Source organism: Streptomyces sp. NPDC058685, assembly GCF_042714725.1.
In the GTDB taxonomy this organism is placed as follows: domain Bacteria; phylum Actinomycetota; class Actinomycetes; order Streptomycetales; family Streptomycetaceae; genus Streptomyces.
Genome location: NZ_JBHXSL010000010.1, coordinates 57672 through 115342 on the forward strand (window position 1 = coordinate 57672; position 57671 = coordinate 115342).

At 70.7% G+C, this 57671-nt stretch carries 51 protein-coding genes, 2 pseudogenes and 1 riboswitch (2 of these 54 cut by a window edge); of the genes and pseudogenes, 45 read left to right on the forward strand and 8 right to left on the reverse strand.

Features of this window, described 5'->3' with window-relative positions:
* Positions 1–643 carry the 5' portion of a CAP domain-containing protein gene (locus ACFWU3_RS12075; RefSeq protein ID WP_384434916.1) on the reverse strand. Its footprint begins 278 nt before the window's first position, so the window shows 643 of its 921 coding nt (coding positions 1–643); its start codon is at positions 641–643; the stop codon falls past the left edge of the window.
* A gap of 138 nt (positions 644–781) precedes the next feature.
* Here ACFWU3_RS12075 and ACFWU3_RS12080 point away from each other — a divergent pair, with 138 nt between their 5' ends.
* From ACFWU3_RS12080 to ACFWU3_RS12095, 4 genes are all read left to right on the forward strand, one after another.
* Positions 782–1063, forward strand: a complete 282-nt coding sequence (locus ACFWU3_RS12080; RefSeq protein WP_313943859.1) for an acylphosphatase — start codon at positions 782–784, stop codon at positions 1061–1063.
* Positions 1064–1450: 387 nt separating this feature from the next.
* A complete protein-coding gene (locus tag ACFWU3_RS12085; RefSeq protein WP_313943858.1) occupies positions 1451–1669 on the forward strand; it encodes a hypothetical protein in 219 nt (72 codons plus the stop codon).
* Positions 1670–1925: 256 nt separating this feature from the next.
* Entirely contained in the window at positions 1926–5477 is a 3552-nt protein-coding gene (gene smc / locus ACFWU3_RS12090) for a chromosome segregation protein SMC (RefSeq protein WP_384434920.1), read from the forward strand.
* 197 nt (positions 5478–5674) lie between these two features.
* A complete protein-coding gene (locus tag ACFWU3_RS12095; protein ID WP_384434923.1) occupies positions 5675–7093 on the forward strand; it encodes a sugar porter family MFS transporter in 1419 nt (472 codons plus the stop codon).
* Between the two features lie 77 nt (positions 7094–7170).
* On the opposite strand, the gene ACFWU3_RS12100 is transcribed toward ACFWU3_RS12095, so the two are convergent.
* Complete coding sequence (locus tag ACFWU3_RS12100; RefSeq protein WP_384434926.1) at positions 7171–8145, reverse strand: LLM class flavin-dependent oxidoreductase; 975 nt, start codon at positions 8143–8145, stop codon at positions 7171–7173.
* 134 nt (positions 8146–8279) lie between these two features.
* Entirely contained in the window at positions 8280–9740 is a 1461-nt protein-coding gene (locus tag ACFWU3_RS12105; RefSeq protein ID WP_384434929.1) for a cytosine permease, read from the reverse strand.
* Between the two features lie 173 nt (positions 9741–9913).
* On the opposite strand from ACFWU3_RS12105, the gene ftsY reads away from it, so the two are divergent.
* On the forward strand, positions 9914–11137 hold the full coding sequence (gene ftsY / locus ACFWU3_RS12110) for a signal recognition particle-docking protein FtsY (protein WP_313943853.1): 1224 nt from the start codon (positions 9914–9916) through the stop codon (positions 11135–11137).
* A gap of 117 nt (positions 11138–11254) precedes the next feature.
* Here the strand turns inward: ftsY and ACFWU3_RS12115 are convergent, their stop codons facing one another.
* The gene (locus tag ACFWU3_RS12115; protein ID WP_384434932.1) at positions 11255–11908 is read right to left on the reverse strand and encodes a bifunctional DNA primase/polymerase; all 654 of its coding nucleotides are present in this window, start codon (positions 11906–11908) and stop codon (positions 11255–11257) included.
* Positions 11909–12335: 427 nt separating this feature from the next.
* Here ACFWU3_RS12115 and ACFWU3_RS12120 point away from each other — a divergent pair, with 427 nt between their 5' ends.
* From ACFWU3_RS12120 to ffh, 5 genes are all read left to right on the forward strand, one after another.
* Positions 12336–13808 carry a hypothetical protein gene (locus tag ACFWU3_RS12120; RefSeq protein ID WP_384434935.1) on the forward strand — a complete coding sequence of 491 codons (1473 nt, stop codon included), beginning with the start codon at positions 12336–12338 and terminating at the stop codon, positions 13806–13808.
* Between the two features lie 337 nt (positions 13809–14145).
* Positions 14146–15501: an ammonium transporter gene (locus ACFWU3_RS12125; RefSeq protein WP_384434938.1), complete on the forward strand. Its 1356-nt coding sequence runs from the start codon at positions 14146–14148 to the stop codon at positions 15499–15501.
* On the forward strand, positions 15498–15836 hold the full coding sequence (locus ACFWU3_RS12130) for a P-II family nitrogen regulator (protein ID WP_313943849.1): 339 nt from the start codon (positions 15498–15500) through the stop codon (positions 15834–15836). The genes ACFWU3_RS12125 and ACFWU3_RS12130 overlap by 4 nt, the downstream gene beginning before the upstream one ends.
* A gap of 19 nt (positions 15837–15855) precedes the next feature.
* Positions 15856–18318, forward strand: coding sequence for a [protein-PII] uridylyltransferase (locus tag ACFWU3_RS12135; protein ID WP_384434942.1), 2463 nt, complete (start codon positions 15856–15858; stop codon positions 18316–18318).
* A gap of 103 nt (positions 18319–18421) precedes the next feature.
* Positions 18422–19972, forward strand: coding sequence for a signal recognition particle protein (gene ffh, locus ACFWU3_RS12140; protein ID WP_327679770.1), 1551 nt, complete (start codon positions 18422–18424; stop codon positions 19970–19972).
* A 163-nt stretch (positions 19973–20135) separates the two neighbouring features.
* Here ffh and ACFWU3_RS12145 read toward each other — a convergent pair whose 3' ends face one another.
* A complete protein-coding gene (locus tag ACFWU3_RS12145; RefSeq protein ID WP_384434945.1) occupies positions 20136–20975 on the reverse strand; it encodes a methyltransferase domain-containing protein in 840 nt (279 codons plus the stop codon).
* Between the two features lie 210 nt (positions 20976–21185).
* Between ACFWU3_RS12145 and proS the strand changes: the two genes are divergently transcribed.
* The 18 genes and pseudogenes from proS to ACFWU3_RS12235 all read left to right on the forward strand — a co-directional run bounded on the left by proS (position 21186) and on the right by ACFWU3_RS12235 (position 35810).
* Positions 21186–22598 carry a proline--tRNA ligase gene (gene proS / locus ACFWU3_RS12150; RefSeq protein WP_384434948.1) on the forward strand — a complete coding sequence of 471 codons (1413 nt, stop codon included), beginning with the start codon at positions 21186–21188 and terminating at the stop codon, positions 22596–22598.
* Between the two features lie 240 nt (positions 22599–22838).
* A complete protein-coding gene (locus ACFWU3_RS12155; protein ID WP_313943844.1) occupies positions 22839–23432 on the forward strand; it encodes a hypothetical protein in 594 nt (197 codons plus the stop codon).
* Positions 23433–23638: 206 nt separating this feature from the next.
* A complete protein-coding gene (rpsP, locus tag ACFWU3_RS12160; protein ID WP_384434952.1) occupies positions 23639–24097 on the forward strand; it encodes a 30S ribosomal protein S16 in 459 nt (152 codons plus the stop codon).
* Between the two features lie 2 nt (positions 24098–24099).
* Positions 24100–24339: an RNA-binding protein gene (locus ACFWU3_RS12165; RefSeq protein WP_003958958.1), complete on the forward strand. Its 240-nt coding sequence runs from the start codon at positions 24100–24102 to the stop codon at positions 24337–24339.
* An 88-nt stretch (positions 24340–24427) separates the two neighbouring features.
* Positions 24428–24997: a ribosome maturation factor RimM gene (rimM, locus tag ACFWU3_RS12170; protein WP_384434955.1), complete on the forward strand. Its 570-nt coding sequence runs from the start codon at positions 24428–24430 to the stop codon at positions 24995–24997.
* A complete protein-coding gene (gene trmD / locus ACFWU3_RS12175; protein ID WP_384434958.1) occupies positions 24997–25818 on the forward strand; it encodes a tRNA (guanosine(37)-N1)-methyltransferase TrmD in 822 nt (273 codons plus the stop codon). The genes rimM and trmD overlap by 1 nt, the downstream gene beginning before the upstream one ends.
* Positions 25819–25949: 131 nt before the next feature.
* Positions 25950–26300, forward strand: coding sequence for a 50S ribosomal protein L19 (gene rplS / locus ACFWU3_RS12180; protein ID WP_327326346.1), 351 nt, complete (start codon positions 25950–25952; stop codon positions 26298–26300).
* A 71-nt stretch (positions 26301–26371) separates the two neighbouring features.
* Positions 26372–27151 (forward strand): signal peptidase I, encoded by a 780-nt coding sequence (gene lepB, locus ACFWU3_RS12185; RefSeq protein ID WP_384434962.1) that lies wholly within the window; start codon positions 26372–26374, stop codon positions 27149–27151.
* Positions 27144–28236, forward strand: a pseudogene (gene lepB, locus ACFWU3_RS12190) (signal peptidase I). The gene lepB (ACFWU3_RS12185) and the pseudogene lepB (ACFWU3_RS12190) overlap by 8 nt, the downstream one beginning before the upstream one ends.
* Entirely contained in the window at positions 28124–29056 is a 933-nt protein-coding gene (lepB, locus tag ACFWU3_RS12195) for a signal peptidase I (RefSeq protein WP_384435243.1), read from the forward strand. Before lepB (ACFWU3_RS12190) ends, lepB (ACFWU3_RS12195) begins: the two are co-directional and overlap by 113 nt.
* A gap of 73 nt (positions 29057–29129) precedes the next feature.
* Positions 29130–29888, forward strand: coding sequence for a signal peptidase I (gene lepB, locus ACFWU3_RS12200; protein WP_384434964.1), 759 nt, complete (start codon positions 29130–29132; stop codon positions 29886–29888).
* A gap of 130 nt (positions 29889–30018) precedes the next feature.
* On the forward strand, positions 30019–30495 hold the full coding sequence (locus ACFWU3_RS12205; protein ID WP_384435246.1) for an NUDIX hydrolase: 477 nt from the start codon (positions 30019–30021) through the stop codon (positions 30493–30495).
* A 54-nt stretch (positions 30496–30549) separates the two neighbouring features.
* Positions 30550–30858 (forward strand): DUF2469 domain-containing protein, encoded by a 309-nt coding sequence (locus ACFWU3_RS12210; RefSeq protein ID WP_003993268.1) that lies wholly within the window; start codon positions 30550–30552, stop codon positions 30856–30858.
* Between the two features lie 84 nt (positions 30859–30942).
* Positions 30943–31305, forward strand: a complete 363-nt coding sequence (locus ACFWU3_RS12215) for a YraN family protein (RefSeq protein WP_384434967.1) — start codon at positions 30943–30945, stop codon at positions 31303–31305.
* The gene (locus ACFWU3_RS12220) at positions 31305–32921 is read left to right on the forward strand and encodes a YifB family Mg chelatase-like AAA ATPase (protein WP_384434970.1); all 1617 of its coding nucleotides are present in this window, start codon (positions 31305–31307) and stop codon (positions 32919–32921) included. Before ACFWU3_RS12215 ends, ACFWU3_RS12220 begins: the two co-directional genes overlap by 1 nt.
* Positions 32921–34096, forward strand: a complete 1176-nt coding sequence (gene dprA / locus ACFWU3_RS12225) for a DNA-processing protein DprA (protein WP_384434972.1) — start codon at positions 32921–32923, stop codon at positions 34094–34096. Before ACFWU3_RS12220 ends, dprA begins: the two co-directional genes overlap by 1 nt.
* A gap of 249 nt (positions 34097–34345) precedes the next feature.
* Positions 34346–35182 carry an RNA polymerase sigma factor WhiG gene (gene whiG, locus ACFWU3_RS12230; RefSeq protein ID WP_313943832.1) on the forward strand — a complete coding sequence of 279 codons (837 nt, stop codon included), beginning with the start codon at positions 34346–34348 and terminating at the stop codon, positions 35180–35182.
* Positions 35183–35252: 70 nt separating this feature from the next.
* Complete coding sequence (locus tag ACFWU3_RS12235; protein WP_384435249.1) at positions 35253–35810, forward strand: TetR/AcrR family transcriptional regulator; 558 nt, start codon at positions 35253–35255, stop codon at positions 35808–35810.
* A gap of 598 nt (positions 35811–36408) precedes the next feature.
* Here the strand turns inward: ACFWU3_RS12235 and ACFWU3_RS12240 are convergent.
* Positions 36409–36864 (reverse strand): annotated as a pseudogene (locus ACFWU3_RS12240) (peptidoglycan DD-metalloendopeptidase family protein); the annotation flags it as partial.
* 214 nt (positions 36865–37078) lie between these two features.
* Between ACFWU3_RS12240 and rpsB the strand changes: the two are divergent.
* From rpsB to ACFWU3_RS12295, 11 genes are all read left to right on the forward strand, one after another.
* On the forward strand, positions 37079–38002 hold the full coding sequence (gene rpsB, locus ACFWU3_RS12245) for a 30S ribosomal protein S2 (protein WP_384434975.1): 924 nt from the start codon (positions 37079–37081) through the stop codon (positions 38000–38002).
* Positions 38003–38110: 108 nt separating this feature from the next.
* Positions 38111–38947 (forward strand): translation elongation factor Ts, encoded by an 837-nt coding sequence (gene tsf / locus ACFWU3_RS12250; protein WP_384434978.1) that lies wholly within the window; start codon positions 38111–38113, stop codon positions 38945–38947.
* Positions 38948–39128: 181 nt separating this feature from the next.
* Positions 39129–39911, forward strand: a complete 783-nt coding sequence (pyrH, locus tag ACFWU3_RS12255; protein WP_313948849.1) for a UMP kinase — start codon at positions 39129–39131, stop codon at positions 39909–39911.
* Between the two features lie 126 nt (positions 39912–40037).
* On the forward strand, positions 40038–40595 hold the full coding sequence (frr, locus tag ACFWU3_RS12260) for a ribosome recycling factor (protein WP_313943829.1): 558 nt from the start codon (positions 40038–40040) through the stop codon (positions 40593–40595).
* A complete protein-coding gene (locus ACFWU3_RS12265) occupies positions 40595–41713 on the forward strand; it encodes a phosphatidate cytidylyltransferase (protein ID WP_384434981.1) in 1119 nt (372 codons plus the stop codon). Before frr ends, ACFWU3_RS12265 begins: the two co-directional genes overlap by 1 nt.
* A 355-nt stretch (positions 41714–42068) precedes the next feature.
* Positions 42069–45275 carry a BTAD domain-containing putative transcriptional regulator gene (locus tag ACFWU3_RS12270; RefSeq protein WP_384434984.1) on the forward strand — a complete coding sequence of 1069 codons (3207 nt, stop codon included), beginning with the start codon at positions 42069–42071 and terminating at the stop codon, positions 45273–45275.
* A gap of 156 nt (positions 45276–45431) precedes the next feature.
* Positions 45432–46085, forward strand: coding sequence for a M15 family metallopeptidase (locus ACFWU3_RS12275; protein WP_384434987.1), 654 nt, complete (start codon positions 45432–45434; stop codon positions 46083–46085).
* 129 nt (positions 46086–46214) lie between these two features.
* Entirely contained in the window at positions 46215–47117 is a 903-nt protein-coding gene (locus tag ACFWU3_RS12280; protein WP_384434990.1) for an RNA polymerase sigma factor, read from the forward strand.
* Complete coding sequence (locus ACFWU3_RS12285; protein WP_384435252.1) at positions 47114–47980, forward strand: C40 family peptidase; 867 nt, start codon at positions 47114–47116, stop codon at positions 47978–47980. Before ACFWU3_RS12280 ends, ACFWU3_RS12285 begins: the two co-directional genes overlap by 4 nt.
* 69 nt (positions 47981–48049) lie before the next feature.
* Positions 48050–48820 carry a M23 family metallopeptidase gene (locus ACFWU3_RS12290; RefSeq protein ID WP_384434992.1) on the forward strand — a complete coding sequence of 257 codons (771 nt, stop codon included), beginning with the start codon at positions 48050–48052 and terminating at the stop codon, positions 48818–48820.
* Positions 48814–49221 carry a hypothetical protein gene (locus ACFWU3_RS12295; RefSeq protein ID WP_384434995.1) on the forward strand — a complete coding sequence of 136 codons (408 nt, stop codon included), beginning with the start codon at positions 48814–48816 and terminating at the stop codon, positions 49219–49221. The genes ACFWU3_RS12290 and ACFWU3_RS12295 overlap by 7 nt, the downstream gene beginning before the upstream one ends.
* Before the next feature lie 79 nt (positions 49222–49300).
* On the opposite strand, the gene ACFWU3_RS12300 is transcribed toward ACFWU3_RS12295, so the two are convergent.
* Together ACFWU3_RS12300 and ACFWU3_RS12305 are read right to left on the reverse strand one after the other, a co-directional pair.
* On the reverse strand, positions 49301–49702 hold the full coding sequence (locus tag ACFWU3_RS12300) for an SH3 domain-containing protein (protein WP_384434998.1): 402 nt from the start codon (positions 49700–49702) through the stop codon (positions 49301–49303).
* Positions 49703–49856: 154 nt separating this feature from the next.
* A complete protein-coding gene (locus tag ACFWU3_RS12305; protein ID WP_384435001.1) occupies positions 49857–50303 on the reverse strand; it encodes a hypothetical protein in 447 nt (148 codons plus the stop codon).
* Between the two features lie 238 nt (positions 50304–50541).
* On the opposite strand from ACFWU3_RS12305, the gene ACFWU3_RS12310 reads away from it, so the two are divergent.
* From ACFWU3_RS12310 to ACFWU3_RS12335, 6 genes are all read left to right on the forward strand, one after another.
* Positions 50542–50955 carry an SH3 domain-containing protein gene (locus ACFWU3_RS12310; protein WP_384435004.1) on the forward strand — a complete coding sequence of 138 codons (414 nt, stop codon included), beginning with the start codon at positions 50542–50544 and terminating at the stop codon, positions 50953–50955.
* A 326-nt stretch (positions 50956–51281) separates the two neighbouring features.
* Entirely contained in the window at positions 51282–52409 is a 1128-nt protein-coding gene (locus ACFWU3_RS12315; protein ID WP_384435255.1) for a hypothetical protein, read from the forward strand.
* A 568-nt stretch (positions 52410–52977) separates the two neighbouring features.
* Positions 52978–54084 carry a 23S rRNA (adenine(2503)-C(2))-methyltransferase RlmN gene (gene rlmN, locus ACFWU3_RS12320; protein ID WP_384435007.1) on the forward strand — a complete coding sequence of 369 codons (1107 nt, stop codon included), beginning with the start codon at positions 52978–52980 and terminating at the stop codon, positions 54082–54084.
* A gap of 27 nt (positions 54085–54111) precedes the next feature.
* Positions 54112–54221, forward strand: a riboswitch (TPP riboswitch).
* A gap of 77 nt (positions 54222–54298) precedes the next feature.
* Complete coding sequence (locus ACFWU3_RS12325; protein WP_384435011.1) at positions 54299–55390, forward strand: thiamine ABC transporter substrate binding subunit; 1092 nt, start codon at positions 54299–54301, stop codon at positions 55388–55390.
* A gap of 98 nt (positions 55391–55488) precedes the next feature.
* Positions 55489–57132 (forward strand): ABC transporter permease, encoded by a 1644-nt coding sequence (locus ACFWU3_RS12330; protein WP_384435014.1) that lies wholly within the window; start codon positions 55489–55491, stop codon positions 57130–57132.
* Positions 57132–57671, forward strand: partial view of an ABC transporter ATP-binding protein gene (locus ACFWU3_RS12335; RefSeq protein WP_384435017.1) — the 5' portion only. The gene runs 483 nt beyond the window's last position; 540 of the gene's 1023 nt are visible here — the first part of the coding sequence; the start codon lies at positions 57132–57134; its stop codon lies off the right edge, out of view. Before ACFWU3_RS12330 ends, ACFWU3_RS12335 begins: the two co-directional genes overlap by 1 nt.

Here is a 57671-nt window from a genome sequence, read left to right on the forward strand (position 1 = left end):
CGAGCTTGGCGAGCGGGGCGTCGGTCCGGACCGGGCTGCAGCCGACCTTGGACCGCTCCTCGTTCACCAGGTTGAGCACCTCGGCCTCGGCCGCCGCCTCGGAGGAGGACGAGACGGGCTTCTGCCGGTCGGGAGCGCGGTCAGGGGAGCGCGACTCCGTACGGGTCGGGGCGCTCTCCTTCTTCTCCTTCTTGCTCTTCTCGGGAGCGGGCTTCGCCGGCTTCGGGGCCGGAGCCTTCGTCGACCGCTCGGCCTTCGGCTTCGCCGGCTTGGTGGGCTCCGCGCGCTTCGCAGGCTTCACGGGCTTGGCGGGCTTCTGAGCAGGGCTCTTCGCCGGTGCCTTCGCGCGCGGAGGCGTCGCGGCGGGCGCGGTCGGTGAAGACGATGAGGACGACGCGGCCGGCGACGATGCCTCGGGCGTCGGTTCGGCGCTCGCGTCCCCCTGGGTCTGCAGCCGGGCGGATCCCTCGCTGCGCACCTGCTTGGCGGGCGAGCCCTCGCCGCCCACGACGGAGGTGTCGTCACCCGGCAGCAGGCCGGACGCGACGATCACGGCGCCCACCGCCACGGCAGCGGAGACGCCGAGCAGCCCAGTGCGTACGGGCCTGCCCGCACGTTTGGCGGAGCGTCGATGACGTCCCATCTGCTGGCCTTCCTTGTGCTCGACGGCAGTACAAAAAGAGGCTCACCCGAATGGGTGAGTTTCATTTCGACCGGACTGTACGGCATAACACCGAATAGGGATGTGATGCAGCACTGATCCATTCGCTACCTTGCAGCCATGAATGATGTTGCACGTCTGACGGCGTGGGTACGCGGCCGAGTACAGGGAGTGGGCTTCCGCTGGTTCACCAGGGCAAACGCTTTGGAGATCGGCGGCCTCACCGGCTTCGCCCTCAATCTGGACGACGGCAGGGTGCAGGTCGTGGCCGAGGGGCCACGTGAGAATTGCCACCGTCTGCTCGACTGGCTCCGGTCCGACGACACACCCGGTCGCGTCGACGGCGTCACTGAGATCTGGGACACGCCCCGCGGGGGGTACGAGGGCTTCGCGATCCGCTGAAGGACCGCCGCCGGCCCGCCCCCGCCGTCGCGGAACGCACGCCTCCGGCACCTGTCCGTGGCAGAAACAGCCTGGTGGTTGCCAAGAAGGGCTTGTCATGCCAGGCTGCGGCCGTAAGGATGATCTCCACGCCCCTCGGCCCCGGAGAAGAGGCTCCACCGCGCGTTCCGCGGCAGTGAGCACCCGGGCTCGCCCTTGATACGGGGTGTGATCGTGTTGACCGTCAAACTTTTTGGTGAGACTCTGGAAGCCCCGCGCACCTTAGCTGTTTGGCAGTACGAACCGCAGCGACATGAGCACCAATAGCACTGTCGAGCACCGCGGGTGCGATTCCCTCACGACCCACACCGCTTCCGGTCGGTCACTCAGTGTGGAGGACCATCCATCATGGCAAAGGCGCTTCTCGGTTACGTCGGCGGCTCCGACCCGCGACTCCTCGCCGAGATGCGACGGCTTCAGCAGCGCGTCCAGGACCTCGAATCCGAGCTTGTACGGATCCAGTCCGAGAATGACGCGCTCAACGCTGCCGTCGCCAAGCACCCTGGAGAGTCGCTGCTTGACGGCATCGACATCGACGTACCCCAGGCGGAGCCCGCGCTCACCTGACAGAGCTCGGTCACGCCGGTAGATCAACCGCACAAGATATGCAAGGGACGCTTCGGCGTCCCTTCTTTCTTTCCCCCCGGCGCTTTACAGTCCTTCTTCTACCGCCTGATCTGCCCTGCGCCCTCACGGGTGAAACCGTGAGCCGCCCGCCGTCCCGGATGGCGAGACCGACTGCACCCGCGAACTGTTCCTGGAGGCAGGCCGGGACGGGCCGGGTCCGGCGGTCCGAGCGAGGCGAAAGGTAGAGTCCGGCTGCGTGCACCTCAAGGCCATGACCCTGCGCGGGTTCAAATCCTTCGCCTCCGCCACGACACTGCGGTTCGAGCCGGGCATCACCTGTGTCGTCGGCCCCAACGGCTCGGGCAAGTCCAACGTCGTGGACGCGCTGTCCTGGGTCATGGGCGAACAGGGCGCCAAGTCGCTGCGCGGCGGCAAGATGGAGGACGTCATCTTCGCCGGGACGACCGGGCGCCCGCCGCTCGGCCGCGCCGAGGTCTCCCTCACGATCGACAACTCCGACGGCGCTCTGCCGATCGAGTACGCCGAGGTCACCATCACGCGGATCATGTTCCGCAACGGCGGCAGCGAGTACCAGATCAACGGCGACACCTGTCGGCTGCTGGACATCCAGGAGCTGCTCTCCGACTCCGGCATCGGCCGCGAGATGCACGTCATCGTCGGCCAGGGCCAGCTCGACTCCGTCCTGCACGCCGACCCCATGGGGCGGCGGGCGTTCATCGAGGAGGCCGCCGGCGTCCTCAAGCACCGCAAGCGCAAGGAGAAGGCGCTGCGGAAGCTGGACGCGATGCAGGCCAACCTCGCCCGTGTGCAGGACCTGACCGACGAACTGAGGCGGCAGCTCAAGCCCCTCGGACGGCAGGCAGCGGTCGCCCGCCGCGCCGCCGTCATCCAGGCGGACCTGCGCGACGCCCGGCTGCGGCTGCTCGCCGACGATCTCGTACAGCTCCGGCAGGCGCTGAGCACCGAGGTCGCCGACGAGGCCGCGCTCAAGGAACGCAAGGAGGCGGCCGAGGCCGAACTCAAGGCCGCGCTGGGCCGGGAAGCCGATCTCGAGGACGAGGTGAGGCGGCTCGCACCGCGGCTCCAGCAGGCCCAGCAGAGCTGGTACGAACTCTCCCAGCTCGCCGAGCGCGTGCGCGGCACCGTCTCGCTGGCCGATGCCCGGGTCAAGAGCGCGACCGCGCAGCCCGCGGAGGACCGGCGCGGCCGGGACCCCGAGGACATGGAGCGCGAGGCCGCCCGGATCCGTGAGCAGGAGGCCGAGCTGGAGGCCGCGCTGGAGGCGGCGGAACGCGCCCTGGAGGACACCGTCGCGCACCGCGCCGATCTGGAGCGGGAACTCGCGGTCGAGGAACGCCGGCTCAAGGACGTGGCACGTGCCATCGCCGATCGCCGCGAAGGACTGGCCCGGCTGGGCGGCCAGGTCAACGCCGCCCGCAGCAGGGCGGCTTCGGCGCAGGCCGAGATCGACCGGCTGGCCGCCGCCCGGGACGAGGCACAGGAGCGGGCGGTCGCCGCCCAGGAGGAGTACGAGCAGCTCCAGGCCGAGGTCGACACCCTCGACGCCGACGACATGGAGCTGGGCGAGCGGCACGATGCGGCCAAGCGCGAACTGGGCGAGGCCGAGGCGGCCCTGAGCTCGGCACGCGAGGAACTCACCGCGGCCGAGCGCAAGCGCGCCGCCGTCGCCGCCCGGCGCGAGGCGCTCGCGCTGGGCCTGCGCCGCAAGGACGGCACCGGCGCCCTGCTGGCGGCGAAGGACCGGCTCGGCGGACTGCTCGGACCGGCGTCTGAGCTGCTCACGGTCGCACCCGGCCATGAGGTACCGGTGGCGGCGGCACTCGGGGCGGCCGCCGACGCCATCGCCGTCTCCACCACGGCGACCGCCGCGGAAGCCCTGCGGCTGCTGCGCAAGACGGATGCCGGCCGCGCCGCCATACTGCTGGCCGGCGGCCCCGAGACCGCCGGACAACGGCACCCGGACGGTCATGTGTACGCCGCCGATCTGGTGCGCGGGCCGGAGGAACTGATGCCCGCCGTGCGATCGCTGCTGCGGGGCATCGTGGTCGTCGGCACGCTGGAGGACGCCGAGGACCTGGTCCACGCACGGCCCGGACTCACCGCCGTGACGGCCGAAGGCGATGTTCTCGGCGCGCACTTCGCACAGGGTGGCTCGGCCGGTGCGCCGAGTCTTCTGGAGGTGCAGGCATCCGTCGACCAGGCCGCCGCCGAGCTGGAGGAACTCGCCGTACGGTGCGAGGAGCTGGCGGCTGCCCAGCAACAGGCGGCCGGGCGGCGCACCGCGTGTGCCGGGCTCGTCGAGGAGTTGGGGGAGCGCCGCCGGGCGGCCGACCGGGAGAAGTCGGCCGTCTCGGGCCGGCTGGGCCGGCTCGCGGGGCAGGCGCGCGGCGCCGCGGGCGAGGCCGAGCGGACGACCGCGGCCGTCGCCCGGGCGCAGGAGGCTCTGGAGCGGGCCCGCGGGGAGGCCGAGGAACTGGCCGAACGGCTGCTGGTCGCCGAGGAGTCCCCGGTCGAGGAGGAGCCCGACACCCATGTACGGGACCGGCTGGCCGCGGACGGCGCCAACGCGCGGCAGACCGAGATGGAGGCCCGGCTCCAGGTCCGTACGCACGAGGAGCGGGTGAAGGGGCTCGCCGGGCGGGCCGACGCGCTCGACCGCGGAGCGCGCGCCGAGCGTGAGGCGCGGGCACGGGCCGAACAGCGCCGCGCACGGCTGCGCCACGAGGCGGAGGTCGCCGCCGCGGTGGCGAGCGGTGCGCGTCAGTTGCTGGCCCACGTCGAGGTCTCGCTGGTGCGCGCCGAGGCCGAACGGGTCGCGGCCGAGGCGGCGAAGGCCGAGCGGGAGAGGGAGCTGGCGGCCGCCCGCAGCGAGGGCCGCGACCTCAAGAGCGAGCTCGACAAGCTCACCGACTCGGTCCACCGGGGCGAGGTCCTGGGCGCCGAGAAGCGGATGCGGATCGAGCAGCTGGAGACGAAGGCGCTCGAAGAGCTCGGCGTGGAGCCCGCCGGTCTTGTCTCGGACTACGGGCCGGACCAGCTCGTGCCGCCGTCGCTGCCGGCCGAGGGCGAGGAGCTGCCGGAGGATCCGGAGCACCCGCGCAACCAGCCGCGACGTTTCGTCCGCGCCGAACAGGAAAAACGCCTGAAGTCGGCCGAACGGGCGTATCAGCAGCTCGGAAAGGTGAATCCGCTGGCCCTTGAGGAGTTCGCGGCGCTGGAGGAGCGCCACAAGTTCCTCTCGGAGCAGCTCGAAGACCTGAAGAAGACGCGGGCCGACCTTCTTCAGGTGGTGAAGGAGGTGGACGAGCGTGTCGAGCAGGTCTTCACCGAGGCATACCGCGACACCGCCCGGGAGTTCGAGGGCGTCTTCTCGCGCCTCTTCCCCGGGGGCGAGGGACGGCTGATCCTGACCGACCCCGCCAACATGCTCACCACGGGTGTGGACGTGGAGGCCAGGCCGCCGGGCAAGAAGGTCAAGCGGCTCTCCCTGCTGTCGGGAGGCGAACGTTCGCTGACCGCGGTGGCGATGCTGGTGTCGATCTTCAAGGCGCGGCCGAGCCCGTTCTACGTGATGGACGAGGTCGAGGCGGCGCTCGACGACACCAACCTCCAGCGCCTGATCCGCATCATGCAGGAGCTCCAGGAGTCGTCCCAGCTGATCGTGATCACGCACCAGAAGCGGACGATGGAGGTCGCGGACGCGCTGTACGGCGTGTCCATGCAGGGCGACGGAGTCTCCAAGGTCATCAGTCAGCGCCTCCGCTGACAACTCTTCAACTCTTGAACTGAGGTCGACACTCCTGTGTCACGAATCCGTTTGCGGTGAGGTATTGACTTCGAAACTTGAACGAATAGTCTCTTCGACGTTGCTTTTACCTTCAAGTGGTGGGCCGCATGAAGTTGTGCGCCACTGGAAGGGCTCGCCCCCCACGCCCGGCGCTGCCGGAGGCCCCAGGAGTACACGTGACCAGCACTGAGCCACCACCGGCATCGGGCGCCCGAGAGGCCCACCCCGACCACCTCGGGCATGTCATCTTCATCACGGCCTCGGCCGCGATGGGCGGATTCCTCTTCGGCTACGACAGTTCGGTCATCAACGGAGCCGTCGAAGCCATCCGCGACCGCTACGACATCGGGTCCGGAACCCTCGCCCAGGTCATCGCCATCGCCCTGATCGGCTGTGCCATCGGCGCCGCCACGGCCGGCCGTATCGCCGACCGGATCGGCCGCATCCGCTGTATGCAGATCGCCGCCGTGCTCTTCACCATCAGCGCGGTCGGCTCGGCCCTTCCGTTCGCCCTCTACGACCTCGCCTTCTGGCGCATCGTCGGCGGTTTCGCCATCGGTATGGCCTCCGTCATCGGCCCCGCCTACATCGCCGAGGTCTCCCCGCCCGCCTACCGAGGCCGGCTCGCCTCCTTCCAGCAGGCCGCGATCGTCATCGGTATCGCCATCTCCCAGCTGGTGAACTACGGCATCCTCCAGATCGCCGACGGCGACCAGCGCGGTGAGATCGCCGGCATCGAGGCCTGGCAGTGGATGCTCGGCGTCATGGTCGTCCCGGCCGTGCTCTACGGGCTGCTGTCCTTCGCGATCCCCGAGTCGCCCCGCTTCCTCATCTCCGTCGGCAAGGTCGCCAAGGCGAAGGAGGTCCTCGCCGAGGTGGAGGGCACCAAGATCGACCTGGACGCCCGGGTCGCCGAGATCGACCGGGCGATGCGCCGGGAGCACAAGTCGACGTTCAAGGACCTGCTGGGCGGGCGCTTCGCCTTCCTGCCCATCGTGTGGGTCGGTATCGGCCTCTCGGTCTTCCAGCAACTGGTCGGCATCAACGTCGCGTTCTACTACTCCTCGACGCTCTGGCAGTCCGTCGGCATCGACCCGACGGACTCGTTCTTCTACTCGTTCACCACGTCGATCGTGAACATCATCGGCACCGTGATCGCGATGGTCCTGGTCGACCGGGTCGGCCGCAAGCCGCTCGCCCTGATCGGCTCCGCCGGTATGGCCATCGCCCTCGCCGTCGAGGCATGGGCCTTCTCCGCCGACCTCGTCGACGGCAAACTGCCCGACACCCAGGGCCTCGTCGCCCTGATCGCGGCCCATGTGTTCGTGCTCTTCTTCGCCCTCTCGTGGGGTGTCGTCGTGTGGGTCTTCCTCGGCGAGATGTTCCCGAACCGGATCCGCGCCGCCGCGCTCGGCGTCGCCGCGTCCGCGCAGTGGATCGCCAACTGGGCCATCACCGCGAGCTTCCCGAGCCTGGCGGACTGGAACCTCTCGGCCACCTACATCATCTACACATTCTTCGCCGTGCTCTCCATCCCCTTCGTGCTGCTGTTCGTGAAGGAGACCAAGGGCAAGGCGTTGGAGGAGATGGGCTAATCCCCGCTGCCCCTCTCCTCTTCACGGAACTGCCCCGGCTCGCCGATCGAGCCGGGGCAGTCCGCCGTCACCGTGCCTCACGAGGCGGTCAGCCGGGGGATCACCTGCTCGGCGAAGAGCTGGAGCGAACGCCATCCCTCGTCCAGCGGCATCCCGCCGCACAGCGGATGCAGGACCAGACTGTCGGCCCCGAGCCCCACGCACTCCTCGGGCGTGACGACCCGGTACACCCCTTCGGCGCGCAGTTCCTCGACCGTCGTCGCCTTCGACCGCACCGCCGAGCGGATGTCCGCGGACTGCCAGGAGGCATAGGTCCGCGCCTCGTGCAGGAAGTGCTCGCCGAACTCCGCCCAGGTGCGGTCGGGCTCCTCGGACAGATGCAGCAGCGGGGTCTTCTCCGCGGGCATCATGCAGAAGCCGTCCGTGCCGTACTGCGTGCGCAGTTCCTGGTAGTACGCCTCCAGTTCGGGCAGATGCGCGCTCGGGAAGAACGGCAGCCCGAGACGGGCCGCCCGCCGCGCGGCCGCCTTCGAGGAGCCGCCGACCAGCAGCAGGGGATGCGGCTGGGTGTACGGACGCGGGGTGACCTGGACCGTACGGCCGCGGTAGTCGAACGGCTCGCCCTTCCAGGCCGTCAGCAGCGTCTCCAGCAGTTCGTCCTGAAGCGCGCCGCGCCGGCTCCAGTCGGCTCCCAGCTGCTCGTACTCCTCCGGCCGGTAGCCGATGCCGGCGACGGTGACCAGCCGGCCGCGCCCGATCAGATCGAGCACCGCGATGTCCTCGGCCAGCCGCAGCGGATCGTAGAGCGGGCCGATGATCGCGGAGACGGTGACCGCGATACGGCTCGTGGCGCCGAGCACCGCCCCGGCGAACACGAAGGGGGAGGGCAGCCAGTTGTTGACCGCGCCGTGGTGCTCCTCGGTCTGGATGGTGTCGATACCGCGGTCGTCGGCGTACGCGGCCATCTCCAGCGCCGCGCGGTAACGGGCCGCGAGCGTCTCGGGTGTCGCGCCGGGATCGACGAGATTGAAGCGGGCCACTGTGAAGGCCATGGGGACGTCCCCCTCCACCGGTTGTGAACCTGGCGAGGGTGGACGTTAGCTGACGTGGTGTCAGATTCCCAGGGTCCGGACCGGCCGGGCTTCCGGTGGCGGGGGAGAAGCGGGGCTCAGTGGCACCGCCGGGGTCAGACCGACTCGCGTACGGGCTCGGCCTCCGCCGGCTTCGTGCTCACCGCGGCCGGGGTCCCGGTCCGGGGCAGCACCGCGTAGAGCGCCGCCGCCACGACGATCGTCACTCCCCAGCCGAGGCCGTTCTCGCCGAGCCACGACGAGGCGAGCGGCCCCGAGAACCAGTCGACCTGTGTGAACAGCAAGCCCACCAGCAGCGCGACGGCCCAGGAAGCCGTTGCCTGCCAGGCGAAACCGCCCCGGTACCAGTAGGCGCTGGTGCGCGTGGTGTCCATCAGGGCCGCGCCGTCGTACTCCTTCCGGCGCAGCATGTCCACGCCGAAGACACCGATCCACGCGGAGAACGCCACTGCCAGCAGCGTCAGGAACGAGATGAACGAACCGGTGAAGCTGGTCGCCACGACCATCAGCAGGAAGCCGAGGACGAGGCTGATGACCGCGTTCACGCTGACGGCCCAGGCGCGCGGGACCCGGATGCCCAGGGTCTGCGCGGTGAAGCCCGCCGAGTACATGGACATGGAGTTGATCAGCAGCATGCCGACCAGGGCGATCAGCAGATAGGGCACGGCGAGCCAGAGCGGCAGGATCTCGCCGATGAACGCGACCGGGTCGCTGGCGCTCGCCAGGTCCGGAGTCGAGACCGCCATCACGGCGCCCATCAGCACCATCGGCAGGACGACGATGCCGGCGCCGCCGATCGTCGAGCCGACCACCGCGCGGCTGGACGCGGTCCGCGGCAGATAGCGGGTGAAGTCCGGGCCCGAGGGGACCCAGCTGATCCCGCCCGCCGCGATCGTGCCGATGCCGGCGACCATCATCGCCGTCGACCCGGCGGGCTTGTCGAAGACAGCCGACCAGTCCGTGCCCGCGACCAGATGGACCAGGACGAGCACGCTGAAGGCGCCGAAGAGATAGGTCGACCAGGTGCTGCACCGCCGCAGGGCGTTGATGCCCAGCCCCGAGACGAGGAAGGTGCAGGCGACGAAGAGCAGCAGCGTCACGACGATCAGCGTGGTGTTGCTGCGTATGCCGAAGAGCAGATCCAGCACGGTCAGTACGGCATAGGCGCCGGTCACCGCGTTGATCGTCTCCCAGCCCCAGCGCGCGACCCAGATCAGCGAGCCCGGCAGCAGATTCCCGCGCTGCCCGAAGACCGCGCGGGACAGGGCCATGCCGGGGGAGCCGCCCCGCTTGCCCGCCACGGATATCAGGCCGACCATGCCGTACGAGACGACGGGGGCCGCGATCGCGACGACCAGGACCTGCCAGAAGTTCAGACCGTTGAACACCACCAGCCCCGCGCCCATCGTGAGCAACAGCACACTGATGTTGGCGGCGACCCAGGTGGGGAACAGTTCGCGCACGTGGCCTGTGCGCTCCCCGTCGGGGACGGGTTCGAGACCGCGCGTCTCGACCGCGCTCTCTGTCGCGCCTTCGGCTTCGGAGGCGTGGGGCATGGGGGAGCTCCGGGAAGAGGGTGGGGGACTCCGGGACGGTGCCGGCGCCGGCGGAAAACCGGAGTCACCAGCATCGTCTGTACCCCCCAAAAGGTCCAAATACAGTCCGAGGTCCCCGAAGGACCGTGCGACGCCGCCGCGGCCCGAGGGTCGTGGCCGATACTGGGTGGGTTATGGAAATCGTCATCCTTGCTGTAGTCATCGCCCTGGTCGCTCTCGGCGCCATCAGCGGTCTCGTGGTCAGCAGCCGCAAGAAGAAGCAGCTGCCGCCCTCCGCGCCGTCGAGCACGCCGACCATCACCGCTCCGCCCGCCGAGCCGCATGTCGGCGACGAGGCGGAGACACCGCGGGACGAGCCACGCCGGACCATCGAGGAGGTCGACCTCCCGTCGGCCGAGGAGGCCGCCGACACGCCGGTCGCCGTCGAGGACCCGGTCGTCGCCGAGCCCCCCGCCCCCGCGATCGAGATCCCGGAGCCCACCGCCGGCCGGCTCGTCCGGCTGCGCGCCCGCCTCGCCCGCTCGCAGAACTCGCTCGGCAAGGGGCTGCTCACGCTCCTGTCCCGCGAGCACCTCGACGAGGAGACCTGGGAGGAGATCGAGGACACGCTGCTCACCGCCGACGTCGGTGTGGCACCGACCCAGGAGCTCGTCGAGCGGCTGCGCGAGCGGGTCAGGGTGCTCGGCACGCGTACGCCGGACGATCTGCGCAACCTGCTCCGCGAGGAGCTGCTGGCGCTCATCGGCACCGACGTCGACCGCGCGGTCAAGACCGAGAGCGGCCTGGACACCCCCGGCGTCGTCATGGTCGTCGGTGTCAACGGCACTGGTAAGACCACCACGACCGGCAAGCTCGCCCGGGTGCTCGTCGCCGACGGCCGCTCGGTCGTCCTCGGCGCCGCGGACACCTTCCGTGCGGCGGCGGCCGACCAGCTCCAGACGTGGGGCGAGCGCGTCGGCGCCCGCACCGTGCGCGGACCCGAGGGCGGCGACCCGGCCTCGATCGCGTTCGACGCCGTGAAGGAAGGCATCGCCGAGGGCGCCGACGTGGTGCTCATCGACACGGCGGGCCGGCTGCACACCAAGACCGGCCTGATGGACGAGCTCGGCAAGGTCAAGCGCGTCGTCGAGAAGCACGGCCCGCTGGACGAGATCCTGCTGGTCCTCGACGCCACGACCGGTCAGAACGGTCTGGTGCAGGCGCGGGTGTTCGCGGAGGTCGTGGACATCACCGGCATCGTGCTGACCAAGCTCGACGGCACCGCCAAGGGCGGCATCGTCATCGCGGTCCAGCGTGAGCTGGGCGTGCCGGTCAAGCTGGTGGGTCTCGGCGAGGGCGCCGACGACCTGGCGCCGTTCGAACCGGAGGCGTTCGTCGACGCGCTCATCGGGGAGTGAGGAAGGGCCGGGGCGAGCCCCGGACCGCACACGCACGAGGGCGGGGCCGGATATTCCGGCCCCGCCCTCGTGCGTCCGTCGCCCCGCGGGCCGTCATGCGCGCGTCGCCCGTGGAGCTCAGGCCGCCGAGCGGTGGCAGATGTACGCCAGCGTGCCCAGCAGCAGCCGCGCCTGCGGCGGCGCCATGGCGGTGTCCAGCGAGGGCGCCCGCAGCCAGCTGACCGGTCCGAGGCCCGCGTGGTCGGAGGGCGGCGCGGTGATGTGGCTGCCCGGACCCAGACAGTGCAGATCGAGCCCGGCGTCGTCCCAGCCCATCCGGTAGAGCAGGTGCGGAAGTTCGGCGGCGGCGCCCGGCGCCACGAAGAACTGGCAGCGCCCGTCCGGAGTCGCCGAGACCGGGCCCAGCGGAAGTCCCATCCGCTCCAGACGCACCAGCGCGCGCCGGCCCGCCGATGCCGCGACGTCCAGGATGTCGAAGGTGCGGCCGACGGGCAGCAGCACGGCCGCGCCCGGTACCTCGGCCCACGACTTGGTGACATCGTCCAGCGTCGCGCCGGCCGGGATCTCGGGTGCGTACCCCAGGGGATGGGCCCCGGGAGACGTACAGTCCGGGACGCCGCACGAGCAGTCGCCGGCCGCGGCCCGCGCCCCCGGCACGACGGCCCAGCCCCACAAGCCGGTGTACTCCGCCACCACGGTGCACTCCGTGGTGCGGCCGCGACGTCGTGAGCCGGACCGGATGTCCCGCATGCCGCCGATAGTGAAGCCCATGCCCCCTCCAACGGGTTGCGCTCGCCGGTGGTTACGACCTGAAGTCTCCTCGTTACACAGCGTCGCAAACGATGAAGCTCCGGCGGCGCACTGTGGTGCGAGGAGTGGTGCGGACCGGGCCGCGCGCCCCTGCGCACATCGCTCCGCTCCCTCTCGATCGTCCCGTGTCAAGTGAATCGCGCCTGACCGCAAGGGAGTTCATTCGAAGGGGTGGCGAATGGTGGCGTTTCTGCAATCCCACTCGCTGAGCGGGTGATCGTAGGATTACGTTCAGTGCACGAACCCTGGAGGTGTGTGCACTCACGGGTATGCCGGGGGCAACTCGGCTTCCCGTTCGAAGGAGTGCATCCACCGTACGGAGAGCCGCAACTCGCGGCATTCTGGTAGGGGTTCGCGCGACAGGGCATCAGTGGATGGGGGCGTTCCAGTGGACGGCAGCGGCGCCGGTACGAATACCGGCAAGCGCCCGAACGAGCAGTTGAGTTCGTGGTTCGTGCGCAGCGGTTGGTCCAAGGGCGAGCTGGCACGCCAAGTCAACCGCCGGGCGCGGCAGATGGGCGCCCACCACATCAGCACCGACACCTCGCGGGTGCGGCGCTGGCTCGACGGCGAGCAGCCGCGCGAGCCGATTCCGCGGATCCTGTCGGAACTGTTCTCGGAGCGCTTCGGCAGCGTCGTGGCGATCGAGGACCTCGGTCTCCGCTCCGCGCACCAGTCACCCTCGGTGTCCGGCGTGGACCTTCCCTGGGCGGGCCCGCAGACCGTCGCCCTGCTCAGCGAGTTCTCGCGCAGCGACCTGATGCTGGCGCGGCGCGGCTTCCTCGGGACATCGCTGGCACTGGCTGCGGGACCCGCCCTCGTCGAGCCCATGCAGCGCTGGCTGGTGCCCTCGCCCGCCTCCGAGCAGGGCGCGCCCGAGCCGGCTGCCGGCGGGCGCAGGGGCTCCCGGCTCTCCGGTCCCGAGCTGGATCTGCTCGAATCCACCACCGCGATGTTCCGCCAGTGGGACGCCCAGTGCGGCGGGGGGCTGCGCCGCAAGGCGGTCGTCGGCCAGCTGCACGAGGTCACCGACCTGCTCCAGGAACCGCAGCCGCAGGAGACCTCCCGGCGTCTGTTCGTCTGCGCGGCGGAACTCGCCGAACTCGCCGGCTGGATGAGCTACGACGTGGGCCTCCAGCCCACCGCGCAGAAGTACTTCGTGCTGGCGCTGCACGCCGCCAAGGAGGCGGGCGACAAGCCGCTCGGTTCGTACATTCTGTCGTCGATGAGCCGCCAGATGATCCACCTGGGGCGGCCCGACGACGCGCTGGAACTCGTCCATCTCGCCCAGTACGGCAGCCGTGACTGCGCCACCCCGCGCACCCAGGCCATGCTGTATGCGATGGAGGCCCGCGCGTACGCCAACATGGGCCAGCCCAGCAAGTGCAAGCGAGCCGTCCGGATGGCCGAGGACACCTTCTCCGACGCCGGCATCGACGGCGAGCCCGAGCCCGACTGGATCCGGTTCTTCTCCGAGGCCGAGCTCAACGGCGAGAACGCCCATTCCTACCGCGACCTGGCCTATGTGGCCGGCCGCAGCCCCACGTACGCCTCCCTCGCCGAGCCGGTCATGGAGCGCGCCGTCGACCTCTTCGGCAAGGACGACGAGCACCAGCGGTCGTACGCACTGAATCTGATCGGCATGGCGACGGTCCATCTGCTCAAGAGGGAGCCCGAGCAGTCGACGGCCCTCGCGTCCCAGGCCCTCACCGTCGCCCGGCGGGTCCGTTCCGAGCGGGTCAACACCCGGCTCCGCAAGACCGTGGACACCGCCGCCCGCGACTTCGGCGACGTGCCCGAGGTCGTCCACCTCACCGACCTGCTGACCTCGCAGCTGCCCGAGACCGCGGAGGCCGTCTGAGGGCCGCGCCCCCGACACCCGGACCCGCGTCCCCTTGTACTCCGGCCGCGGCGATCACCCCGACAGCCCGACTCGGCTCCCCCGTGCCAGGTCAATCGGGTGACCGCCGCGGCCGGTCCGTGATGTGCGCAGAGGATACGCCCGGCCCACATCTGTGAGCCGTCGGTTCATGACCGCGTAACACGCCGGACCTCTTCGTCACCACGGCGAAACATCGTGCGGCATCGTCGGAAACCGCGCTGCGCCAACCTCATGGCGCATAACCGGCTCGCCCGAACCGCTCAGGCTCCGGAAGTTTCCCGGCACCCGCCGCCGCACCGACGACGAGGAGACGCCGATGCCTCCAGGCATCTCGACGCTTGCCGCAGACGCACCCACGCTGTCTGCCGCCAACACCGGCTTCATGCTCATCTGCTCCGCCCTCGTGATGCTGATGACGCCGGCCCTGGCCTTCTTCTACGGAGGCATGGTCCGCGTCAAGTCCACGCTGAACATGCTCATGATGAGCTTCATCAGCCTGGGCATCGTGACCATCCTCTGGGTCCTGTACGGATTCAGCCTCGCCTTCGGCACCGACCACGGCTCCCTCATCGGCTGGTCGTCCGACTACCTGGGCCTGAGCGGCCTCGGCCTCACGGAGCTGTGGGACGGCTACACCATCCCGGTGTACGTCTTCGCCGTGTTCCAGCTGATGTTCGCCATCATCACCCCCGCGCTGATCAGCGGTGCGCTCGCGGACCGGGTGAAGTTCACCGCCTGGGCGCTGTTCATCACCCTGTGGGTCACCGTGGTCTACTTCCCGGTCGCCCACTGGGTCTGGGGCGCGGGCGGCTGGCTCTTCGAGATGGGTGTCATCGACTTCGCCGGCGGTACCGCCGTCCACATCAACGCGGGTGCCGCGGCCCTCGGCGTGATCCTCGTCATCGGTAAGCGGGTCGGCTTCAAGAAGGACCCGATGCGGCCGCACAGCCTCCCGCTGGTGATGCTGGGCGCCGGCCTCCTGTGGTTCGGCTGGTTCGGCTTCAACGCCGGCTCGTGGCTCGGCAACGACGACGGCGTGGGCGCCGTGATGTTCGTCAACACCCAGGTCGCCACCGCCGCCGCCATGCTCGCCTGGCTGGCCTACGAGAAGATCCGCCACGGCGCGTTCACCACCCTCGGCGCCGCCTCCGGCGCGGTCGCCGGTCTTGTCGCCATCACGCCCTCCGGCGGTGCCGTCAGCCCGCTCGGCGCCATCGCGGTGGGTGCCATCGCCGGTGTGCTGTGCGCCATGGCCGTGGGCCTGAAGTTCCGGTTCGGCTACGACGACTCCCTCGACGTCGTCGGCGTCCACCTCGTCGGCGGTGTCGTCGGATCCCTGCTGGTCGGCTTCTTCGCCACCGGCGGAGTGCAGTCGGACGCGAAGGGCCTGTTCTACGGCGGCGGACTCGACCAGCTCGGCAAGCAGGCCACCGGAGTCTTCGCGGTCCTGGCCTACTCTCTGGTGGCCTCGGCACTCCTCGCCTTCGTCATCGACAAGGTGATGGGCATGCGGGTCGACGAGGACGTCGAGGTCTCCGGCATCGACCAGGACGAGCACGCGGAGACCGCGTATGACTTCAGCGGAGCGGGCGGCGGTGCCGGGTCCCGCAAGGCAGCCCCCGCGCCGAGTGACGCCGTTCCCGCAGCGCCGAACAAGAAGGTGGACGCATGAAGCTCATCACCGCAGTCGTGAAGCCGCACCGGCTGGACGAGATCAAGGAGGCCCTCCAGGCCTTCGGCGTCCAGGGGCTCACGGTCACCGAGGCCAGCGGATACGGCCGCCAGCGCGGCCACACCGAGGTCTACCGGGGTGCGGAGTACACGGTCGACCTCGTACCGAAGATCCGCATCGAGGTGCTGGTCGAGGACGAAGAGGCCGAACAGCTCATCGACGTGGTGGTCAAGGCCGCCCGTACGGGCAAGATCGGTGACGGCAAGGTGTGGAGCGTTCCCGTCGAGACGGCGGTACGGGTGCGCACGGGCGAACGCGGCCCGGACGCGCTGTAGGACGAAAGGGAGCTGCCGGGTGACGAGCCTCGAAGTGACGACCGACGCGGAAGACTCGGGACCCAGCGGCTACGCGGCGGCCCGGCTGCGCCTTCTCACCGAGAAGGAGCGGTCCGGGCCGCCGCGCCGTGCGGCGCTGGCCGGCCTCACGGACCGGTGGCTGGCGGCGCTGTTCACCACCGCCTGCGAGGAGGCCGGGGTGCGCGGCGCGGCGCTCGTGGCCGTCGGCGGCTACGGGCGGGGCGAGCTGTCCCCGCGCAGCGACCTCGACCTGCTGCTGCTCCACGACGGTTCCGCGGGCTCCGGCGCGATCGCCACCCTCGCGGACCGCATCTGGTACCCGGTGTGGGACCTCGGGCTCGCCCTCGACCACTCCGTACGCACCCCGGGCGAGGCGCGCAAGACGGCGGGCGAGGACCTGAAGGTCCAGCTCGGGCTGCTGGACGCCCGCCCGGTCGCCGGTGATCTGGGGCTGGTCTCCGCGCTGCGCACCACCGTGCTCGCCGACTGGCGCAATCAGGCCACCAAGCGGCTGCCCGAGCTGGACGAGCTGTGCCGGGAACGGGCCGAGCGCCACGGCGAGTTGCAGTTCCTGCTGGAGCCCGACCTCAAGGAGGCGCGCGGCGGGCTGCGGGACGCCACCGCACTGCGGGCCGTCGCCGCATCCTGGCTCGCCGACGCCCCGCGTGAGGGCCTCGCCGAGGCGCGCCGGACCCTGCTCGACGCCCGGGACGCTCTGCACCTGGTCACCGGACGGGCCACCGACCGCCTCGCCCTCCAGGAGCAGGACCAGGTCGCCGCCGAGCTCGGCCTGCTGGACGCCGACGCCCTGCTGCGACAGGTGTACGAGGCGGCCCGGACCGTCTCGTACGCCACCGACGTCACCTGGCGCGAGGTGAACCGCGTCCTCAAGGCGCGGTCCGTACGCCCCCGGCTGAGGGCCATGCTGGGCGCGGGCCGGCGGCCGGAGCCGGAGCGCACCCCCCTGGCCGAGGGCGTCGTCGAGTTCGACGGCGAGGTGGTGCTCGCCCGCACCGTGAAGCCCGAACGCGACCCCGTGCTGCCGCTGCGCGCCGCCGCGGCAGCCGCCCAGAACGGGCTGCCGCTCTCCCTGCACGCCGTACGGCGGCTCGCGGCCGCCACCCGCCCGCTGCCCGTGCCGTGGCCCGCCGAGGCACGCGAGGAGCTCGTCACCCTGCTCGGCGCCGGTGAGTCCACCGTCGCCGTCTGGGAGGCCCTGGAGGCCGAAGGGCTGATCACCCGGCTGCTGCCCGACTGGGAGCGGGTGCGCTGCCGGCCGCAGCGCAACGCCGTGCACACCTGGACCGTCGACCGGCACCTCGTCGAGGCCGCCGTCAAAGCCTCCGCGCTCACCCGCCGCGTCCACCGCCCCGACCTGCTGCTGGTCGCCGCCCTGCTGCACGACATCGGCAAGGGCTGGCCGGGTGACCACTCGGTCGCGGGCGAGACGATCGCCAAGGACGTCGCCACCCGGATCGGCTTCGACCGTGCCGACGTCGCCGTCATCGCCACCCTCGTCCGTCATCATCTGCTGCTCATCGAGACCGCCACCCGGCGCGATCTGGACGACCCGGCGACCGTGGCCTCCGTCGCTGCCGTCGTGAAGTCCCCAGGCACGCTGGAGCTGCTGCACGCCCTGACCGAGGCGGACGCGCTGGCCACCGGGCCGGCCGCCTGGTCGACCTGGCGCGGCTCGCTCGTGACCGACCTGGTCAAGCGGGTCGCCGGCGTCCTGGCGGGGGAGACCCCCGAGGAGCCGGAGCCCACCGCCCCCAGCGCGGAGCAGGAGCGGCTCGCGGTCGAGGCGCTGCGTACCGGCGGCCCGGTGCTCTCGCTGCACGCACAGGCCGACCACGCCCAGGGGGAGCGGGAGGATGACGGCGAGCCCGAGCCGGTCGGTGTGGAGCTGCTGATCGCCCTGCCCGACCAGCCGCGAGTGCTGCCCGCCGCCGCCGGAGTCCTCGCCCTGCACCGGCTCACGGTCCGTGCGGCGGATCTGAGCGCCGTCGAGCTGCCGAGCGAGGTGGGGCCGGGGTCCGTCCTCGTCCTGAACTGGCGGGTCGCCGCCGCCTTCGGTTCGCTCCCGCAGGCCGCCCGGCTGCGGGCCGACCTCGTCCGTGCCCTCGACGGCTCGCTCGACATCGCGTCCCGGCTCGCCGAACGCGAGGCCGCCTATCCGCGGCGCCGCGGAGTGCAGGCCCCGCCGCCCCGGGTGACCGTGGCCTCCGCGGCCTCCCGGCACGCCACCGTGATCGAGGTCCGTGCCCAGGACGCCCCCGGGCTGTTGCACCGCATCGGCCACGCGCTGGAAACGGCCGGCGTGCGGGTGCGCAGCGCCCATGTCTCGACCCTCGGCGCCAACGCGGTCGACACCGTCTACATCACGGCCGCGGACGGGTCGATGCTCTCCGACGCCAGCGCGGCCGACGTGGCACGCGAGGTGGAGCAGGCGCTGCGCTGAACGGTGTCCGGAAAGCTCCTGACGGGCCTGGTAACGCAATTTGTGCGGCCGGATACCCTGGGGGCGACTGACTCAGCCCCCGACCCGAGGATCTGCGACCACCGTGTTCGATACCCTTTCCGATCGTCTCAGTGCGACGTTCAAGACACTCCGCGGTCGGGGCCGCCTGTCCGAGGCGGACATCGACTCCGCAGCACGCGAGATCCGTATCGCGCTGCTCGAAGCGGACGTCGCCCTTCCCGTGGTCCGTGCGTTCATCGCGAACGTCAAGCAGCGGGCCATGGGCGCCGAAGTCTCGAAGGCGCTGAACCCCAGCCAGCAGGTCATCAAGATCGTCAACGAGGAGCTCATCGGCATCCTCGGCGGCGAGACCCGCCGGCTCCGCTTCGCCAAGCAGCCCCCGACCGTGATCATGCTCGCGGGTCTCCAGGGTGCCGGTAAGACCACCCTCGCCGGAAAGCTCGGCCTCTGGCTCAAGGGGCAGGGCCACTCTCCGCTGCTCGTCGCCTGTGACCTCCAGCGGCCCAACGCCGTGAACCAGCTCGCGGTGGTCGCCGAGCGCGCGGGCGTCGCGGTCTACGCGCCGGAGCCCGGCAACGGCGTCGGTGACCCGGTCAAGGTCGCCAAGGACTCCATCGAGCACGCCAAGGCCAAGCAGTACGACGTGGTCGTCGTCGACACCGCTGGCCGTCTGGGCATCGACCAGGAGCTGATGCAGCAGGCCGCGGACATCCGCGACGCCGTCAGCCCCGACGAGGTCCTCTTCGTCGTCGACGCCATGATCGGTCAGGACGCGGTCAACACCGCCGAGGCCTTCCGCGACGGTGTCGGCTTCGACGGCGTGGTGCTCTCCAAGCTCGACGGTGACGCCCGCGGTGGTGCGGCGCTCTCCATCGCGCACGTCACCGGCCGCCAGATCATGTTCGCCTCCAACGGCGAGAAGCTGGACGAGTTCGACGCGTTCCACCCGGACCGCATGGCGTCCCGCATCCTCGGCATGGGCGATGTGCTCAGCCTGATCGAGAAGGCCGAGCAGACCTTCAGCCAGGAAGAGGCCGCCAAAATGGCCTCCAAGCTGGCGAGCAGCAAGGGCAAGGACTTCACGCTCGACGACTTCCTGGCCCAGATGGAGCAGGTCCGCAAGATGGGCTCCATCTCCAAGCTGCTCGGGATGCTGCCCGGCATGGGGCAGATGAAGGACCAGATCAACAACATCGACGAGCGCGAGGTGGACCGTACCGCCGCGATCATCAAGTCGATGACCCCGGCCGAGCGCCAGGACCCGACGATCATCAACGGCTCACGCCGTGCCCGTGTCGCCAGGGGCTCCGGTGTCGAGGTCAGTGCCGTGAAGAACCTGGTGGAGCGGTTCTTCGAGGCCCGCAAGATGATGTCGCGCATGGCCCAGGGCGGCGGGATGCCGGGCATGCCCGGGATGCCCGGCACGGGTGGCGGCCCCGGCCGTCAGAAGAAGCAGATCAAGCAGGCAAAGGGCAAGCGCAAGAGCGGCAACCCGATGAAGCGCAAGGCCGAAGAAGAGGCCGCCGCTGCCCGCCGCGAGCAGGCCGCCGCGCAGGGCGGTGCCTTCGGTCTCCCGGGCGGTCAGGACCAGGACTTCGAACTGCCGGACGAGTTCAAGAAGTTCATGGGCTGACGGCTCACACACATGGCGCGAGGGGCCCACGGCCGGCAGGCCGTGGGCCCCTCGCGTGCTCTCGCGCCGCATCCGCGTGGCACCGCACCCGCGCGTGGGCCCGCTCACGACCCTCGCAGGCGCGACCGGCCGTCCCCTCCCGTCGGAAGGGACGGTCCGCGTCTCAGGGGGTCCGGGTTATCAGATAGCGGAAGACGTTCGGCATCCACACCGTCCCGTCACCGCGGACGTAGGGATGCAGCGCTTCCGCCATCTCCTTGCGGACCTGCGCCAGGTCGGTGGCGCGCACCGCCGCCGAGTAGAGCCCCGTCGACAGCAGCCCCCGCACCGCACTGTCCAGGTCCGCGTACCCGAAGGGGCACGCCACCCGGCCCGAGCCGTCCGGTTTCAGTCCCGCCTTCGAGGCCACGTCCTCCAGGTCGTCCCGTCGCGCGGGCCGCCAGCCGCTGCCGCGCAGCCGCTCGGCCACCCGCAGCACGCCCGCCGTGGCGCAGCGCTCCGGCGGTCCCCACCCGGTGAGCACCACCGCGCTTCCGCGCTCGCCGAGCTCCACGGCCTCTTCCAGCGCCGGTCCGAGCCCCTCGGTGTCACCGGCGGCACAGCCGATCGGCTGGAACGCCGTGATCATGTTGTACGGGGATCCGGCCGCACCAGCGTCCCGCACCTCGCCGTCCACCAGGTCGACGTCCGGCGGGCCCGCGCCCGGCGTCGAGGCGGCGGACGGTGTCATCCGTTCCTTCGCCAGAGCGAGCCGCTCGCGGTCCGTGTCGACGCCCGTCACGCTCGCTCCGCGCGAAGCGGCGATCAGCAGGGCCAGACCGGAGCCGCAGCCGAGGCCGAGCAGCCGGGTCCGTGAACCGACCTCCAGTCGTGAGTACACCGCTTCGTACAGCGGCACCAGCATCCGTTCCTGGATTTCGGCCCAGTCCCGGGCCCGTGCGCACGCCTCGGCGGGCGTCGGTGACGCCGTACGGGGTCGGTGTCGGACGAGCGTTGGTGTCATGGAAAGCGCCCCAATCCGCCGTGTGTGGCCGAGTACTGGACTGCCCCCGTGTTTCCGTGCGATCCCCCGTATGCCAGAGAACTCCCCATGCGTCCCCGCGTCCAGGGGGCGTGGGGGGAATGCTTGGGTTCCCGGAGCTTCCCGCACGCGTGTGCGCCCCGGCTCCGGTCGATTCACGGGACGGACCCGTGTCGCCGTACGATGCGCGCCATGGCAAAGGCACCCGTTCTCACGCCCCAGGCTGAAGACTTCCCTCGCTGGTACCAGGACCTGATCAACAAGGCCGAGTTGGCGGACAACGGCCCGGTGCGCGGCACCATGGTCATCCGGCCGTACGGCTACGGCCTGTGGGAGCGGATGCAGCAGGAGATGGATGCCCGTATCAAGGACGCGGGTGCCCAGAACGCCTACTTCCCGCTCTTCATCCCCCAGTCTTACCTGACTCGCGAGGCTGAGCACGTCGAGGGCTTCGCGCCCGAGCTCGCCGTGGTCACGCACGGTGGCGGCAAGGAGCTCGAGGAGCCCGTCGTCGTCCGCCCCACCTCCGAGACGATCATCAACGACTACTTCTCGAAGTGGGTGCAGAGCTACCGGGATCTGCCGCTGCTGATCAACCAGTGGGCGAACGTGGTCCGTTGGGAGATGCGCCCGCGGGTCTTCCTGCGGACGACGGAATTCCTCTGGCAGGAGGGCCACACGGCCCATGCCACCTACGAGGAGGCCCGGGACTACGCCGCGCACATCCACAGGAACGTGTACGCGGCCTTCATGGTCGACGTCCTCGGCATCGACGTCGTCCTCGGCCGCAAGACCGCCCGTGAGCGGTTCGCCGGAGCCGTCAACACCCTGACGCTGGAAGGGATGATGGGCGACGGCAAGGCGCTTCAGATGGGCACGAGCCATGAGCTCGGCACCAACTTCGCCAAGGCCTTCAACACCCAGTACCTGTCCAAGGACGGCAAGCAGGAGCTCGTCTGGCAGACCTCCTGGGGCAGCTCCACCCGGATGGTCGGCGGACTGATCATGTCCCACGGCGACGACAACGGACTGCGCGTCCCGCCGCGCCTCGCGGCCGTCCAGGTCGTCGTCATGGCCATCAAGGGCGACGAGGCCGTCGCCAAGGTGCGCGAGATCGGCGACCGGCTGAAGGCCGCCGGTCTGCGCGTCCACGTCGACGACCGTACGGACACGCCGTTCGGCCGCCGCGCGGTCGACTGGGAGCTCAAGGGCGTCCCGGTGCGTATCGAGATCGGTCCGCGGGACCTGGAGGAGGGCACCGCGATGCTCGCCCGCCGGATTCCGGGAGGCAAGGAACCGGTCCGCATCGACGACCTGGCCGGACTGCTGCCAGGGCTGCTGGAGGAGGACCAGGCCCGGCTGCTGCGCGAATCCCGCGAACGGCGCGAGTCCCGTACCGCCGATGTGACCGGGATCGGCGAGGCCGCCGAGGCCGCCACCGCCGGCGGCTGGGCCAGGATTCCCTGGGCGACGCTGGGCCAGGAGGGTGAGGCGAAGCTCGCCGAGCAGTCGGTGTCGGTGCGCTGTCTCGTCGCCGAGGACGGGTCGGTTCCCGACGCGGACGACGCGCCGGGTAATGTCGCGATCGTCGCGCGGGCCTACTGAGGCGGCGCGTCCCGCGCCACGCGGCCCGGCTCCGGTCCGCCGCCCCCGGCGCGCAGCGCTCGTCTACGCGCTGGGGCGTACGAGCCGCTACGTACCACCTTGTTGCGAGCTGCGAGGCTTCTCCGCAGATCAGCGCACCCGCCCTCGTCAGGACGCATCAATGGCAACTGACGGGTACGTGCAAATTATTTGGGATGCCCCGTAATGGAACCCGCGAGACGTCCGGCTCGTTATCACGACGTGAGCACGACACCACCTGTTCTCGCCGCAGAGCTGGCACAGGCGTGGGCCGACATTCAGCGGCACCACCCCGAACTGCCGGATCTTGCCGCGCCCGAGTCCCTGATCGGAGAGTCCTCGTCCGCCTGCGGCGCCGAGCTCTCCTTCGAGCGACTGCTTCACGAAGCGGTCCACGGCATCGCCGCCGCACGAGGTGTCCGCGACACCTCACGCGCCGGCCGCTACCACAACCGTCGATTCCTGGCGATCGCCGAGGAGATGGGTCTCGACCATGTGGAGGAGCCGCACCCCAGCAGCGGATTCTCCCTGGTCGCGCTCAGCCCCGAGGCGAAGCGCCGCTACCGTCCCACGATGGAGAGACTGCAGCGCGCCCTCAAGGCGCACACGGTCGCCACCGCCTCCGACACCAAGCGCTCCTTCCGCGGACCTGCCGCCCGGCACGGCTCCTCGGGCGGCGGTGTGCGGGTGAAGGCCGTCTGCGACTGCGGTCGCAACGTCCGGGTGGTGCCGTCCGTCCTGGCCCAGGCCCCGATCGTCTGCGGTGGCTGCGGCAAGCCCTTCCGTATCCCCGAAGTGGTCGCCGCGGCGAGCTGACCCCCGGCACCGGCCGCCGACGGGGGCGGTGCAGGTCCGGGGGGAAGAGCGCCGTCGGCGTGTGGCACAATGGCTAGCTGTACTCGACAGTCGCACAGGACCCCTCTCTCCTCCGGCTGACGCGTCCATCGGGCACCCCGAGTACCGCAACCCCACGTGGCATCCCGTTGTGCCCAACCACGTCAAGACCAGGAGACACCACTTCCGTGGCAGTCAAGATCAAGCTGAAGCGTCTGGGCAAGATCCGTTCGCCTCACTACCGCATTGTCGTCGCCGACTCCCGTACCCGCCGTGACGGCCGGGCCATCGAGGAGATCGGTCTGTACCACCCGGTGCAGAACCCCTCGCGCATCGAGGTCGACTCCGAGCGCGCGCAGTACTGGCTGTCCGTCGGCGCCCAGCCGACCGAGCCGGTCATGGCGATCCTGAAGCTCACCGGCGACTGGCAGAAGCACAAGGGCCTGCCGGCCCCGGCGCCGCTGAAGGTCGCTGAGCCGAAGGCCGACAAGCGCGCCGCGTTCGACGAGTTCGCCAAGAGCATCGAGGGCGGCGAGTCCAAGGGTGAGGCCATCACCCCGAAGGCGAAGAAGTCCGACAAGAAGGCGGACGAGGCGGCTGAGACCGCCGATTCGTCGGCGTCCGCCGCTGAGTCGACCGAGGCCTGAGCATGCTCGAGGAGGCTCTCGAGCACCTCGTGAAGGGCATCGTCGACAACCCGGACGATGTGCAGGTCGCTTCGCGCAACCTGCGCCGTGGACGTGTGCTCGAGGTCCGGGTTCATCCCGACGACCTCGGTAAGGTGATCGGCCGCAACGGCCGCACCGCACGCGCTCTGCGTACCGTCGTGGGCGCAATCGGCGGCCGTGGCATCCGCGTCGACCTCGTCGACGTGGACCAGGTCAGCTGACCAGAGGAACACCGGCACGGGCCGGGGAGGGCTTTCGAGCCGTCCCCGGCCCGTCGTCGTACGGGTCGTACGAAAGAGAGAGTGCAACGTGCAGTTGGTAGTCGCCCGGATCGGCCGTGCCCACGGCATCAAGGGCGAGGTCACCGTCGAGGTGCGCACCGACGAGCCGGAGCTGCGGCTCGGGCCCGGCGCCGTCCTCGCCACCGAGCCGGCCACGGTCGGGCCGCTGACGATCGAGACCGGCCGGGTGCACAGCGGCCGGCTGCTGCTGCGCTTCGAGGGCGTACGCGACCGCACCGCCGCCGAGGCCCTGCGCAACACCCTGCTGATCGCCGATGTGGACCCGGAGCAGATGCCCGAGGACCCCGACGAGTACTACGACCACCAGCTGATGGACCTCGACGTCGTCCTCGCCGACGGCACCGAGATCGGCCGGATCACCGAGATCAGCCATCTGCCGTCGCAGGACCTGTTCATCGTGGAGAGGCCGGACGGCAGCGAGGTGATGATCCCGTTCGTCGAGGAGATCGTCACCGGCATCGACCTGGAGGAGCAGCGGGCCGTCATCGACCCGCCGCCCGGGCTGATCGACGACAGCGAGGCCGAGATCGCGTCGTCGCGCGATGCCGAGACGCGTGCTGCCGAGGAAGAGAACTGATGCGGCTCGACGTCGTCACGATCTTCCCCGAGTACCTGGAACCGCTGAACGTCTCACTGGTCGGCAAGGCACGCGCCCGCGGACGGCTCGACGTCCAGGTCCACGATCTGCGGGAGTGGACGTACGACCGGCACAACACGGTCGACGACACCCCCTACGGCGGCGGCCCCGGCATGGTCATGAAGACCGAGCCGTGGGGCGACGCCCTGGACGACGTGCTGGCGAGCGGCTACGAGGCGGGCGCCCACAGCCCCGCGCTGGTCGTGCCCACCCCCAGCGGCCGCCCCTTCACCCAGGAACTCGCGGTGGAGCTCTCCGGGAACCCCTGGCTGATCTTCACGCCCGCCCGCTACGAGGGCATCGACCGCCGGGTCGTCGACGAGTACGCGACCCGGATGCCGGTCCACGAGGTCTCCATCGGCGACTACGTCCTGGCCGGCGGCGAGGCCGCCGTACTGGTGATCACCGAGGCGGTGGCGAGACTGCTGCCCGGTGTCCTCGGTAACGCGGAGTCGCACCGCGACGACTCCTTCGCACCCGGCGCGATGGCGAATCTCCTCGAAGGGCCCGTCTACACCAAGCCGCCCGAGTGGCGTGGTCGCGCCATTCCGGACGTGCTGGTCAGCGGGCACCACGGGAAGATCGCGCGCTGGCGCAGGGACGAGGCATTCCGGCGTACGGCACTCAACAGGCCGGACCTGATCGAGCGTTGTGACCCGGCCGCCTTCGACAAGAAGGACCGGGAGACGCTGTCCATCCTGGGCTGGGCCCCGGAGCCCGGCGGCCGATTTTGGCGCAGGCCCCCGGCCGTGGAAGAATAGGCCGCTGCTGTGCGTCCGGCCGGCGCCCCTGCCACAGGGGGACCGACGCCCGCTCGACGAGGACAGCAACCTCATCTCATTCTCGACCGTTCCGTCGATGACCTGTGGCATCGGCGAGGAAGCAGATCACCATGGCCCACCTGCTCGACAACGTCAACGCGGCTTCGCTGCGCAGCGACGTTCCCGCCTTCCGTCCCGGTGACACCGTGAACGTCCACGTGCGCGTCATCGAGGGCAACCGCTCGCGTATCCAGCAGTTCAAGGGCGTTGTCATCCGCCGCCAGGGTTCGGGCGTCAGCGAGACCTTCACGGTCCGCAAGGTCTCCTTCTCCGTCGGCGTCGAGCGCACCTTCCCGGTGCACAGCCCGATCTTCGAGAAGATCGAGCTCGTCACCCGTGGTGACGTCCGTCGCGCGAAGCTGTACTACCTCCGTGAGCTGCGCGGCAAGGCCGCGAAGATCAAGGAGAAGCGCGACAACTGAGCGTCGTGCGACTGAGCTTCGGCTCACACGACGCCCGTGTCCACAGAAGGGCCGGATAGGCTTCGCCCTCGATGGACACCGAAGCGAAGAACACAGAGCGCGACCGCTCTTCCACCCCCGCAGCCGGGGCAGAGGGAGAGGGGTCGCGCTCCGTGCGTTCCTCACGGCTCTCCGGAATGTCGTGGAGGAGAGCCGCGCTGCTGGGTGTGGCCTGCGCGTTCGCGGTCCTGATGTTCAGCCGTTTCGTGGTGCAGCCCTTCCAGATCCCCAGCGGTTCCATGGAGCCGGCGCTTCAGGTCGGGGACCGGGTGCTGGTGAACAAGCTGGCGTACCGTTTCGACTCGGAGCCGCAGCGCGGGGACATGGTCGTCTTCGACGGCACGGGCTCCTTCGTCCAGGAGGGCCTGGCGGAGAATCCGGTCAGCGCCGCGGCACGGGGAGCACTCGCGGCACTGGGTCTCGCCGAGCCGGCCGAGACCGACTTCGTGAAGCGCGTGGTGGGTGTGGGTGGCGACCGTGTGGTCTGTTGCGACAAGGGGGGCAGGGTCGAGGTGAACGGCGTACCGCTGGACGAGAGATATCTCCATCCCGACGACGTTCCGTCCGAGGTGCCCTTCGACATCGTCGTGCCCGAGGGCACCCTGTGGGTCATGGGGGACCACCGGAGCAATTCTCGCGACTCCCGGGACCATCTCGGTGAGCCCGGCGGCGGCATGGTGCCCGTCGACAAGGTCATCGGGCGTGCGGACTGGATCGGCTGGCCGCTGGGCCGCTCGACCTCCCTGGAGCGCCCGGACACCTTCTCCCGCGTACCGGAAGCGGGACGAATGCCGGACGGCGCCCATGGGTAACCGTGGGCGTCGCGCCAGCCACCGATCCGACACCCGGCTGCCGACCGGGACCCGGCCGACCAACGGCTCCAGGTCCCTGCCGGGCCGGGCCGAACGGCGCCGGCTCGCGCAGAAGGTGAAGCGCAAGCGCCGTCGTTCCGCTGTCAAGGAGATACCCCTCCTCATCACGGTGGCGCTGATGATCGCGCTGGTGCTGAAGACGTTCCTGGTGCAGGCGTTCGTGATCCCGTCGGGCTCGATGGAGCAGACGATCCGCATCCAGGACCGGGTGCTGGTGGACAAGCTCACGCCGTGGTTCGGCTCCAAGCCCGAGCGCGGTGATGTCGTCGTCTTCAAGGACCCCGGTGGCTGGCTCCAGGACGAGCAGAACCCGTCCACGACCGAGGATCCGATCGTCGTCAAGCAGGTCAAACAGGGGCTGACGTTCATCGGGCTGCTCCCGTCCGACGACGAGCAGGACCTGATCAAGCGGGTGGTCGCGGTCGGCGGGGACACCGTCAAGTGCTGCGACAAGGACGGTCGCGTCACGGTCAACGGGACCCCGCTCGTCGAGCCCTATCTGAACCCCGGAAACGTTCCTTCGACGCTGAAGTTCGAGGTCGCCGTACCCAAGGGGCGGATCTTCGTGATGGGTGACCATCGCGCCAACTCCGCCGACTCGCGCTTCCATCTCGACGAGAAGGACCGGGGCACGGTCTCCGAGGAGGAGGTCGTCGGGCGCGCGGTCGTGATCGCCTGGCCCATCGGTCACTGGCGCAAACTGGAAGAGCCGGAGACATACGCATCGGTCCCGAACGCGCGTGCCGGTTCGACCGGGGCACTCGGAGCGTCGAATAGTGTGTCCCCTCAGGATCAGAACGGATTGATCCTGCTCCCGAGCCCTGCGGAACTCCCGCTCGTTATGGGAGTGGTGGGCCTGCTTCTCCTTCGGGGCAGGCGGTACGCACGGAGACAGGAGTGGATGTGGGGGATGTGGCGGTCGGCGCACGATCCGGACACGGACAGCCGGAGGACAGGCCGGGCGGGCACGCCGAACCACCCGCGGAGATGACGGGCGGGACGGCGGACGATCCGCCGCGCGGTGACGACCACGGCGCGGACGGCGGATCGGCGGAGGGCAGTGGTACGGGACAGAAGAAGCAGCGATCCTTCTGGAAGGAACTGCCGCTCCTGATCGGTATCGCGCTGCTTCTCGCGCTGCTCATCAAGACGTTCCTCGTGCAGGCCTTCTCGATCCCGTCGGACTCGATGCAGGACACCCTGCAACGGGGCGACCGGGTGCTCGTGGACAAGCTCACGCCGTGGTTCGGCTCGGAGCCGGAGCGCGGCGAGGTCGTGGTCTTCCACGACCCGGGCGGCTGGCTCGACGGCGAGCCCACCCCGGCCCCGAACATCGCGCAGAAGTTCCTCAGCTTCATCGGTCTGATGCCCTCGTCCGAGGAGAAGGACCTGATCAAGCGGACGATCGCGGTCGCGGGCGACACGGTGGAGTGCAAGAAGGGCGGCCCGGTCAAGGTCAACGGGAAGGCGCTCGACGAGCCGTACATCTTCCCCGGGGACACCCCCTGCGACGACCAGCCGTTCGGGCCGTTCAAGGTGCCCAAGGACCGGATCTGGGTGATGGGCGACCACCGCCAGAACTCCCGGGACTCCCGGTACCACATGGAGGACGTGAACGGCGGGTTCGTTCCGGTCGACAAGGTCGTCGGACGCGCTGTCGTGGTGGCATGGCCGCTCAACCGCTGGGCGACGCTGCCGGTGCCCTCCACCTTCGACCAGCCCGGCATCAACACTGCCGCGGCCGCCGTCTCGTCGAGCGCCCCGCTGGCGATGGGCGCGGTGGGCGCCCTGCCGATCGTGCTCTGGCGCCGGCGGAGGCTGACCGACGGGCGTACCGCCGGGTAGGGTGCCGTCCCAGATCGCACGATCCCCGGGCAGCGCATCCCGGGGGCGAGTCTCCGAGGTGGGGAGCGCTGGGATGGGAACAGGACGTACGGATGACGGCCACGGCCGGCTCGGCAGTGCTCTGTCGGGCGTGGCCGTGGCCGTCGGCTGTGTGCTCTTCCTCGGAGGGTTCATCTGGGGTGCCGTGGTCTATCAGCCGTACACCGTGCCCACCGACTCCATGACACCGACCGTGCGGGTCGGGGAGCGGGTGCTGGCGGAGCGGATAGACGGCGACGAGGTGCGGCGCGGGGACATCGTCGTGTTCCGCGACTCCCAGTGGGGAGACATGCCGATGGTCAAGCGCGTGGTCGGCGTCGGCGGGGACAAGGTCGCGTGCTGCGGCGACGGCGGAAAGCTGACCGTCAACGGCACGGCGATTGACGAACCGTATCTGCAGAAGAAGGGCCCCGCCTCGGGGAAGACCTTCAGCGCGACGGTCCCGCAGGGCCAGCTGTTCATGCTCGGGGACGAGCGTATGGGGTCGCTGGACTCCCGTGTGCACCTCGAGGACCCCGGGCAGGGGTCGGTGCCCCGTTCGGCGGTGGAGGCCCGGCTGGACGCCGTGGCCTGGCCCCTGGACGGCGGGCTGCTGGAGCGGCCCGAGGGATTCGAGGCGCTGCCGGGAGGGATCTCCCGGATCGGGCCGGTGCAGCTGATCGTCGGTGTGATCGTGACCGGCGCGCTGCTGATCTTCGGCGGGGCGGCGTACGGGCCGCTGGCCAAGCGGCTGTCCAGGAAGCGGGGGGCGTCCGGGAGCGGGGGCAGGAAGGCGACGGCCGGTGTCGGGTGACGATGTCGGGCCGGTCCCCGGACGAGTCTCCGGGCCGGTTCCCGGACCCGTCTCCGGGGCGATCTCGGAGGGTTCCGGGAGCGCAGGGGGCCTCGGGGGTGGCGAGGGGCCGGCCGGCTCCGAACGCGAGCTGCGGAAGGTCGCACGGGTCGTCCTGCTGGATCCCGAGGACCGGATTCTCCTGATGCACGGCTTCGAGCCCGACGATCCGGCCGCCACCTGGTGGTTCACCCCCGGGGGCGGGCTGGAGGGCGACGAGACCCGCGAGGAGGCGGCCCTGCGGGAGCTGGTGGAGGAGACCGGGATCACCGAGGTGGAACTCGGGCCGGTCCTGTGGCGCCGGACCTGCTCGTTCCCCTTCGCCGGACGCCGCTGGGACCAGGACGAGTGGTACTTCCTGGCGCGTACGACACAGACGGCGACCGATCCGCGTGGTCTCACGGAGCTGGAGCGACGCAGTGTCGCGGGTCTGAGGTGGTGGACCTCCGCCGAACTGTCGGCGGCCCGTGAGACGGTGTATCCGACCAGGCTCGCCGAGCTGCTGCGCACGCTGCTCGACGAGGGTCCTCCGAGTACACCGGTGGTCCTGGCCCCAGAAGTGGTCTAGGGGTCCCAGGGCTGTCGCACAATAGGGGGACGCACGGCTGAAGGGGAACATGCCATGAGCGCCGAGGACCTCGAGAAGTACGAGACCGAGATGGAGCTGAAGCTCTACCGGGAGTACCGAGACGTCGTCGGGCTGTTCAAGTACGTGATCGAGACCGAGCGTCGGTTCTACCTCACCAACGACTATGAAATGCAGGTCCACTCGGTGCAGGGCGAGGTCTTCTTCGAGGTCTCGATGGCCGACGCCTGGGTCTGGGACATGTACCGACCGGCCAGATTCGTCAAGCAGGTACGAGTACTCACGTTCAAGGACGTGAATATCGAGGAGCTCAACAAGAGCGATCTCGAACTTCCGAGTGGCTGAGTTTTCCACAAGGGGCGAGTTGTCCACCAAGATCCACAGCTGAGGGTCTGAAGCGTCACAGTCGGTGCCGGAGGTGGTGCCGAGATGAACGCTACGGGGGCACTGGGACGGTACGGCGAGGGGTTGGCGGCGCGGCTGCTGACCGAGGCCGGGATGACGCTTCTCGCGAGGAACTGGCGGTGCGGGCGGACGGGCGAGATCGACATCGTCGCCCGGGACGGCGACCTGCTGGTCGTCTGTGAGGTCAAGACCCGCAGAGCGGGTCACTTCGAGCATCCGATGGCGGCGGTCACGCCCGTCAAGGCGGACCGTCTCAGACGGCTCGCCGCCTGCTGGCTGGACCGGCACGGCGGCCCGCCGCCGGGCGGGGTGCGCATCGACCTGGTGGGCGTGACGCTGCCCCGCCGCGGTGCGCCCTTCGTGGAGCATGCGCGGGGGGTGGCCTGATGGGGTTCGCACGAGCGTGTTCGGTGGCCCTGGTCGGCGTCGAAGGCGTGGTGGTGGAGGTCCAGGCGGACCTGGAGCCGGGCGTAGCGGCGTTCACCCTGGTCGGACTGCCGGACAAGAGCCTGGTGGAGAGCCGCGACCGGGTCCGGGCCGCGGTGGTGAACTCGGGCGGGGAGTGGCCGCAGAAGAAGCTCACGGTGGGGCTCAGCCCGGCATCCGTGCCCAAGGGCGGCAGCGGTTTCGATCTCGCCGTGGCCATGGCCGTGCTCGGTGCGTCGGAGCGGGTCGACCCCAAGGCCATCGCCGATCTGGTGCTGATCGGGGAGCTGGGGCTGGACGGCCGGGTGCGGCCGGTGCGCGGTGTGCTCCCCGCCGTCCTCGCCGCCGCCGAAGCGGGGTACCGGCAGGTGGTCGTTCCCGAGCAGACCGCGGGGGAGGCCCGGCTCGTCCCCGGCGTCTCGGTCCTCGGAGTCAGAAGTCTGCGCCAGCTGATCGCGGTGCTGAACGACGAGCCGGTCCCCGAGGAGGAGCCGGTGCCCGAGGGCAGTCCGGACCCGATGCTGGCCGGGCTGATGGTGCCCGGAGCGGGCGTCGGCACCGGTCTCGCGCCGGAGGCGGTGGACGGACCCGACCTCGCCGATGTCGCGGGCCAGTGGGCCGCGCGGACGGCGCTGGAGGTCGCCGCGGCGGGCGGCCACCATCTGATGCTGTACGGCCCGCCGGGCGCGGGGAAGACGATGCTGGCGGAGCGGCTCCCCGGCGTGCTGCCGCCGCTGACGCGACAGGAGTCCCTCGAAGTCACGGCGGTGCACTCGGTGGCCGGCATCCTGCCGCCCGGCGAACCGCTGGTGCGCACACCGCCCTACTGCGCACCCCACCACTCGGCGACCATGCAGTCGCTCATCGGCGGCGGGAACGGGCTGCCGAGGCCGGGGGCCGTCTCGCTGGCCCACCGGGGCGTGCTGTTCCTCGACGAGACCCCGGAGTTCTCCGGCAAGGCGCTGGACGCCCTGCGTCAGCCACTGGAGGCGGGCCATGTCGTGGTGGCGCGCACCGCGGGCGTGGTCCGGCTGCCGGCGCGTTTTCTGATGGTCCTCGCGGCCAATCCGTGCCCCTGTGGACGGCACACCCTGCAGGGCACGGGCTGCGAGTGCCCGCCGTCGGCCGTCCGCCGCTATCAGGCGCGTCTGTCCGGACCACTGCTCGACCGGGTCGATCTGAGGGTCGAGGTCGAAGCCGTCAGCCGCAGCGATCTGCTCGGTCCGGACGGACGGGGTGAGCCGACAGCGGTGGTCGCCGAACGGGTGCTCGCGGCGCGAGGGCGCGCCGCCGCCCGGCTGCGGGACACCCCCTGGAACGTCAACAGCGAGGTGCCGGGGCACGAACTGCGGACCCGCTGGGTCGTCGCACCCGGCGCCCTGCACGCGGCCGAACGCGACATGGAGCGCGGACTGCTCACCGCCCGCGGACTGGACCGGGTTCTGCGGGTGGCCTGGACGATCGCGGACCTCGCCGGGCACGACAGGCCGCAGCCGCAGGACGTCGATCTGGCCCTGGAGCTGCGCACCGGGGTCTCGCGCGGTGCGCCGATGCCGACGGGTGGAGGTGGGCTGTGATGCCGGACCGCGGCTCGTCGGTGGGAGACGACGAACGCATCGCACGGGCCGCCCTCACCCGGGTGATCGAGCCGGGGGACGAGCACGGCGGACGGTGGCTGGCCGAGATGGGACCCCTCGAACTCATGGCCCGTCTCACCGCACCCGGGCCCGACGACGTACCGCTGCCGGGCGCGTCACCCCGCCGGGTGGCGAGCTACCGCATACGGGCGGCGGCGGCCGATCCGCTGCGCGATCTGGAGGCCGTGGCCTCGTTCGGCGGCCGGTTCATCTGCCCGGGGGAGCGGGAGTGGCCGACCCAACTGGACGACCTCGGCGATGCCAGACCCGTGGGGCTGTGGGTCCGGGGGCGGCCCGACCTGCGGAAATGGGCGCTGCGGTCGGTCGCGGTGGTCGGCGCCCGGGCCTGCACGCCGTACGGGGCGCACATGGCCGCCGGCCTCGGGTCGGGGCTGGCGGAGCGGGGCTGGGTCGTGGTGTCCGGTGCGGCCTTCGGGGTCGACGGCTCGGCGCATCGCGGCGCGCTGGCGGCAGGCGGTGCCACGGTCGCCGTGCTGGCCTGCGGCGTGAACGTCGCCTATCCGCGAGGCCACACCGAGTTGCTCGGACGGATCGCCGAACAGGGCCTGGTCGTGGGGGAGTTGCCGCCGAGCGACCATCCGACGCCCAGCAGGTTCATCCTCCGGAACCGGGTGATCGCCGCCCTGACTCGGGGCACGGTGGTCGTCGAGGCCGAGTACCGCAGCGGGTCGCTGGCCACGGCGCGCAGCGCCCAGAGACTGGGCCGTCACACCATGGGTGTGCCCGGACCGGCGACCAGCGGCCTCTCGGGCGGCGTGCACGAACTGCTGCGCGGCGAGGCGGTGCTGGTCACCGATGCCGACGAAGTGGCCGAGCTGGTCGGAGAGATCGGCGAACTGACGCCGGAGCGCCGCGGCCCGGTGCTGCCGCGAGACATGCTGGATCCCCTCAGCGCGCGGGTTCTTGATGCCCTGCCGGCGAGTGGCCCGGTCGACGGCGGCCGGATCGCCCGCGACGCCGGCGTCACTCCGGACGAGGCGCTCGGCAGGCTGTACGAACTGCAGGCTCTGGGTTTCGTCGAACGGCACGGAGAGGGATGGCAGTTGACGCGCACCGACGTCCGGCGGTCGAACGCGCGGCGAGGCGGTCCTTGACCTGGAGCATTCGGGTGAAAAGGTGTGAGCGATGACCTCCGCAGGCCTGTTGGTGACACCGGAAGGACCGGCGCGTGCCGTGCTCGCGCCGGTTCGAAGGTGTGGCCGATGGCTGATACCCCGCACAGGTTCCATCCCCTCGCCTTCGCCCACCGCGACCGCGCAGTCACGCTACGCTCACCATTTCCGCCCAGACGCTCGTCCCCCTTCACTCCCCTCCCCCCACAGCAGAACGGCTCAAGGCAACGCATGCCCCAGCACACCTCCGGGTCTGACCGCGCGGCAGTGCCCCCCGCTGCCCGTGGCACCGTGCGGCCCCCCGCTCCCTCCTCCCTCGAGGAGCTGTGGCGGTCGTACAAGGACACAGGGGACGAGCGGCTGCGGGAGCAGTTGATCCTCCACTACTCACCGCTGGTGAAGTACGTCGCGGGCCGGGTGAGCGTCGGGCTCCCGTCCAATGTCGAGCAGGCGGACTTCGTGTCCTCGGGGGTCTTCGGGCTCATCGACGCCATCGAGAAGTTCGACATCGAGCGGTCCATCAAGTTCGAGACGTACGCGATCACCCGCATCCGCGGCGCGATGATCGACGAACTGCGGGCCCTGGACTGGATCCCGCGCTCGGTACGGCAGAAGGCCCGAGCCGTCGAGCGTGCCTACGCCACGCTCGAAGCGCAGTTGAGACGTACCCCGTCCGAGGGGGAGGTCGCCTCCGAGATGGGCATCGGCGTGGACGAACTGCACGCTGTTTTCAGCCAGTTGTCCCTCGCGAACGTGGTCGCCCTGGAGGAGCTGCTGCATGCCGGCGGGGAGGGCGGCGACCGGCTCAGCCTGATGGACACCCTGGAGGACACGGCCGCGGACAACCCGGTCGCGGTGGCCGAGGACCGCGAACTGCGCCGCCTGCTCGCCCGCGCCATCAACACCCTTCCCGACCGTGAGAAGACCGTCGTCACCCTCTACTACTACGAGGGCCTGACCCTCGCCGAGATCGGCAACGTCCTCGGAGTGACCGAGAGCAGGGTCAGTCAGATCCACACCAAATCGGTCCTCCAGCTGCGGGCGAAGCTCGCCGACGTGGGACGTTGACGCGGATTCTTGCCTGCCTCCGGCGGGACATCCGTAGAGTGGGCGCGTGCCAAGGATTCGAGCGGCCTCCGTGGCCGAGCACCGGACGATGCAGCGCGACGCTTTGCTGGATGCCGCGCGCTCCCTGTTGTCCGAGGGCGGGACGGAGGCGCTGACCTTCCCCGCTCTCGCCGAGCGCACGGGCCTTGCCCGGTCCTCCGTGTACGAGTACTTCCGTTCGCGAGCGGCGGTCGTCGAGGAGCTCTGCGCGGTGGACTTTCCCGTGTGGGCGGCGGAGGTCGAGACCGCGATGCAGCGCGCGGACTCGGCGGAGGACAAGGTCGAGGCGTATGTGCGCCGGCAGCTGGCCCTCGTGGGGGACCGGCGGCACCGGGCCGTGGTCGCGATCTCGGCGAGTGAGCTGGACGCGGGTGCGCGGGAGAAGATCCGTGCCGCGCACGGAGGCCTGATCGCGATGATCGTCGAGGCGCTCGGCGAGCTGGGTCACGAGCAGCCGCGGCTCGCGGCGATGCTGCTTCAGGGCGTGGTGGACGCGGCGGTCCGGCGGATCGAACTGGGCGCGGCGGAGGACTCTGCGTCGGTCGCGGACGCGGCCGTGTCCATGGCGCTGCGGGGTGTGCGGGGCTGAGCCCCGGTTTCTTCCCGCGGGACGCTGTTCCCTGTCGCTGCTGAACGTCGGCCGACCTGGCTGACCCGGCGGTCCGGTCCCGCCCGGCGCCTGCGCTCGCCGGGACGCTCTCGCCGCGGAGCGCCACCATGGGTCCGCCCTCCGCCGCGGCCCTGCGCTTCTCACGCTGACGCACGTATCGCCGCAGATCGCAGGTCGCAGGCGGGGCCCGGCGCTCGCGGCGGACGGACCCCACCGCCCGGGCCCGCCGAGGCCGCGCCGGACCGGGCCCCCTCCCCCTCAGCCCTGCGCGCACCAGCGCCACCGTCATCAGTAGCGCCGCCGCGTGCAGCACCCCGGCCGTGCTCGCCGAGCCCATCGCACTCGCCGCCACCGGCTCCGCCGTCCGCTCTGCGGGTGGCTCCGCCACCGTCCCCACGGCCAGGCCGGCGCTCCCCTCCGCGATCCCGCCCGCACCCGCGTCCAGCTCCGGTACTCCCAGGACCGGAAGCAGCCTCGACGGGCCGCCACGCAGCAGCCACGCAGGAAGCAGTGAGAGCGGATCCAGGTACTCCGCGCCCCGCAGCAGACCCCAGTGCAGACAGCCGGCCGCACAGTGCGAAGCGCCGGCCTCCACGTGGCCCACCACCTCGCCGGCGCGCACCTCCGTGCCCACCGCGGCAAGCGCGGTGACCGGCTCGTACGTCGTGCGCAGGGGAGGGTCCCCCGTACCGGTGAGACTGATGGTGAGCACTCCCCGGCCCGCCACCCTGCCCGCGAAGGAGATCCGTCCCGACGCGGCGGCACGCACCGGTGCCCCGGGCGAGGCCGCGAGGTCGATGCCCCGGTGCCCCCGTCCGTACGCCGAGGCCGGTGGCTCCCAGCCCCGTAGAATCTGGGGACGGGGTGGCCCCAGCGGCCAGCTTCCGGTGTCACCCGCGGGCAGGGGGCGAGCGGACGCACGGCCGGCCGATGCGCTCGCCACGACCAGCAGGAACAGGGCGAGCAGGAGTCCGAGAAGTCTGCGGTTCATGGCACAGACCGTCCCGTACGACGCAGGAACCGAGTGGATCATGCTCCGGATCTGTGGAGTACCGATCGGTTGTGGACAGCGCCGTCACCCGGCACCTTCCGGGTCCCGTACACTTCTTCTGGCGATCCGGGTCACCGGGTCGACTTCGCACGCCCCGCCATCCACCCTCTGAAGGTCGATGGCCGCGCTCCTCGGTCCCTTGTGGCATGGCGCGTCGGGGCGTCAGGACAAACCGAGAATCCAAGGAGATACGGCCATGGCCGTCGTCACGATGCGGGAGCTGCTGGAAAGCGGCGTCCACTTCGGTCACCAGACCCGTCGTTGGAACCCGAAGATGAAGCGATTCATCTTCACGGAGCGCAACGGCATCTACATCATCGACCTGCTCCAGTCGCTGTCGTACATCGACCGCGCCTACGAGTTCGTCAAGGAGACCGTCGCCCACGGCGGCTCCATCATGTTCGTCGGCACCAAGAAGCAGGCCCAGGAGGCCATCGCCGAGCAGGCGACGCGCGTTGGTATGCCGTACGTCAACCAGCGTTGGCTCGGCGGCATGCTGACCAACTTCTCCACGGTCTACAAGCGCCTGCAGCGCCTCAAGGAGCTCGAGCAGATCGACTTCGAGGATGTGGCCGCGTCCGGCCTCACCAAGAAGGAGCTCCTGGTCCTCTCGCGCGAGAAGGCCAAGCTGGAGAAGACCCTCGGCGGCATCCGCGAGATGCAGAAGGTGCCGAGCGCCGTCTGGATCGTCGACACCAAGAAGGAGCACATCGCCGTCGGTGAGGCGCGCAAGCTCCACATCCCGGTCGTCGCGATCCTCGACACCAACTGCGACCCCGACGAGGTCGACTACAAGATCCCGGGCAACGACGACGCGATCCGCTCCGTCACCCTGCTCACCCGCGTGATCGCCGACGCCGTCGCCGAGGGCCTCATCGCCCGTTCCGGCGTCGCCACCGGCGACTCCAAGCCGGGCGAGAAGGCCGCCGGCGAGCCCCTCGCCGAGTGGGAGCGCGACCTCCTCGAGGGCGAGAAGAAGGCCGACGAGGCTGAGAAGCCCGCCGAGGCCCCGGCTGCCGAGGCCGACAAGCCGGCCGAGGCCGCGGCCGACGAGGCTGAGAAGCCCGCCGAGGCCCCCGCCGCCGAGGCCGACAAGCCGGCTGACGCCGAGCAGGCCTGAACCGCACAGCTTCGGTAGGTGAACGGCGGGGGACGGTGCCACAAGCGCCGGCCCCCGCCGCTCACCCGTAGATCTTCGACTTTCGACTTTCGAGAGAGATTCAAGGACATGGCGAACTACACCGCCGCTGACGTCAAGAAGCTCCGCGAGCTCACCGGCGCCGGCATGATGGACTGCAAGAAGGCACTCGACGAGGCCGAAGGCAGCGTCGACAAGGCCGTCGAGCTCCTTCGCGTCAAGGGCCAGAAGGGCGTCGCCAAGCGCGAGGGCCGCAACGCCGAGAACGGCGCCGTCGTCTCCCTCATCTCCGAGGACAAGACCTCCGGTGTCCTGCTCGAGCTGAAGTGCGAGACGGACTTCGTCGCCAAGGGTGACAAGTTCCAGGCCGTCGCCAACTCCCTCGCCGCGCACGTCGCCGCCACCTCCCCGGCCGACCTCGACGCGCTGCTCGCCTCCGAGATCGAGGCCGGCAAGACCGTCCAGGCGTACGTCGACGAGGCCAACGCCAACCTGGGCGAGAAGATCGTCCTGGACCGCTTCGCGCAGTTCTCCGGTGCGTACGTCGGTGTCTACATGCACCGCACGATGCCCGACCTCCCGCCGCAGGTCGGCGTGCTGGTCGAGCTCGACAAGGAGAACGCCCAGATCGCCAAGGACGTCGCGCAGCACATCGCCGCGTTCGCGCCGAAGTACCTCAACCGCGACGAGGTCCCGGCCGACGTCGTCGAGAACGAGCGTCGCGTCGCCGAGGCCACCTCGCGTGAGGAGGGCAAGCCCGAGGCCGCCCTCCCGAAGATCGTCGAGGGTCGCGTCAACGGTTTCTTCAAGGAGGTCACCCTCCTCGACCAGCCGTTCGCGAAGGACAACAAGAAGTCCGTCCAGAAGGTTCTGGACGAGGCCGGTGTCACGCTGAAGCGCTTCGCGCGCATCCGCGTCGGCGCCTGAGCAAGTACGCGATCGCCACGGGAGCCCGATAGGGTTTCCTACGCAGTCATCGGCCGCGCGTGCCTGACGGCACCACTGCGTTGCAGCGCCGGACGACCGCAGATCTGACGAGGAGGCCATTGCCGACAGGGAAACAGACCCACCGGCAATGGCCTTCTCGTATGTGCACGAGGAGATCTCCATGAACAAGGGCGCGGACGCCAACCAGGCAACCGGCGACAAGAGCGACCACGACGACAAGAAGGCCGGACGCTTCATGCTGAAGCTGTCCGGTGAGGCGTTCTCCGGCGGTGGGGGTCTCGGCGTCGACCCCGACGTCGTGCACGCCATCGCCCGCGAGATCGCCGCCGTGGTACGCGACGGCGCCGAGATCGCGGTCGTCATCGGCGGCGGAAACTTCTTCCGCGGCGCAGAACTGCAGGTCCGCGGCATGGACCGGGCCCGCTCCGACTACATGGGCATGCTCGGCACGGTCATGAACTGCCTCGCTCTCCAGGACTTCCTGGAGAAGGAGGGCATCGACTCCCGTGTCCAGACCGCCATCACCATGGGCCAGGTCGCGGAGCCGTACATCCCGCTGCGCGCCGTGCGCCACCTGGAGAAGGGGCGCGTCGTGATCTTCGGCGCCGGTATGGGCATGCCGTACTTCTCCACCGACACCACCGCCGCGCAGCGCGCCCTGGAGATCGACGCCGAGGCCCTGCTGATGGGCAAGAACGGTGTCGACGGTGTCTACGACTCCGACCCCAAGACCAACCCGGACGCGGTGAAGTTCGACGCGCTGGAGTACGGCGAGGTGATCACCCGCAACCTCAAGGTCGCGGACGCCACGGCGGTCACCCTCTGCCGCGACAACGCCCTTCCGATCCTCGTCTTCGAACTCCTCACCGAAGGCAATATCGCGCGGGCCGTCAAGGGTGAGAAGATCGGGACTCTCGTGAGCGACCAGGGCACCCGGGGCTGACCCGGGGCGTCCCTCCGGGGATAGACAAAGCCCTGCCGGTCGGACACCGTGCAGGGGAAGACGCGACACAGGTTCCGCCCAGCCCAGTTGCATGCCGGGCCCACTCAAGACACGCAGGAGCAAGTGGTGATCGAAGAGACCCTCCTCGAGGCCGAGGAGAAGATGGAGAAGGCCGTCCTGGTCGCCAAGGATGACTTCGCCGCGATCCGCACCGGACGTGCGCACCCGGCGATGTTCAACAAGATCGTGGCCGACTACTACGGTGCGCTGACCCCGATCAACCAGCTGGCCTCGTTCTCGGTGCCGGAGCCGCGGATGGCCGTGGTGACCCCGTTCGACAAGACCGCGCTGCGCAATGTCGAGCAGGCCATCCGCGACTCCGACCTGGGCGTCAATCCCAGCAACGACGGCAACATCATCCGTGTGGTGTTCCCCGAGCTCACGGAGGAGCGCCGCCGCGAGTACATCAAGGTGGCCAAGAGCAAGGCCGAGGACTCGAAGATCTCGATCCGCTCGGTGCGCCGCAAGGCCAAGGAAGCCATCGACAAGCTGATCAAGGACGGCGAGGTCGGCGAGGACGAGGGCCGCCGTGCGGAGAAGGAGCTCGACGACACCACCGCGAAGTACGTCGCGCAGGTGGACGAGCTGCTCAAGCACAAGGAAGCCGAGCTGCTCGAGGTCTGATGAACGACTCTTCCTGGGGGGCTCCGCAGAGAGCCAGGTACGTCGGAGAATGGCTGCCCCCCGACCAGGGGCCTGCCCCGGCGGGTCCCGCATACGATGAGCATGACGCACAGCAGACTCGGCCCATGCCCATCGTGCCGGACTTTCCCGACGCAGGTAGAGACGCCGAAGACCGTGACGACCGCGACGAGCGCAACGACCTCGACCGGGGGGCCGCTCCACTGAGTGGCCCCCTGTTCCGGGACGAGATTCCGCAGGAGCCCATGCCCACCCCGCAGCCGGCGCCCGAACCGCCGCAGAGGAAGCGGGCCGGGCGTGACCTGAGGGCGGCCATAGGGGTCGGCGTCGGTCTGGGCGCGGTGATCGTGGCGTCGCTCTTCATCGTCAAGGCCGTGTTCGTCGGCGTGATAGCGGTCGCCGTCGTGGTCGGGCTGTGGGAACTGACGTCCCGGCTCGAGGAGCGCAAGCAGATCAAGGCCCCGCTGGTGCCGCTCGCGGTCGGCGGAGCGGCCATGGTGGTGGCCGGCTATGTGCGCGGAGCCGAGGGTGCCTGGGTCGCCATGGCCCTCACCGCGCTGGCGGTGCTGGTCTGGCGGATGACCGAGCCTCCCGAGGGATATCTGAAGGACGTCACCGCGGGTGTGTTCGCCGCGTTCTACGTCCCCTTCCTCGCGACGTTCGTGGCGATGATGCTCACCGCCGACGACGGCGCGGAGCGCGTGCTGATGTTCCTCGTGCTCACGGTGGTCAGCGACACCGGCGCGTACGCCGTGGGCTGGCGCTTCGGGAAGCACAAGCTGGCGCCCCGCATCAGCCCCGGGAAGACCCGTGAAGGGCTGCTGGGCGCGGTCACGTTCGCGATGGCGGCAGGTGCGCTGTGCATGCAGTTCCTCATCGACGACGGCACCTGGTGGCAGGGCCTGCTGCTGGGCTTCGCGGTCGCGGCCAGCGCCACCCTCGGTGACCTGGGTGAGTCGATGATCAAGCGGGACCTCGGCATCAAGGACATGGGCACGCTCCTGCCGGGGCACGGCGGCATCATGGACCGGCTCGACTCCCTGCTGCCGACGGCGCCCGTGGTGTGGCTCCTGCTGGTGATCTTCGTGGGAAGCGGCTGACCCGCAGCCGACGCCCTGCTGTTCCGAGGCAGTGACAGGCCCCCTTCCGGAAACGTTCCGGAAGGGGGCCTCTCTCGTGTCCGCCCGGAATTCCTCGTCAACGGAGAAGTTTCTTCCCGGCTCACTCATACGGGGACAGCGTGAGTCCCGTCCCTTCCCCGAGCGGAATCACGGCCCATTCCCGATTGCGAGCAACCTCTTCCCGAGACCGAGGGCCGTGGCGACGCAACAAACAGGTCACCGGGCTGCCGAAGTCGTCGCAGGCAGTCCGGTAACAGTCGTGTCCAGCACCTTCCCACCGAATATCGTTGGCACCGCAAGTGAGGGGCCGCGACATCGGAGGACGACGTTGGAGGTGCGCCTTCTGGGCCCGGCCGAGGTGTGGGACGGACATCGGCGCATTCCGCTGAGCGGCCCGAAACCCACGGCGATTCTCGCGGCTCTCGTCGTCAATCTCGGTGAGGTGCTTTCCACCGACCGCCTCGTGGACCTGGTCTGGGAGGAGCAGGCGCCCGTCACCGCGCGGGCCCTCGTCGCCTCGCATGTGTCGGCACTGCGCCGGGCGCTGGCCGGGGCGGGGGGCGACACCGCGATTCAGACCCGGTCGCCCGGCTATCTCGCAGCCTTCCCGCCGTCTCGCATCGATGCCCACCGGTTCGAGGAGGCGCTCGCGCTCGGCCGGCGTACGGCCTCCGAGGGGCGGGCCGCCGAGGCCGTGGAGATCCTGCGGGACGCCATGGGTCTGTGGCGGGGGCAGGACGCGCTGGAGGGTCTCGACCAGTCCTTCGCACGGATCGAGGCCGCGCGTCTGGCCGAACTGCGGTTGGTGGCCCAGGAGGCGAGGTTCGCCGCGGAACTCACCCTCGGGTGCCGGGCGGAACTCGTCGCGGAGCTGCTCGCACATGTGGCCGCCCACCCGCTGCGGGAGCAGCCCCGGGGGCAGCTGATGACCGCGCTGTTCCGGACCGGGCGGGTGCCCGACGCCCTGCGGACCTACCAGGAGGGGCGCGAACTGCTGCGTACGGAGCTGGGGATCGACCCCGGTCCGGACCTGCGTGCGCTGCACCAGGCCCTGCTCACCGGTGACACGGCGCTGCTGGCCGTCGGGCCGGAGTCCGGCCCCGCCGGGACCGAGCCGCGCGCCGAGCGCGCGCCGCACGAGGCGACAGCGCGGCAGACCGTCCCACGCGAGGCCTTACCCCGTCAGGCCGGCGCTCGCCAGGCCGTACCGCGCGAGGCCGTACGCCGGGAGACGGTGCCGGATGCCCCCGGGCACCCCACGCCGTCCCATCTGCCGCCCGACGTCTCCGACTTCGTCGGCCGGAGCGAACAGATCGCCTGGGCCACCACCCTGCTGGACAGAGTCAACGATCCCGCGAGCACCGCGCCACCGATCGGGGTGATCTCGGGGCGTTCCGGGATGGGCAAGACGACGCTCGCCGTGCACATCGGCCACCGTCTGGCGGCGCTCTTCCCCGACGGGCAGCTGTTCCTGGATCTGCGCGCGTCGGACTCCGCGCCCGTGCAGACCGCCGACGCCCTCGCGAGGCTGCTGCGAGCCCTCGGGGCCGACCCCGACGCACTGCCCGGTGACCTGGAGGATCTGGTCGGGCTGTATCGCACGCACATCGCCCGCCGCCGGATACTCCTCATCCTGGACAACGCTGTCGGCGAGACCCTGCTGCGGCCTCTTCTGCCGCCGGGATCCGGCTCCGCCGTGCTGATCACCAGCCGGCGGCGGCTGGTCGCGCTCGAAGGGGCGGCCCATCTGGACCTCGCGGCCCCCGGAGAGCAGGAGGCGCTGGCCCTGATGGCCAAGGTCGCCGGACCCGGGAGGGCCACCGCCGAGCCGGGGCAGGTCGCCGAGATCGTCGCGCTGTGCGGCAGGCTGCCCCTGGCGGTACGCATCGCGGGCGCCCGGCTCGCCGCCCGCCCGCACTGGACACCCGCCCGGCTCGCCGCCCGGCTGCGCGACGAGCGTCGCCGGCTCGACGAACTCCAGGCAGGTGACCTGGAGTTGAGGGCCAGTCTGGAGCTCGGATACGCGGACCTCGGAGGGCAGGAGCGCCGCGCGCTGCGCCGACTGGCGCTGATGGATCTGCCGGACTTCGCCGCATGGGTCGCGGCCCCGCTCCTGGACGTGGGCGTCGACGAGGCCGAGGAGGCCGTCGAGCGCCTGGTGGACTGCCACTTCATCGACCTCGTCGGGGTCGACGAGACGGGGCAGACCCGGTACCGCATCCATGATCTGGCCCGTGAGCACGCCCGCGAGCGCTGTCTGACCGAGGAGACCGAGCAAGCGCGCGAGGACGCCGTCCTGCGACTGGTCGCCTGCTGGCTGTCGCTGGCGAAGGAAGCGGCGGCGCGCGGGCCGGGCGGCGCCGCACGGCTCTTCGCCGGCGAGAGCGCGGAGGTGACCCTGGACCCGTTCGTCGTACGGGAACTGCTGGCCAGGCCCGCCGCCTGGTTCGCGGCCGAACAGCCCTGTCTGGTCGCGGCCGTCACGCACTGCGCGGACCACGGACTGGCCCGGGCGGCGCGCGACCTCGCGGCCGTGTTGATGGCGAGCTCGGCGGCGCTCTACAACCAGTTCGACGCCTGGTCGCGTTCGCACACCGTCGCCCTGGAGGCGGTCCGCCGCGGCGGCGATGCCGAGGGCGAGGCGTGGCTGCTCAGCGGACTGGGCCAACTCCGCCTCGAACAGGACAGCTTCGAGGCCGCGTACGCGTACTTCAAGGACGCACTGCGGCTGTTCGAGGAGGCGGGTGACGCGCGCGGTCGCGCGGGCGCCCTCGCCGGCATGGGCTCGGCGCGCCGCGAACAGGCGCGGTTCACCGAAGCCCTGGAGCTGCTGGGACGGGCGCTCGAGGTGTGCGAGGAACTGGCCGACACCACCGCGGTGGCCCAATTGCACTACGGCATCGGCAGTGTGCACCGCGATCTGGGCCGGTACGCCGAGGCCTGGGACGAACTGTCCCTGGCCCTTGAGCTGTACCGGGAAGTGAACGACCGGCACGGCGAGGGGCTGACCCTGCGCTCCCTCGGTCTGTGCCACCGGGCCAGGGGCGAACTGGACGACGCCGAGCGGATGTTGTCGCGCTCCCTGGACATCTTCGAGCAGACCGGGGACACCTTCGGCTCGATGTACGCCGGTCAGTCACTGGCCAAGGTCCACCTGAGGCAGGGCCGGCTGCCCGAAGCGAGGGAACAGCTCGAACGGTGCCTGGAGGTGACCCGTGAGCGCCAGGACCTGTTCGGCGAGGCGCTGGTCCTGCGGTCGCTCGGCGAGTGGCACCTCGCGGCGGGGGAGTGGGACGCGGCGGAGGCGGAGCTTCAGCGTTCGATCGTCCTGTGGGAGAAGCTCCAGTTGCCGCTGTGGCGGGCCCGTACGGTGAGGGACCTGGGGGCGGCGGCCGCCGGCAGGGGTGACGCACAGGCGGCCCGGGCCGCGCGGGCCGAGGCACTCGAGGTGTTCCGGGAGCTCGGCAGCCGGGAGGCCACCGAATCGGTCGCCGCCGAGACGGCCGATGCGCCCGAGGCCGGCCGGGGCCCGTCTTCCTGACCGGGGCCGACACCGCCCGAGGGTCTTCCGCACAGTCCTGCACGGCGTCTCCCGCATGCCCTCCCGCGGGACCCGGCAGGCGTGCACCACGTGATGCAGAGGGGTCTGCAGAGGATCTGCATCGCTTCTGCAGGGCCCCCGGGCACGCTGGTGAGCGTGACAGAGATCATCCTGCTCTCGGACCGCCGAGTCGCCGCAACGCCCGTCGTGGACAACGGCGAGCCGCTGGTCGATGTGCGCGAGGTCGCCGGACTGCGCGTCGACGCGCGACAGGCCGACGGCGACGGCTCGTACGCCCATCTGCGGGCGGACGTGGTGCGCCGGCTGCTCATCGCCCAGGACGAGCTGCCCACGGGCATCCGCCTGCTGCTGGTGGAGGGCTTCCGCCCGCCTCAGCTCCAGGGCCGCTACTTCCAGGAGTACGCCGCCGTCATGCGGGCGGCCGAGCCGGACGCGTCACCCGACCGGGTGCGTGAGCTGACGAGCGCGTACATCTCCCCGCCGGAGGTCGCCCCGCACGTCAGCGGCGGTGCGGTCGATCTGACTCTGTGCACCGAGGACGGCGTCGAACTCGCGCTGGGTACCGAGGTGAACGCCACTCCGGAGGAGAGCGAAGGCGGCTGCCGTACGGCCGCGCCGCGCATCACCGGTGAGCCCCGCGCCCACCGGGAGCTGATGTGCCGGGCCATGACCGCAGGGGGCTTCGTCAACTACCCCACCGAATGGTGGCACTGGTCGTACGGCGACCGGTACTGGGCGCTGCTCAGCGGAGAGCCGGCGGCCAGGTACGGACCCATAACGCGGGGCTGACGCACTCCGCGCCTCCGGCGCCCGTCCGAGGACCTTCTCCGCCACCCCACGCACCACCACGCATCGAGCCGACGAACCACACCGGCAGACGCCGGAACGCACCATGACGACACCACACGGGGGAAGTACGTGGAAAGCAGCACCTGCATCTCGCCTTCACCGACCACCGTCACGACGACCGCGACCACGACCACGACCGCGACGACGACGACGCCCACGACAGCGACGACCACGACAGCGGCGACGACGACCGCCGTCTCGAAGACCACGGGGCCGACGACCGCCACCGATGCGGCCAACGCGGTGCCGTCGGACGCGGCGACGACGACCGCCCCGAAGACCACGCGCGCCGAGCAGCTCGCCCCCGAACTCCTCGCGGGCGCCGAACGGATGACCGCCGCCGAGTTCGACGAGGCCTTCACGGCAGTCATGCCGAAGCTGCGCCGCCGCCTGCTGGCCCTGACCGGCAACCCGCACGACGCCGACGACCTGCTCCAGGAGACGTATCTGCGGCTGTCCCGCCGCGCCCGCGCCCAGACCCTGGCCCGTCAGCGGCACCCGTACGCCTACACCTGCGCCGCCGCGCTGAACCTGCTGCGCGACGCGTGGCTGCACCCCTCCCGGCGCGAGCGGTGCACCGACCGGCTGCCCGAGCAGAGCTGGGACGGCGGGCTCGCCTCACGCGAGGCGGAGGCGGTGACGGTCGCCCTGCTGCGGCATCTGTCACCCAAGGAGGCGGCCGCCGTCATCCTCATCGATCTCGAAGGCCTGAGCCATGACGTCGCAGGTCAGCGACTCGGCGCGCATCGCGGAACCGTGCAGCGCAACCGGATGCGGGGGCTCGCGAAAATTCGTGCCGCTCTCGACGCATACACAACGGTCCCCGATCCCGTCCCCTCACTGAAGGCCGGCGCCACGAACCGCGCACCGGCACCGGCTACGACGAACGAGGGCAGCGGGACCGCATGCTGCCTCCAGTTCAGCCGCAAGCAGTGGAACCGAGACGAGGGGGAACACACGTGCGCCGCATGAATCGGACGCTGGTGACGGTGGCGGGCGGAGTTCTGCTCGCCGCCGTCGGTACCACCGGCGTGGCCGTCGCCGACTCACCGCAGCAGGCCCGGACCGTGACCGCCGCCGCGGACTGCCGTCCTCTGACCGGGGCGTCCGCCCAGGCCACGGCCATCGTGAACGCCGCCTGCTCGCAGCTGGGGATGCCGTACTCCTGGGGCGGAGGCTCGATCCACGGCCCGACGTTCGGCCAGGACTATCCCGGCGGCGGTCCCGGTGCGCACGACAGCAAGGTGAAGGGCTTCGACTGCTCGCACCTGGTGCAGTACGCGGCCTGGCAGGGAGCGGGGATCGCACTGCCCGAGGGCTCGTGGAACCAGGCCAAGTGGAGCGGTGCCAGTGCCCGCTTCACCCGCGAGCAGGGCCTCGCCCCGCTGGAACCGGGCGACCTGCTCCTGTGGGCGTCGAGCCCCGGCAATCACGACACCGTGCACCACATCGCCATCTACCTCGGCAACGGCAAGATGGTCGAGGCCCGGGAGTCCGGGACCGTGGTGATGGTCAGTGACGTACGGCTGAACGCCCAGTACGCGGGCGCCCTGCGCATCACCAACAACGAGCAGCCCCCGGCGAACACCAAGCGCTTCATGACCTGGGGCACGGGCGTGGGCCTGCGCCCGGAGGCCGGCACGGGCAAGCCGCCGGTGACCCGTCTGCCCGGTCCCACGGCCGTCGACGTCCTGTGCCAGGCCTACGGGGAGACCGTCACCGCCGAGGGCTACACCAACAACGTCTGGTCGTACCTGCCCAAGTACAAGGCGTGGATCTCGAACATCTACATCGACGACCCGGCCGCCTGGCTTCCCGGCGTCCCGACGTGCTGAGCGGCGCCCGCCGGCGTCACTGAACCTCGACCCACCCTTTTCCCATCCCTGTTCGGAGGAAGATTCGTCATGCCCGTGATCAACCGCACCAAGTCCCTCGGTCTGCTCGCCGCCGCGGCCGTCGCGTCCGCGCTGGTCCCGCTCTCCGCCGCCACGGCCGAGGCCGCGCCGGCCCAGCCCGCCGGTTACGCCGGTTCCTGCCCGACCGCCGGCACCGTCACGCAGGGCTGGCACTCCGGCCACGACGGCGTCGACATCGCCAACACCCGGGGCACGCCCATCTACTCCACCGGCGCGGGCACCGTCATCGTCTCCGGCACCGCCAGCGGTTACGGCCAGTGGATCCGGATCAGGCACGACGACGGCACGGTCACCGAGTACGGCCACATGTACGAGCGGCTCGTGTCCGTCAACCAGCGGGTGAGCGGCGGCCAGCTGATCGCGCGGATGGGCTCGGAGGGCCAGTCCACCGGCCCGCACCTCCACTTCGAGGCGCACAGCTCCACGTCCAGCACGCGCGGCATGAACCCCGGCCCGTATCTCGCGGAGCGCGGCGTGAGCCTGCCGTGCACCCCGGGCGGAGGCAACCCCGGCACCAACTTCACCACCTGGGGCACGTCCGTACGTGTACGGACCGACGCCAAGCTGAACGCGGCAGTCGTGCGCACCCTGACCGGGCCGACCCCCGTCAACGTCACCTGCCAGAAGCGCGGAGACATGGTCACCGCCGAGGGCTACAGCAACGACGCGTGGGCCTACATCCCGGCGCTCGGCGGCTTCATCACCAACATCTACATCGACCACAAGGACGCCTGGCTGCCGGGAGTCCCCACGTGCTGACCGGCACCAGCGCCGGTTCGAGGGGCATCGCGGCGGCAGCTCTCGCCGCCGTGATGCTCCTCGCTCCCGGTTTCACCGCACCCGCGCAGGCCGCCGACTCCGCGCCCTGCACCCCCTACCCCGGCTACCCGGGCACCTACAAGTGCCCGATGTGGGGGACCGACATCAATCTGCGATCGGCCCCCGACCCCAACGCCCCGGTGAGCGCGAAGTCCCCCGATGACGGGTTCATCCGCGCCGTCTGCCAGGTCAAGGGCGGACGTGCCACCTACGGCGGCTACTGGCACACCTGGTGGATCAAGACGCCGGCCATGGGCATGGCGCCGTCGTCGTACATGAGCGAGATCTTCCTCGTCGGCGGTGGCGACGACGAGCGTGACTCAGGTCTGCCGATCTGCTGAACACCCTCTGCGTGTAACGCACTTCGCCCCCGGAACCGTTGGACACGGTGCCGGGGGCGACGTGCGTGGCGGGGTGAGGTCAGGAGGGGCAGACCTCGAGGCCGGGGGCGGGATCCGCGCCGACGTTGACGTTGCCGCCCCAGGCCCACACGAAGTAGTAGGTATGCCCGGGGAAGTGGACAGTGACCTGGTACCAGACGTCCGTGGTGTATCCGCCGGCCGTGACGCGCTCACCGCGGGCGTAGCACTTCGCCTGTCCCGGGGCCCCCTCCGGCCCGCTGGTGTTGAGGATTCTGTACGACGTACCGGGCCCGGTCCTGATGTTGCTGTTCGGCTGCAGGATCGGGGACGCCTGGACCGTGGCGGGAGCCGCCTGGGAGACGCCGGGGGCCGCCTGGGAGGTACCGGCCCCGCCGAACAGGGTGAGGGCGGTACCCACCGCGAGACCGGCGGCGGTGAGACGGGCGCTGCGCAGGAACATGGTGGACTCCTTGATATGCGTGTGGGGCTCTGCCTGTGAGACCGGAAGCGGCGCTACGCCATATGACGGACCCGGGCAAGAAGTTGCCCCCGGTACCGCCGTGAACGGCGGTACCGGGGGCACGTGTTGCTCACCGCACGGAGGCGGGCGCAGATCAGATGTACTCGCAGTCGATGGTCGGGTCGCTCGGCGAGTCCACCGGAGCACCGGGCACCGGGCCGTTGTTGCTGCCTCCGCTGACGTACACGGCGGAGATCCAGCCAAGGGTCCTGCCGGGAGTGATGACCTGCACCCAGTAGGTGTTGGTGTAGGGCCCGTCGGTCACCCGGCCCTTCTCGCCGTTGTCGACCTGGCAGTACGCCTTGACCCGCACATTGGTGAGCCGTTCCGTCGTGGCGAGGTCGCACGACGTGCTCTGGCAGCTGCGCACCCGCACGTCGCTGCCCCACACGTGGACCGACCCCGACGGCGGGTGGGCCGCGGCGGGCTGAGCCCCCAGCAGAAACGCCGTCGGGATGACCGCGGCCACTCCCGCCGCGCGCAGCCCACGGCGGGCGATGGTGCTGCCGCGCCGGTCCGAGCTCTTGCGTGACCACATCATGGTGAACCCCTCGTCAGGTCAGAACCGGGCTCGTCGCTCGCGGCCCGGTGGCATCCGCTTCCGCCTCACAGACGGGACCCGGTGCCTCGGCGTATGACCGTCCCGGGAGCAAATGTTTCTTCGCCCCGTCCTCATACGGCGCGGCGCGCGCACCCGTCCCCCCGGTGGTGCGGGCAACGCACCTGAGCGACCACGAGCCCGGGACGGGCACGCGTCCGAACGGTCCGAAGGGGACGACATGTTGAACAAGTCAGCGAGGCGCGGCGCCCGACTGGGCGGCGCGGCGGCACTGTTGTGCGCGCTCGCCGTGACCGTGGGCGCCGCGCCCGCCCAGGCGACTGCCGAACAGCGGGCCGCGGGCCCGGTCTTCACCACCTGGGCGACGGATGTGAACGTCCGCAAGGACTCAGCCCCGGGCTTCCGCTGCCCCGAGTTCCCCTCGCCCGGCAACTGCCCGCGGGTGATCGGCCAGGCGCAGCCGGGCGATCAGCTCGAAGTGACGTGCCAGACGCGGGGCGAGACGGTCGGCACCAACCCGAACTGGGTGTTCGTGGAGAACCGGACCCGGGGCTTCGACGGGTGGATGGCGAGCTACTGGATCTCGCACCCGGACAACTGGCTGCCCGGCGTCCCGCAGTGCTACGGGCCGTGACGCGTCGGTACGACGCGGGCCGGCCCCGCCGCTCGGCCGGCGCTGCCCGTGATCTCACGCGGGGCCCCGCCCACGACCCTCCGAGCGACCCCGCCCGCGGACCCGCTCCCGACCTCGCCCACACCCCTCTCCCCGATCCCGCACTCATGCCGGCATCGGCTTCACCTCTCGGAGGTACCACCACCATGGCCCGTCATCCCGGATCCGGACTCGTCCGCGCTCTGCCACGCCGCTCACGCCGTACCGGGGACACGAGAGCCCCGGGATCCCGGACGGCCCGCCGCGCCACCTGGGCCGGGCTGCTGTCGGTGGGCCTGGCGGCGCTGATGTCCACCACCTCGGCGGCGTCCGCCGCGCCGCCCGAGAAGCCGGCGCCCCGCGCGGCCCAGGTCGACGTGCCCGCGGGGGTCACGGCCGGCGTCGCGGTCTTCGACCGGCAGACGGGCACCTTCACCGAGCAGGTGAACAGCGCCGCCCAGTTCCGGTCGGCGTCCGTGGTGAAGCTGCTCATCGCGCTCGACCTGCTGTGGAACCGCCAGCCCGGTGATCTCTCGGCGACCGACCGGGCCCGTGTGGACGCGATGCTGCGGAGCAGCGACGACAACGCGGCCAGCACGTTCTGGGCGAACAACGGCGGCGGCGCGATCATCGACCGCATGGTGCCGCGCCTCGGCCTCACCGACACCGCCCGGCCCCCGGCGAGCCACCCCGGCTTCTGGGGCTACACGGCCCTGTCCGCCCGCGACACCGTGAAGATCTACCGCTATCTGCTGGACTCCGCCCCGGCGTCCGTACGCGACTACATGATGGGCAACCTGCGCCAGTCGACGCGCTGCGCCACCGACGGCTACGACCAGCACTTCGGCATCGCCGGAGCGTTCAACCGGCCCTGGGCCGTGAAGCAGGGCTGGTCGGGCTTCAGCTCGGGCGGCTGCACGGCTCCCGCGGGGGCGGCCGCGAAGGCACCGGCCGGCTCCGGCAAGCAGACGGCCGCGGCCGCGACCGCCGTCCGGTCGGCCGCGGGGATCAACGCCGTGGACCTGTCCCGCCCGGCGCTGCACACGACGGGCGTCGTCGGCTCCGGTGACCGTTCCATCGTGGCCGCGTACACCCTGCACCCGAGCGGCACCGCGTACGGCAAGGCCTACACGGACCTGGGCCGGCTGACCCGGTCACTGAACGTGCCCGGCGCCTCCCGCCCGGCGGGCACCTGGATCGGCACCTGGGGCAGCGGAGTCCGCCTCCGTACCCAGGCGACCACCACGGCGTCGCCGCTCACCACGCTCCCGGCCGGGGTGGAAGTCCTTGTCGGCTGCCAGAAGCGCGGCCAGCAGGTCAGCGTGCCGCCCTACCTGAACGACTGGTGGGCGTACCTGCCGCAGTACGGCGGCTACATGACCAACATCTACCTGAGCTCACCGGACAACCAGGTCCCGGGAGTGCCTGTCTGCTGAGCGGACGGTCGGCTCACCGGAGAGAAGGCCAGGTCGTACGGGGGTGCGATCTGGCCTTCTCGCCTGTCCGCGGGGCTCGCGTGCCTGCCGGGCCCGGGCACCACCCCCGGCGCCCCGCCCGCCCGCTTCGGCACAGGCGAGCGGTGACGTACGCCGTAGCGGTGCCGTTCGTCCCGATCCACGCGGGAGCAGCAGCCCGACCTCGTCGTCGTGCCGAAGGGTCGTGCCGTGACGCCCGACATCCGGGCGACCTCCGCGATCGGCCAGGCCATCGCCCGCCTCCCTCGCCGGACTCATCGGGCCGGTCCTTCCGGCCCTGCTCAGGACGGTAGAGGCTGCCGCTGCGGCAGCTTCAAGCCCGGCATCCGGGCTTCCCTCCCGGGCGGTCGCGACTGCTCGATCGCCACCCTGCACGGGGGCACGCCCGGCCGTGTCGGCGCCTGTGGACCGGGAGCCGGGCCGTCCGTGGGCCGTCTGGGCACCGACAACACCGGCCTGGAGGGGCCCGTCCTCCTCCGCGGGCGACCGGACCGGGCCACTGCAACCCGTCTGCGACACTGGTACCACCATGCCCAAGCCCGGAGAACTCACTTTCGTCGCGCCCCGCGGAGCCAAGAAGCCCCCGCGGCACCTTGCCGACCTCACGCCCGCCGAGCGCAAGGACGCCGTCGCCGCGATCGGCGAGAAGCCCTTCCGCGCCAAGCAGCTCTCGCAGCACTACTTCGCGCGGTTCGCCCATGAACCCGCCCAGTGGACCGACATCCCGGCCGCCTCGCGCGAGAAGCTCGCCTCCGAGCTGCTGCCCGATCTGATGTCCGTCGTGCGGCACATTTCCTGTGACGACGACACCACGCGCAAGACGCTGTGGCGCCTGCACGACGGGACGCTCGTCGAGTCCGTGCTGATGCGCTACCCGGACCGCGTCACCATGTGCATCTCGTCGCAGGCCGGCTGCGGTATGAACTGTCCCTTCTGTGCCACCGGGCAGGCCGGGCTCGACCGCAATCTGTCGACCGCCGAGATCGTCCACCAGATCGTCGACGGCATGCGTGCCCTGCGCGACGGCGAGGTGCCGGGGGGTCCCGCGCGGCTGTCGAACATCGTCTTCATGGGGATGGGCGAGCCCCTCGCGAACTACAAGCGTGTCGTCGGCGCCGTACGGCGGCTCACCGACCCCGAGCCGGACGGGCTCGGGCTGTCGCAGCGCGGGATCACCGTGTCGACCGTCGGTCTGGTGCCCGCGATGCTGCGCTTCGCCGACGAGGGCTTCAAGTGCCGTCTCGCCGTCTCGCTGCACGCCCCGGACGACGAGCTGCGTGACACCCTCGTCCCGGTCAACACGCGCTGGAAGGTGCGTGAGGTGCTGGACGCCGCCTGGGAGTACGCCGAGAAGTCGGGCCGTCGCATCTCCATCGAGTACGCACTGATCCGCGACATCAACGACCAGGCGTGGCGCGGTGATCTGCTCGGCCGGCTGCTCAAGGGCAAGCGGGTCCATGTGAACCTGATCCCGCTCAACCCGACGCCCGGGTCCAAGTGGACGGCCTCCCGTCCCGAGGACGAGAAGGCGTTCGTCGACGCGATCGCCGCCCATGGTGTTCCGGTGACCGTCCGTGACACCCGTGGTCAGGAGATCGACGGAGCCTGTGGACAGCTCGCGGCCTCCGAGCGGTGACCTTGTAGGCTGGGCTCGGACATTTTCATATTCCGACAGGGGAGCGCCACAGCGCTGAGAGTGCGGCACCGTCAGGCCGCAGACCCTCTGAACCTTGCCCAGGTCATTCTGGGTAGGAAGTTCGGTCGCTACTCAAGCTGTTGCGCCCTGCCCGGATCTCCTCGGAGACCGGGCAGGGCCGCGTCTCTTCCTGGTCACCCCCAGGAGGAATTCAGTGAGCACCACCAGGAAGATCACGGTCACCGCGCTGGCCGCGGCGATAGGCGTGAGCACCCTCGCGGCCTGCGGCGGAGAGTCCGACGACTCCTCGACCGGCGCCACGAAGTCCAAGACCGTGACCCTCGTCAGCCACGACTCCTTCGCCGCGTCCGACGCCGTGCTGAAGGAGTTCACCCGGCAGACCGGCTACACGGTCAAGGTGCTCAAGAGCGGTGACGCCGGCGCCGCGCTCAACAAGGAGATCCTGACCAAGGGCTCCCCGCAGGGCGACGTCTTCTTCGGCGTCGACAACACCCTGCTCTCCCGTGCGCTCGACAACGGTCTCTTCACGCCGTACGAGGCCAAGGGCCTCGGCCAGGTGCGGGACGAGATGCAGCTCGACAAGGACAAGCACCGGGTCACGCCGGTCGACACCGGCGACATCTGCGTCAACTACGACAAGAAGTACTTCGCGGACAAGAAGCTGGCGCCGCCGCAGTCGTTCGACGACCTGATCAAGCCCGCGTACAGGAACCTGCTCGTGACCGAGAACGCGGCGACGTCCTCGCCCGGCCTGGGCTTCCTGCTCGGCAGCGTCGGGAAGTACGGGGACGCCGGCTGGCAGGACTACTGGAAGAAGCTCAAGGCCAACGGCGTGAAGGTTGTCGACGGCTGGGAGCAGGCGTACAACGAGGAGTTCTCCGGCTCGGCCGGCGGCAAGAAGGCCAAGGCGGACCGGCCCCTCGTCGTCTCGTACGCCTCCAGCCCGCCGGTCGAGGTGCTGTTCGCGAAGCCGCAGCCGAAGGAGGCGCCCACGGGTGTCGCCACGGGTACCTGCTTCCGTCAGATCGAGTTCGCCGGACTGCTCGACGGCGCGAAGAACGAGGAGGGCGGCAAGGCGCTGCTGGACTTCCTGGTCTCCCGGCAGTTCCAGGAGGACATGCCGCTGAACATGTTCGTCAACCCGGTGGTCGAGGGGGCGAAGCTGCCCGAGCTGTTCACCACGTTCGGCGCGGTCGTCGACAAGCCGGAGACCGTCGCCCCCGACAAGATCGCCGAGAACCGTGAGCAGTGGGTTCAGTCGTGGTCCTCGCTCGTAGTGAAGTAACGAAGCCCGACCGCGGGACAGGCGACCGCGGCGCAGGCGACCGCGGGCCGCGGGCCCGCGGGACGGTGCTGCGCGGGAGCGCGACGCGGCTCGGCCTGATGGCCGTGCCCGTCGCGTTCTTCGCGCTCTTCTTCGCCTACCCCGTCGTCGCCATCGTCGGACGCGGCCTGGAGATCGACGGCGTCTGGCAGTTCGGACGGATCGGTGAGGTGCTCGGCCGCGCCGACATGCAGCGCGTGCTCTGGTTCACCACCTGGCAGGCGCTGGCGTCGACCGCGCTCACGCTGCTGATCGCGCTGCCCGGCGCGTATGTCTTCGCGCGGTTCGACTTCCCCGGCAAGGGGGCGCTGCGAGCGGCGGTCACGGTGCCGTTCGTGCTGCCGACCGTCGTCGTCGGCACCGCGTTCCTGGCGCTGCTCGGCCGTGGCGGGCTGCTGGACGAAATGTGGGGCATCCGGCTGGACACCACCGTGTGGGCCATCCTCCTCGCGCACGTCTTCTTCAACTACGCCGTCGTCGTGCGCACGGTGGGCGGACTGTGGGCGCAGCTCGACCCGCGGCAGGAGGAGGCCGCGCGGGTGCTCGGCGCGGGGCGCTTCGCCGCCTGGCGGCGCGTCACGCTGCCCGCGCTCGGACCCGCCCTGGCGGCAGCGGCCCTGATGGTCTTCCTCTTCACCTTCACCTCCTTCGGCGTCGTCCAGATCCTCGGCGGACCGTCGTACTCCACCCTGGAGGTGGAGATCTACCGGCAGACCGCACAGCTGCTGGACCTGCCGACGGCGGCCGTGCTGACCCTCGTCCAGTTCGCCGCGGTCGGCATCGTGCTCGCCGTGCACGCGTGGACGGTCCGGCGCCGGGAGGCCGCGCTGCGACTCGTGGACCCGGCGCGGACCGCGCGCCGCCCGAGTGGCGCGGGCCAGTGGGCCCTGCTCGGCGGGGTGCTGGCCACCATCGTGCTGCTTCTGCTGGTCCCGCTCGGCGTCCTCGTCGAGCGCTCCCTCGACGGGCCCGGAGGCTACGGCTTCGACTACTACCGGGCGCTCGGCTCCCTCGACGCGTCCGGAGGCACCTTCCTCGTGCCGCCCCTCGAGGCCGTGTGGAACTCCCTGGAGTACGCGCTCGTCGCGACCGGCATCGCCGTGACCGTCGGCGGCCTCGCCGCGGCCGCGCTCACCCGACGGGCGGGCCGGCTGGTCCGTGGCTTCGACGCCCTGCTGATGCTGCCCCTCGGGGTCTCGGCCGTGACCGTCGGCTTCGGCTTCCTGATCACGCTCGACGAACCGCCGCTGGACCTGCGGGCGTCGTGGATCCTGGTGCCGCTCGCGCAGGCCCTGGTCGGCGTCCCCTTCGTCGTACGGATCATGCTGCCCGTCCTGCGGGCCGTGGACGGACGGCTGCGCGAGGCCGCGGCCGTGCTCGGCGCGTCCCCGCTGCGGGTGTGGCGCGAGGTCGATCTGCCGCTGGTGCGCCGGGCGTTGCTGATCGCCGCGGGCTTCGCTTTCGCCGTGTCCCTCGGCGAGTTCGGCGCGACCGTCTTCATCGCACGGCCGGACAACCCGACGCTGCCGGTGGCCGTGGCCCGGCTCCTCGGGCGGCCGGGCGAGCTCAACTACGGTCAGGCGATGGCCCTGAGCACGATTTTGATGGTGGTGTGCGCGTCCGCGCTGCTGCTGCTGGAGAGGCTGCGCCCCCGGACGTCGTCCCGGGGCGCGCCCATCGACCGATCCGCCGGGGAGTTCTGATGGCCTTGCTGCGACTCGAGGACGTGACCGTACGGTTCGGGACCCATACGGCGCTCGACGCCGTGGACCTGGAGGTCACCGAGCACGAGATCGTGTGCGTGCTCGGCCCCAGCGGCAGCGGCAAGTCCACGCTGCTGCGGATTGTCGCCGGGCTGCAGAGCGCGGACTCGGGGCGGGTGCTGCTCTCCGGCGCCGACCAGGCGGGAGTCCCGGTGCACCGGCGCGGGGTCGGCCTGATGTTCCAGGACCACCAGCTCTTCCCGCAGCGCGACGTCGGAGGCAACGTCACCTTCGGGCTGCGGATGCACGGTGTCGCGCGCGCCGAACAGGAGCGCCGCGTCGCGGAGTTGCTGGAGATGGTCGGGCTGCCCGGTGCGCAGCGCCGCGCCATCGCGTCGCTCTCGGGCGGTGAGCAGCAGCGGGTCGCGCTCGCCCGCGCGCTCGCGCCCGAACCGCGGCTGCTGATGCTCGACGAGCCGCTCGGTCAGCTGGACCGCGGTCTGCGCGAGCGTCTGGTCATCGAACTCCGCGGGCTGTTC

Coding starts and splice junctions, on each gene's coding strand:
- ACFWU3_RS12130 (WP_313943849.1), top strand. CDS start 15,498: ATGAAGCTCATCACCGCAGTCGTGAAGCCGCACCGGCTGGACGAGATC.
- ACFWU3_RS12315 (WP_384435255.1), top strand. CDS start 51,282: ATGTCCACCACCTCGGCGGCGTCCGCCGCGCCGCCCGAGAAGCCGGCG.
- ACFWU3_RS12305 (WP_384435001.1), bottom strand. CDS start 50,303: ATGATGTGGTCACGCAAGAGCTCGGACCGGCGCGGCAGCACCATCGCC.
- ACFWU3_RS12145 (WP_384434945.1), bottom strand. CDS start 20,975: ATGACACCAACGCTCGTCCGACACCGACCCCGTACGGCGTCACCGACG.
- ACFWU3_RS12285 (WP_384435252.1), top strand. CDS start 47,114: ATGAATCGGACGCTGGTGACGGTGGCGGGCGGAGTTCTGCTCGCCGCC.
- ACFWU3_RS12290 (WP_384434992.1), top strand. CDS start 48,050: ATGCCCGTGATCAACCGCACCAAGTCCCTCGGTCTGCTCGCCGCCGCG.
- proS (WP_384434948.1), top strand. CDS start 21,186: ATGGCAAAGGCACCCGTTCTCACGCCCCAGGCTGAAGACTTCCCTCGC.
- ACFWU3_RS12210 (WP_003993268.1), top strand. CDS start 30,550: ATGAGCGCCGAGGACCTCGAGAAGTACGAGACCGAGATGGAGCTGAAG.
- ACFWU3_RS12265 (WP_384434981.1), top strand. CDS start 40,595: ATGAACGACTCTTCCTGGGGGGCTCCGCAGAGAGCCAGGTACGTCGGA.
- trmD (WP_384434958.1), top strand. CDS start 24,997: ATGCGGCTCGACGTCGTCACGATCTTCCCCGAGTACCTGGAACCGCTG.
- rpsB (WP_384434975.1), top strand. CDS start 37,079: ATGGCCGTCGTCACGATGCGGGAGCTGCTGGAAAGCGGCGTCCACTTC.
- ACFWU3_RS12100 (WP_384434926.1), bottom strand. CDS start 8,145: ATGGCCTTCACAGTGGCCCGCTTCAATCTCGTCGATCCCGGCGCGACA.
- rlmN (WP_384435007.1), top strand. CDS start 52,978: ATGCCCAAGCCCGGAGAACTCACTTTCGTCGCGCCCCGCGGAGCCAAG.
- ACFWU3_RS12125 (WP_384434938.1), top strand. CDS start 14,146: ATGCCTCCAGGCATCTCGACGCTTGCCGCAGACGCACCCACGCTGTCT.
- ACFWU3_RS12105 (WP_384434929.1), bottom strand. CDS start 9,740: ATGCCCCACGCCTCCGAAGCCGAAGGCGCGACAGAGAGCGCGGTCGAG.
- ACFWU3_RS12300 (WP_384434998.1), bottom strand. CDS start 49,702: ATGTTCCTGCGCAGCGCCCGTCTCACCGCCGCCGGTCTCGCGGTGGGT.
- ACFWU3_RS12330 (WP_384435014.1), top strand. CDS start 55,489: ATGGCCGTGCCCGTCGCGTTCTTCGCGCTCTTCTTCGCCTACCCCGTC.
- whiG (WP_313943832.1), top strand. CDS start 34,346: ATGCCCCAGCACACCTCCGGGTCTGACCGCGCGGCAGTGCCCCCCGCT.
- ACFWU3_RS12220 (WP_384434970.1), top strand. CDS start 31,305: ATGGGGTTCGCACGAGCGTGTTCGGTGGCCCTGGTCGGCGTCGAAGGC.
- ACFWU3_RS12310 (WP_384435004.1), top strand. CDS start 50,542: ATGTTGAACAAGTCAGCGAGGCGCGGCGCCCGACTGGGCGGCGCGGCG.
- ACFWU3_RS12215 (WP_384434967.1), top strand. CDS start 30,943: ATGAACGCTACGGGGGCACTGGGACGGTACGGCGAGGGGTTGGCGGCG.
- ACFWU3_RS12115 (WP_384434932.1), bottom strand. CDS start 11,908: ATGGGCTTCACTATCGGCGGCATGCGGGACATCCGGTCCGGCTCACGA.
- lepB (WP_384434962.1), top strand. CDS start 26,372: ATGGACACCGAAGCGAAGAACACAGAGCGCGACCGCTCTTCCACCCCC.
- pyrH (WP_313948849.1), top strand. CDS start 39,129: ATGAACAAGGGCGCGGACGCCAACCAGGCAACCGGCGACAAGAGCGAC.
- ftsY (WP_313943853.1), top strand. CDS start 9,914: ATGGAAATCGTCATCCTTGCTGTAGTCATCGCCCTGGTCGCTCTCGGC.
- lepB (WP_384434964.1), top strand. CDS start 29,130: ATGGGAACAGGACGTACGGATGACGGCCACGGCCGGCTCGGCAGTGCT.
- ACFWU3_RS12085 (WP_313943858.1), top strand. CDS start 1,451: ATGGCAAAGGCGCTTCTCGGTTACGTCGGCGGCTCCGACCCGCGACTC.
- ACFWU3_RS12165 (WP_003958958.1), top strand. CDS start 24,100: ATGCTCGAGGAGGCTCTCGAGCACCTCGTGAAGGGCATCGTCGACAAC.
- rplS (WP_327326346.1), top strand. CDS start 25,950: ATGGCCCACCTGCTCGACAACGTCAACGCGGCTTCGCTGCGCAGCGAC.
- ACFWU3_RS12080 (WP_313943859.1), top strand. CDS start 782: ATGAATGATGTTGCACGTCTGACGGCGTGGGTACGCGGCCGAGTACAG.
- dprA (WP_384434972.1), top strand. CDS start 32,921: ATGCCGGACCGCGGCTCGTCGGTGGGAGACGACGAACGCATCGCACGG.
- tsf (WP_384434978.1), top strand. CDS start 38,111: ATGGCGAACTACACCGCCGCTGACGTCAAGAAGCTCCGCGAGCTCACC.